Here is a 53,798-nt window from a genome sequence, read left to right on the forward strand (position 1 = left end):
CACCGCGATCGGCCACGAGAGCTGGTCCGGCAACGTCAAGGACGGCGAGCCCGAGATGGCGGTGAGCCAGACGCGTCTGCTGTATGCCGGTGCCAGCCGGATGACGGCGACGCGGCTTGCGGCGCTCGATCTGCCGGAGGGCAATGCGATGCGCGCGCCCGGAGAAGCCTCCGGCATGATGGCGCTCGAGATCGCGATCGACGAGCTCGCCGACAAGCTCGGCATCGACCCGGTCGTGTTGCGCATCAGCAACGACACCCAGGTCGACCCCGAGCATCCGGAGCGGCACTTTTCGCAGCGGCAATTGGTGCAGTGCCTGAGCGATGGCGCGGCGCGGTTCGGCTGGGACAAGCGCAACCCGAAACCCGGCGCGGTCCGCGACGGACGCTGGCTGGTCGGAATGGGCGTCGCCGCGGCCTTCCGCAACAATCTCGTGACCAAATCGGCGGCCCGCGTTCGTCTCGACCAGAAGGGCATCGTGACTGTCGAGACCGACATGACCGACATCGGCACCGGCTCCTACACCATCATCGCGCAGACCGCCGCCGAGATGATGGGCGTGCCGCTCGAGAAGGTCGCGGTGCGGCTCGGCGATTCCGACTTTCCGGTGTCTTGCGGCTCGGGCGGGCAGTGGGGCGGCAACAATTCCACCGCCGGTGTCTACGCCGCCTGCACCAAGCTGCGCGAGGCCATTGCGCAGAAGCTCGGCTTCAATTCCGAGGAAGCGGTGTTTGCCGACGGCGTGGTCCGCTCCGGCAATCGCAGCGTGCCGCTGGCGCAGGCCGCCGGCGGCGGCGACCTCGTGGCGGAAGATGCCATCGAGTATGGCGATCTCGCCAAAACCTACCAGCAGTCGACCTTCGGCGCGCATTTCGTCGAGGTCGGCGTCGATGTCGACACGGCGGAAATCCGGGTGCGGCGGATGCTTGCGGTTTGCGCGGCGGGCCGCATCCTCAATCCGAAGGCGGCGCGCAGCCAGGTGATCGGCGCGATGACCATGGGTGTCGGCGCGGCGCTGATGGAGGACCTCGTGGTCGACAAGCGTCACGGCCTGTTCATCAATCACGACCTCGCTGCCTATGAGGTGCCGGTGCATGCCGACATCCCGCATCAGGAGATGATCTTTCTCGACGAGACCGATCCGATCTCATCGCCGATGAAGGCCAAGGGCGTCGCCGAACTCGGCATCTGCGGCGTTGCCGCCGCGGTCGCCAACGCGGTCCACAACGCGACCGGCGTTCGCGTGCGCGACTATCCGATCACGCTCGACAAGCTGCTCGCAGGGATGCCGGAGCCGGTCTAGCGCGGCATGCTTCACCTCACCCCGTGTGCGGGGAGAGGCATAGGCCGCCGTTGGCGGCCGTTCTCAAGAACGCTGAAGCAGAGCTTCAGCTATGACGCATCGCTAGATGCGTTTCGGGTGAGGGGGAGTCTCCATAAAGACAACTATCACCGGATATGCGGAGACGGCCCCTCACCCCAACCCTCTCCCCGTGAAGAACGGGGAGAAGGAGCACAGCGGAGTCGGGGGCGCTGTTCGACCTAAACGCTCTAGCCGCGCCCGACGAACGAGCCGATGCCCCGGCCGATCGCGGCGCCGTGCTGAAACAGTGCGCCGAGGTGATCGCCGGGCACCGACATCGCATCGAGGCCGTTCTCAGCGGCGAAGCGCTGCATCGGCGCGTGCGGTCCGTCGTCCTGCCCGTTCCACAGCAGCACCGGCACGCGCGATGACAGCACGGCGTCCTTGGCGCCGTCGACCTGGCCGAGCGCATTGAAGCAGGCGCGCACGCCGCCTTCGAGATCCGGCGTCACCCATTCGGCGAGCTCCGGCACGGTGCGGCGGGCAAAGGTGATGAAGGCGCCATAGGTCAGCGGGCCGGCATTGCCGCGCGGCAGTCCGGTGAGAAAGTCCCAGCCGCCGATCGCCAGCGAGGCCAGCCGCGCCGGGAAAAACCGGGCGACACCGACCGCGACCCAGCCGCCCATCGAGTGTCCCACCACATGGGCGCGCTCGCCGCCGAGATCGTCGATCACGGCGACGATGTCGCCGGCGCGCTGCGCCTGATTATAGAGCGCCGGATCGGCGGGCTTGTCGCTCAGGCCATGTCCGAGCGAATCGACGCAAACGACACGAAAGCGATCGGCAAGCGCGTCGACCACGCCGCATTGCTTCCAGCTCGCGGCGTCGAGCAGGAGACCGTGCTGCAGCACGATCAGCGGCCCGGACCCCTCGACGGTGTAATGGATGCGCTGGCCCCGGTGATTGGCGAATGGCATTGATAGAGTTCCCCATGTTTCACCGACAGGTGAGCGTGGCGGCGCCCGGATTCAAGACCTCGTTCCGGACCGGGAACCGTTCCACAACCCCCGATCGCGGGCGGAACCTCGCCTTCAGCCGCCCCACACGGTGGCTTCGCTCCAGCCGAGATCCCTGAACTCGGCTGCCCGGAGCGGAGCTTCGCCGGCGGCGAAGAATTCGTCGAGCTGCGGCGGCTTGACTGTGGTCTCCGACAGCATCGCATGGGCCTGGCCGCGATGATGGATCTGGTGCTGAAACAGATGCATCAAGAGGCGGTCGCGTCGCTCGGTCTGCACCGAGGTGTCGCGATTGACCTTCACGATGTCCTCGAGCCGTTCAGGCGTCAGCACATCGCAGTGCACGATCAGCCGCTGATCGATCGCGCGCTGGGCGTCTTTCAGCTGCGCCACTGACGGGTAGGGCACCTCGTTCGCCCACGCCTTCGGGCCGAGCCAGCCACCTTCGAGCGCGTCGATATAAAACAGGTCGATGACATGAATGTGGTTCAGCGTCGCCTGCAGGCTCGGGAAGAACCCGGTCCGCGCCGCGGCGAACTCCGCCTGGCTGAGACCGGCGCAGGCCGTGAGCAGGCGATGATTGGCCCAGGCGTTATTGTACGCAAAAGCGCGAAAAGTCTGAACGAGGCCTGCTTGCATATCGGTCCTCACTGGATTGACTGTTTCAGGCGGTCGCGGCGGCTGGCCGATCCGCGACAGTGTTCGTGGTGCTTGCGTTGGTGACTTGATCCTCGCATAGCTAATCCATCGTGGTGCACTTCATCCGAGGGCGGCGGCAGATGCAACTGGCAAAGAACGTGATCGACGTCGGCCTGTCCTCCAACGATCTCGAGCCGATGCTGCGGTTCTGGCAACAGGATGCCGGACTTCGCTTCGATCACGTGCAGCCGATCCGCCGCGGGCAGAAGCAATACCGGCACGACGCGCACGGTTCGGTCATCAAGCTCAACCATCATGTCGAGCCGCTGCCGGATGCGGCGCCGAGCGGCTATCGCGAACTGATCATTGCGCGCGCGGGCGTCGAAGCGCCGCAACGCATGCGCGATCCCGACGGCAACCGGGTTTGCCTGGTTGCGCCCGGACACGACGGCATCACCCAGATCGCCGTCGCGATGGCGGTGCGCGACCTCGTCGCGCATCGCAGGTTCTACGGCGACATCCTCGGCTTCACCGAGCAATCATGGTCGGGCGGTCCGGCGTTCCGCCTCGGCGACAGCCTGATCCTGCTCAAGGAAGATGCTGCCGCAACGCTCGATCCGATCCGACAGGCGCGCGGCTGGCGCTACATCACGCTGCAGGTCGCCGACATCGACGCCGTGCATGACGAGCTGCGCGCCAAGGGCGTGCGGGAAGGCCTTGCGCCGGTGACGCTCGGCGAGGTCGCACGGATCTCCATGATCCTCGATCCCGATGGCAACTGGATCGAACTGTCTCGTCGCGCATCGATCGTTGGAAGCCTGTCCAACCGCTAGGCAGCAAATTTTCTGGCCGCCCGGTCGGCGCCGATGATATGATTCGGCGAATGCATCCAATTTGATGATCGCTTTATGCAGTCGATTTTCAGGCCGCGGCGGGTTCATCGATCGATTTTGCCAGCGGTTATCGGCTCGGCTTGCCTGCTGCTGCTTGTCCCCGTCGCAAGCGCCCAACCTCTCGGCGATCCAGCGGTGACGCCCGCCGCGCAGCGCGCAGAGCCGGCGCAGACAGAAACATCGCAAACCGAAACGTCTCGTCCGGTTACCGACGCCGGAGTGCGCAACGCTGAGGCCGATCCGTCGGCGTCCGATCAGCAATCGTCATCCGTTCCGTCGCCGGCGCCGACACCTTTGCGTCCAAAGCCCGATGGCCCGCAGCAATACTGCAAGGCGTTGGAGGAGGCTGCATTGGAGAACGGCTTGCCGCCGGATTTCTTCGTCCGGCTGATCTGGCAGGAAAGCAATTTCGATCCCAACTCGGTCAGTTCGGCCGGTGCCCAGGGGATCGCCCAGTTCATGCCCGGTACCGCGCGATGGCGCGGTCTGGCCGACCCGTTCGAGCCATTGCCTGCCTTGCAGGAATCCGCGCGCTGGCTCGGCGAGCTGCGCGCGCAGTTCGGCAGTCTCGGCCTTGCAGCGGCTGCCTACAATGGTGGTCCGCGGCGCGTTCAGGATTGGTTGGCGGGACGTGGAAACCTGCCCGGCGAAACACGCGCCTATGTCAGGATCATCACCGGCAAGTCCGCCGAGGAATGGGCGCAGGGTTCGCTCGAGGATCGAGTCCACACCGACGCGGCCATGGCCTGCGCTGACATCGTGCGCGGCATGCTCGTTCGGGCGCTTCCCGCGGGCCCAAGAGAGTCCGCGACAATCGCACAGCAAGCTGCGTGGGGACCATGGGGACTTCAATTGGCCGGCGGCCCGTCGCAATCCAGGGTCCTCGCCGACTACCAGCAACTTCAGAAACGATTTGCATCCGTGCTCGGCGATCGCGCACCGCTCGTTCTGAGATCGCGCATGGCCGGGCCAGGCTCGGCCACCTGGTATCTGCTCCGGGTCGCCGAGACGAGCCGTGAGCGGGCTAACCAGCTGTGCGCCCGATTAGAGGCAGTCGGCGGGCGCTGCCTGGTGTTTCGGAATTAGGTGGCACACGTTGAGGTCGCCGCGATCGACGGCGTGATGAGGGCTAATTGGCGACAGAGCCCTCGACCGCAAATGTGTGGTACGTGGCGTATTTCTCGCCGACGGCCCGAACCTGCACGTAGGCTGGATCGTATCGCCAGGCCCAAAGCGCCTCCATGCTCGGATACATATAGATGACGACGCGCTTGGGTGGATCTCCATCGACGGCAACGACCTGCGAACCGGTTGCCGCCGCGCCTGCAGCCGCGATCAGCTTGCCGCCATGTGCCTTGATGATCTCCTTCGCTTTCGCGAGATAGTCCCTGGCATAACCATCGGGATCGGTCACCTCGATTTGGCCGATCAAATAGGCGGGCGGCCTGGCTTCGCCATGCAGTGCTTCGCTGCCAAGAGCGCCGATCGCGGTACAACCCAACATGACCAGAGCCATCTTGCCTCCAGAATTCATGGGAGCTTCCTCCGCTGCCGTGCCGGTGCCGCAAGCCGCAGCCTGACAGGACTTTCCAGGAGGCTTCGAAATACGTCCAATACATATATTTTCTCAAGTCTTATGCTCGAATGGTATAAGCGGGCATGAACCTCCAACAGGCCCTCACGTTCCTGACGGTGGCCGAGCTCGGCACCGTTTCAAAGGCCGCATTGCGGTTGCGTGTCGCCCAACCGGCCTTGTCCAGGCAAATCATCGGTCTCGAACGGGAGCTCGGCTTGCAGCTCTTCGACCGCGTCGGACGCCGGCTTCTGTTGACTGGCGAAGGCGAGCAGTTGATTGCGGGCTGCCGTCTGCTGCTCAACAGCGTCAATTCGCTGAAGGAGCAGGCTCAGCTGCTCCGTCAAGGAGATACCGGGGTCCTGAGGATCGCCGGTTCGCCGCAACACATCGAGAGCGTGCTGTCAGAATTCCTCCACCGCTACGCGGAGCGATATCCCAGGGTCGAGATCAGGATCAGGGAGGGGACGGGCAGCGAAATATTGGCGATGCTCGAACGCGGGGAAGTTCATCTCGGCCAAAATTTGCTGCACGCCGTCAGACTGAACGAACAGCACTTCGGCAGTCTTCCGCTTGGATCGGTGCAGTTACTGGCTGCTTGCCATCCGTCGATGCCACTTGGTCCCCGTCGCACGATCGAGATCGCTGACCTCGCCGAACTTCCGTTGCTGCTGCTGGACAGCGGGTTCGGATTTCGGCGTGCTTTCGATGCAGCAAGTCGTATGGCGGGGCTGAAACCGAAGATCATGTTCGAGAGTCGCAGTCCGCACACCTTGCTGGCACTCGCCGAGGCGGGGCACGGCATCGCGATCGTTCCCTCCCAGCTTCAGTGCTGGCGCTACGAACTAAGAATTGTCGGTCTCACGCACAGGCGCCGTGTGTTGCAGGAGCCCTTGACCATCTCATGGGACAAGCGGCGTCCGTTGCCTCGTTTCGCGACCGACTACTGTGCAATGCTGGCAGCGCATATGCGGAAGACGTTTCCGATCACGCGCCCTACGGAGCCGGCTGTAGCAAAAGCAAGCGTTCGGTCCCGCGCCAAGCGAGTTCCACGCAAGGCGAAAAGTCCGGGTGGTTGAATGTTGCGATTTGCGCCCGCGTCATCAATCACTGAGTTCCCCGACGGCGCAAGCCCGGACGCGAAACATGGTTCGGTTTATCGGAACGACAGCTCGGTGCAACTCCGCTCACCAGATCGACGCGCTTCTGAGCTTGCCCTAGCGGATTAAGTGTGTATGCTTGCAGTGTTCGATTTGCCGTTGTGCCTTGTTGAATGGTCAAAGCGGCCCTTTTCCAAAGAACATCGTCGGTTGAAGGATGATGCGGAACCAGGCGCGAATTCACGTGCGTCCGCTTTGGAGAAGACAAATGCCTACAGGTACTGTGAAGTGGTTCAACGGCCAGAAGGGCTTCGGTTTCATTCAGCCCGATGACGGCAGCCAGGATGTATTCGTTCACATCAGCGCTGTCGAGCGGGCCGGACTTGGCGGTCTCGCCGAGGGCCAGAAGCTGTCGTTCGAACTCAAGAGCGACAAGATGCGTGGCAAGACCAGCGCCGAAGATCTTCGGCTGGCCTGAGCCAATCTGTCATTCCACGGATGTACTGGGATGACAGTTGCGGCCCGCTCGATTCCCTGACGGGTTGAGCGGGCTTCACTGCTTTTCAAAAGGCTCATTCGTTCATGGCCAAGAAGCCGGAAGAACTTTCCGCTGGGCGCCTGGCCAAGGCCCAGCGCCAGCGGCTTGCCGCCGAGGCCGGTGCGCAGGCAATCGCTGAGGTCGAGCGCGATGCGATCGCCGTGCGCAAGAACATGGAGCGTCTGCGGGCTCTCCGCGAAGCACGCGACGCCGAAGCGGCCGCTCAAGCCGGCCCGGCGCCATCAGCGCCGGCTGCCAAGAGGACCAAACGGATCAAGCGCATCGTGCGCTGAGCTGCGCACTCCCCACGTCCTCGATCACGTCGCTGAAGCTGCCCTGTTTTTCGACCGCCGCGCTGGGATCGCTATGGGAAGCGGCGTGGACTGGTCATGCCTCTCCAGGGCGACTCCCGCCGTCTGCATCGAACTTCGTCGCCACATTTCGCAGGGTCGGCAGGAACGATCGAGAGCCGGGCCATATTATCATGGCGATGAAGTACTATTTCGATCTCCGTGACGGTTGCGGCTTGGCCCTCGACGAGGAAGGTCTGGTGCTGTCCGATCTCGCGGCGGTTCAAGAAGAAGCCGCGCGTGCTTTGGCCGACATGGTTCGCGATTCCGTTCGCGGTCACAATTTCGATCAGATTGCGATCGAAGTCCGGGACGACGACGGGCCCGTGCTTGAAGTGCGGATTGCATGGCGCATTCGCCGCTCGAATTCCTGAGTTTGGTTGCGCGGCGACGCCCTAGCACCTCGTTATGCCCAGACTGAGACTGACCTGAAACAATGGCCCTTCGTCCGTGCGGACCTCGAACGCCAGCAGCCTTTGCTTATCCAAAGGCGGGTTGTCCTTGGCTATGCTGAGCAATGACTGCATCGCTTCGTGCGCGGCAGTTTCCTCGTCGCGTAGCTCGATGCCCTGTCTGTCGGCATAGAGTTCCTCGCCGTTGCGAATATCGAAATAAAAGCGGGTTGCCATTTGCGGCTCCCTTTTTGTGATGGGAGCTGCCCGGGCTCTCGAGTGCCGGCGCTCCAACATCCGGCAGCGCCGCACTCTGCGTCAGATGGTCAGAACTTGCTACTCAACAATGGATATTGATCGAGGGAACTGTTCGCGCGTTCGCGCGGGCCAGCCGTTGTCCCCTCCGGCTACGATCCCGAATGGAACCGTCAGAGACGAGTATCGGCATTGCAATTGCAGCTTGCATCGCTGAGATAAGTATATACTTGTATGGTATCGACTGGCCTTGAGCCTTGCAGATCGGTCCCAGCGGGACCCTTTTCCAAAGACATCGTCGGATGAAAGGGAGGGCGCGTGCTTGCAGCACTGCGGCTGAGCTTTTCGTCATGTTGTTGATCGGCTGCCGTTTCACGGATGTACTGGAATGGCAGTGCGGCCCGCTCTGTCATTGATGGAGCGGGCATTCGTATTCATTCAATGTGCGTTGTACCGCAAGAGAGGAGATCCGTTGCAAGTTCTTGTCAGGGACAACAACATCGACCAGGCGCTGCGAGTTCTGAAGAAGAGGTTGCAGCGCGAGGGCGTCTTCAGGGAGATGAAGCGCCGGCGATCGTTCGAAAAGCCGTCGGAAAAAAGGATTCGAGAGAAAGCCGAGGCCGTGCGGCGAGCACGTAAGCTTGCGCGCAAGCAGGCGATACGGGACGGATTGATTGCGGCTCCGCCGAGGAAACCCAAGGTATCGGCGCCAAAATTCTCGCCAGCAATGCAGTCGCCATCGCGAACAAGTGGCTCACCGGAGAGTTAATCCGTACCACATTCCTGTTGGACGGGAGCATGCAAAATGACGCGGCGACCTTTTCGAGGCAACGAATGCCTCCAGGAACGTATCTCCGATGAATTCTGTCGTCGGCGGGATGTTCGATCGAGGCACGACGACCGGCGGCGACGTGCGCAAAACCTGGCCGGCACGGCCATTAACGCAATGGCGGATCATGCCGCCAGCCAGTTCGATCAGGCCGCCCGCAAGCGTGACTTGCTCGACGGCCCCGAGGAGTTTCGCGCCTTTCGCGCGGACCGCTGACAAAACGTATGATTCGGCGGTAGACGCAAAACTCGATGTCGTCCCGGGCAAGCGAAGCGCGATCCGGGACCCATAACCACAAATGCCGATTGGTTTGCAAAGCTGGAGCCACAGTTCGTTTCACAACGGAAGGCTGTGGTTATGGGTTCCCTGCTTTCGCTGGGATGACAGTTGTGATGAGGCACGTCGTGTGCATCAAACGAGCGAGGAGGACCCTTGGCGAGCACAGCGCTTTGGGTCCTCTCACCTCGTAATGACGGTGGAAAGTATCTTACCCCGCCAGCACCGCATCCGCGCCGGTCACCGCCTCGGCGCTTTCGGTCACGGTCTTTTCCAGCGACGGCGCCTGCACGGCGATGTTCTCGGCGAAGAAGCGCGCCAGTGCGACGTAGCGCTGCGGCTCGGCTTCGCCGTTCGCCTTGGCGGCCAGCGCTTCGCCGGCAAGCATGCAGCCGCCGAGCGTTGCGGCGAACAGGCGCAGATAGGGCGTTGCGCCGGCGAGTGCCTCGTTCGGCGCCGAGGCGAGGCGCTCGAGCAGCCATTTGCTGGTGCGCTCCAGCGCGGCGTGCGCGTCGCGCAGCTTGGCGCCCGTGGTGCCGAACGCTGGATCGTTGGAGGTCTCGACCTGCTTGATGACGGCAGCGAGCTCGTCGAGCAGCGCCCACACCGAGGCGCCGCCATTGGCGCCGAGCTTGCGGGTGACGAGGTCGATCGACTGGATGCCGTTGGTCCCCTCGTAGATCGAGGTGATGCGGGCATCGCGATAATGCTGCGCGGCGCCGGTCTCCTCGATGAAGCCCATGCCGCCATGGACCTGCACGCCGAGATAGGCGACCTCGTTGCCGATGTCGGTGGAGAAGGCCTTGGCGATCGGGGTCAGCAGCGCGCCGCGCGCCGCGGCCTCGGCGCGCACCTTGGTGTCCTTGGCGCGCACCGAAACGTCGAGCGCGACCGCGGTGGCGTAGCAGATCGTGCGCGCCGCCGCCGTCATGCTGCGCATCTGCATCAGCATGCGCTTGACGTCGGGATGCACGATGATCGGATCCATCCCGTCGCTCTTGTGGCCGATAGCCTTGCCGATAGCTTTCCCTTGCCGACGCTCCTGCGCATAGGCCAGCGCCTGCTGATAGGCGCGGTCGGCAATGCCGACGCCTTCGAGGCCGACGCCGAGGCGAGCCTGGTTCATCATCGTGAACATGCAGCGCATGCCCTGGTTTTCCTCGCCGATCAGATAACCGATCGCGCCACCCTTATCGCCCATCGTCATGGTGCAGGTCGGCGAGGCGTGCATGCCGAGCTTGTGCTCGACGCCGCTGGCATGGATATCGTTGCGCTCGCCGAGCGAGCCGTCGGCATTGACCAGGAATTTCGGAACCAGGAACAGCGAGATTCCCTTGGTGCCCGAGGGCGCATCGGGCAATCGTGCGAGCACGAAATGCACGATGTTGTCGGTCATGTCGTGCTCGCCATAGGTGATGAAGATCTTGGTGCCCTTGATGCGATAGGTGCCGGCATCAGCGCGTTCGGCCCGGGTGCGCAGCGCGCCGACGTCGGAGCCGGCATTGGGCTCGGTGAGCTGCATCGTGCCGGTCCACTCGCCGGTGACCAGCTTCTCGAGATAGATCTTCTTCAGCTCGGCGCTGCCATGGGCATCGAGCGCCTCGATCGCCGATAGCGTCAGCAGCGGGCAGAGGCCGAAGGCGACGTTCGATGCGCTCCAGATCTCGGTGCAGGCGGCGTTGACCGCGAGCGGCAGACCCTGGCCGCCGAACGCTTCCGGCCCCGACACCGCGTTCCAGCCCGCGGCGATCCAGCGCTGATAGGCGTCGGGCCAGCCCGGCGCGGTCGTCACCTTGCCGTTGTCGAGCTTGATGCCGTGCTCGTCGCCGACACGATTCAGCGGCGCCAGCACATCGGAGGCGAACTTGCCGGCTTCTTCCAGCACCGCAGCGGTGATGTCGCCGTCGAAATCGCCGTAGTGGCCGGCCTCCACGGCGGCAGCGAGCCCCGCACCGTGATTGAGGGACAGCAGGATATCGTTGATCGGTGCACGGTAGGTCATGGCGTTACTCCCGACGAGGCGTTTGAAATTGTCATCCCATGAAACCGGCGGCCTCTCAACAGTCCGAACGGACATCGCACGGTCTGTTTCGGCCACCGCGGCGGCGTCTTATAAGAAGAGTACCGTCATCAACCTGCGGCTTTCGTGCCTTTTCGATCGCCGCCCTGTTGAAATGGCGGGACTCACCCTATAGACCGACGTGGCCTTCGATCGGCGCGTTGGGGCGTAGCCAAGCGGTAAGGCAGCGGATTTTGATTCCGCCATTCGGAGGTTCGATCCCTCCCGCCCCAGCCATCCTATCGCTTTGATTTATCAGGCGGTTTTCGATGGTTCTTGTTCTGTATTCTGAACGCCGTCCGCCGTCGCATTCTGAACATCTGTTGCCGTTTGGTTCGCCAGCATGTGCGCGTGGCGCTTCCGCGTCGCCGACAGCATGCGGGCCTCCGTCCGCTTGGCATACCCGGCATAGCTCTCCCGGGTGCGGTGGGCCGACAGTGCACGGCCCTGTCCCTCGGTCAGTTCCGCCTCCTCGAGCTCGGTCATACCGCCGTGCCGGCAGGCGTCCAGGGTGAACTCCTTTGGCAGGCCGATCTCCTTCCTCATGCGTTGGACGATCTTCTGCATGCCGGAGAACGAGTAGGGCTTTGAAGCGGTCTTGTCGTCCTCCTCCGGGCTGCGGCGCTTGGGGACGATCTCCCGCAAGATCATTGGCACGCCGCGCCGCGCCAGCTTGGCCAGCACGAGTTCGGCGTCCTCATAGAATTTGATGACCTCGCCGGACGGAAGACGCTCTTCTAGCGGGTGATCGATCACGGCACCGGTCTTGTGGTGCTCGATCCTGATCGTCGGTTTTGGTCCGGCTCGGTAGCCCGTCCATTTGATATGACCGGCGACCACGTTCTCCGGGCGCTGCAGCCACTCGAAGCAGATCACGGCGGCGGCGCCGCACTCCGGTTCTCCGCGCTCCACGCAGCCATGAGCGAACTTGTAGACCTGCTCTCGCGTGACGGCGTGCTTCACCAGCTTGACCCTGGTTGCCATCGTGACGCCCAGCCAAGGATTCGGGATGTCGGACGGAAACTCGGCGGGGTGGATGCGGTGGACGACGCGCCATGCCTTGCGGCACAGCACGACGAGCTTTTCAGCGGTACGCAGCCGGTTGCCTTTCCCGCCCTTCACGAATGCATCGTACAGCTTGTCCGCACCCAGCGGCGTTACCGACTTGATCGGCCGACCGCCGACGCGATCGGCGCGCTTGGTCAGGGTGTCGCAGATTTCGCGCATATTCCATTCGTAGTTCCGGCGCGACCGCGGCTTGACCTTTTCGAGGTAGGCGCGGCTCTGTCTGTATTCTCGGAAGAGCCAATCGATCGTGCCGATGCGCGGTGCGGCCTCGCTCGATACCGGGAGTCCCTTCCGGACATCCATCCATTCATCGAACAGGCCGTTCAGGGTTGCGGCTCGACCGCCTTCGCCGCACGCTTTCGCATAGTCGGTGCCCAGCGGTTCGTTCGGCACCGGGCAGCCTATCTTCCGATAGCGCGTCGGGACGTTGTAGTAGAAGGCCGTCTTTCCGGACGCCAATTTCTTCGGGATAACGTGGCGAGGGAGCTCCACGTTCACAAATCCGCGGCGATGTCGGTTACCGGGAGCACTTCCGACGGCAGAATTGCCGCGTCCAGATCGTCCCTCAGCCATAGCTGCCTGCGCCCATCCTTCACCCTGGGCAAAGGATACTCCTTGCCGACGCGCTTAAGGAAGGCCTCGGCCGTCGGTTCCCCGCAATACCCAGCCGCCAAGTCCACCGGCATGCGCCGGGGCCATGATCCGGCCGGTATCGCTGCGGGGCGCCGGCTCATTGCAACAACCCGACCAAAATCACTGGCACCACGATTGAGACGATCGTGGCGAACAAGATCAGCCGCCGGGTCGCTCGCCAATGCGCAAAGCTTTCCTCCCTCGCTTCCGTGAGCGAATGAACGAGCAGGTCCAGCTTCAGGTTCATGGGGTCCTGAGGCGCAGGGGACGGACGCGATGATCCTGGGGCAGGGACCATCGCGCCCGCCATCCCGATGTCAGTGGTGGGGTGTGCTGACATCGGAATTTACCGTGCGCTTCTGGATCGAGCAGCCTTGGCTCTATCGGCCAACTCGTCCGCATGCTTAGTGTCGATCTTCAAGCTGCCTAGAACGGCCTTGGCTCGGGCCGAAATCGTGCTCTCATCAAAGAAGGGAAACCGGCAGATACGGCGAGCCTTGGGATTGTACTTTCCGTTCTTGAACCCTGCGCGAACCCGGACGTTCACCGCATCGTCTAGCGGCTGCATCAACATCGCGTATTCCCGAGAGCCATAAAGGGCGAGGCTCAAGGTCTGTATCTCGCCGATCAGGAAGGCGTGGTAACGGTGCAGCAAGCCGGCGCGCGTGAGGTTGCGGCCGCGGTGCAGTGATCCAACTCGCTTCGTGACCGGCGGCATAGCGGTCGCGCTAACGAGCGCTTCAGCGAGGCACTTGAACTCCCGGATGTTCAGTTCTTCCTCTATGGAGTCGTCGTTGTCCATAAACTGGAATCGCTCGACGATGGCCAGCATCTGAGCCGCGACCATACCCGAGCTTGTTGTACGCGCCCGCTTGATGGCGTCGAAGATCTCGTTGGCGACCGCCATCGCGGCTGTCATTTCAGCTTCGCTGCAATTAGCAGGAAGGTCGTTGACAGCTCGCATTGCCTTCCGATGCCAGTGGACCAGTATGCTGATGTGCTGGTCTCTGAGCACAAACCCGGCCGGCAGCTTGCCGAAGATCGCTTCAGGATATCGTACCGTGATTGGCGCGGGGACAATGATTGGGGCGGGCGAAGTCGCTTTGGTGGGCGAACGCCGCGCTACACGCGTCGGTTCGCGCGCAATTGAGATAACAGCGGGTTGCATGTGATGTCCCTTATTTGTCGGTGCCGGAAAAGGGCAGGTGCGATGTCTTTTCGATCATCGCCGCGCGCTGAAAGCGGATGACGTCCTTCGCAAGTGAAAGGAGGAGCGTGGTCTGCAGCTCGTCGAGCTGGATACCACCGGGAAAGTCCGTCCAGTCGTCTATGACGGCTTCGACAAGTCCAGCCTTCGCGCGAAGTCCGTCTAACGTGGACGGGCTCATTTCAAGGACTGCGCGAAGTGCCCGATCGGCGCGCGATCGGCAGATGTCGTCGCAGAAGGCGGCAAACTCGGAATCGGTTGGATCAATCTTATATGGCGCCTTTCCGGCGGCCATCTGCATCGCGCATTCTATGCAGCTTTCGATGAGATCCGCATCGGGATGATCCGGCCGCTTCTTGACGCTGCGCCGCGGCGGCCGTGATTTGCCGATTTGGCCGAAGTCGATGATCGCGGCTTGGCTGGATTCTGCAGTGGTGGTAGCTCCGGTCATTGTCATAGCCCGTTCTGATGGTCTCGATGAGCGTCGGACATCCGCAGGCGGTCGAGAAATCCGCAGGCGGTTGAGAAATCTGCAGGTGGTCGAGCGAACTCACGGGAGCGCCCTCCGCACAAAGCGATAGGGACGCACCTTGCGGTACTGCAGCGGTATGGTCGGATCCGGGATGGCCGGGCGATCACCGGTCGCGATGAACGGATCGCCGTTGAACATCACGATTTCAGGGTAAGTGCCACCGACCTCGACCACGACATGGCCGGTCTCAGTGAAGCGGTCGTCGACACCGATCAGCTTGATGGCTTGGGAGCGAAGAATGCCGGGTTGGACAGCAGTCGAAGAGGAAATAGGCAACGCGAGCTCCCGTCGTGGTGACACGGAGCATTATGCATTATTGCATCAGGCGGTCAATGCATAAATGCACTATTTTCTCTTCATGTGTGCCTCAGCGGCCATCAGGTGAATTGACGGGCCTGGGTCGCGGACGATGTATTCGACAAGGCCAAGTATCTGGGCATCTTGGAGATCTGACAGGCGGTTAAAGTGGGTGATCGAGGCCATTCGCTTCCAGTCCGACTTGTCCAGGGTCACCAAATCGTATCCCTTGGATCGCCCTTGCAGCAATCGAGCGGTGAGCTCGATTCTGAACTTGTCCCGCGGTGATTTGGCTTGAACGATAAAAGCTCTGCCATTCAAATATGTTAGTTCCTTTTCGTCCAACAGCCGACGACAGAGTAAATACTCACCAGCGGCCGCAAATGGCATCGCTCCGCTGCCACGGGCGATGCAAGCAAATGTGTTTTTGGGTTGGGTGCCAACAAGCGCAACGGTCAGCGGCAGGTGCTCCGTGGCAGCTAAGGCGGGATCTTGCCAATAACCGGGGGCGACCTCGCCGATGACTACCGCCATTGCTGAAAACGGAGTCTGTCGGTTGAGTGGCAGTGTACGACCGCCGCGATCCAGGAACGCCTCTGGCGGGTGAACCGAAGCGGTCGTTAAGTTTACTTGATCTTCGGCTTCAAAGAATGGCGCAAAGCTGATTCCGGTGGCGTCGCGCACTTTCTCAAGAGTTGTCGTGGACAATGTAAACCTGTGCGACGGGTCGTTGAGGGCACGGGTTAGCGTCGTGGACGACAGCTTAGCTTTCTTCGCCAAGGCGGAGGGAGAGAGGTTCGATATGTTCAAGACATAGCGAACGTAAGCGATTGCGGCAGCTTCCATTTTCATGATGGCAACCTACCACCAAAAAAAGCAGGATGATGATGCATTGATGCCTTGAAATACGGCATTAATGCATATAGTTTCCCGATCATGGATATTCTGGTCGAGATTGATCGCTTGGAGCGTCGGCTTGCATTTGCCAAAATTCCCCTCGCACTCGCGTTGCGTGGTGCTGGCTTGAATCGCTCGACCTGGGACAGGTGGAAGGCCGCAAAAACAAGCCCTCGCCTGAGTAACTGGAACGCTCTTGCCAGCGAGATCGACCGGCTGCTGGCACTCAGTGCACCGAAAACCCCATTCTTCGATAGTACAGCGGACCATGCTTCTCAATCAGATCAGCATCCCACGCCCGGTACCGCGCGATCGCTAGAGCCAGGTGAAGCTGGCGCGCTTTCGGCGCCGGCTCCCGGCGATGTCTCTGAACCTTCATTGCAATATCCTTCTGAGGTGCGCGCATGATCGCTGCGCCTGCGTTCCGATTTCGACACGTCGTTGAGTTTTCCAGACAGCGACGACGGGTCGACGTTCTCCAGTATGCGTTGCGTGAAGTGTGCGAGGTGCTCCAACGCCATCCGTGACCTTCTCCTTTCGAGGAGAAGGAGAACCACGGATGGTTTTGGAGAAACCCAAAAAGGCTTTGAACCAAATGGTGGGGCGTTCAGCGACCTTGGAAGAGGCTGCCGGACTGCTTCGGCAGATTGCCGGGCATCGACGGCCTGATGAATCGGTCAAAGGGATACTGCGTCGACTGCAGCGCAGCCTATCTGGCTGGTCTCCCGGTCGCATTCACGGAATTTGGTACCGGGATCCACGGGTCCGGGTCCGTGCAGACGAAGTCGAACAACTCCGTGCGCTGGTTCAGCCGGCGCACGATGCCGGGACCGATAATGAACTCACCGAACTTCGAAACCGAATTGCAAGGCTCGAACGCCTCTTGGAAGCAGCGAGCGCGCCGATCCGCGGCTAAAGCTCTCCTGCGCTTCAGCGTGGCCGGGATGGAGTGGATTGCCAGCATCGCCCTTTGGATTGATCCGACCGTCGAGGCGGAGTTGGAGCGCAAGCGATGAGCGCTGAAATCACCAAGTTGGAGACGGTGCCAGAGCGACGCTGGCGTGAGTTTTGTGAAGCTCGCGAGCGAGCCCTGTCCTCGCTCGACATCAAGGATGCCGCTGCTGCTGGCCGAGCATGGGCTCGCTTTCTCTCTGTCTATGCAGAACGGAACGGCGCGACGCAATGACCGAACCGCTCACGCCGCGCTATCTTGATCTGCGCGACTTTCCTTATCTCCCAATCGACATCGCCCGTCTGCTTGGGTCCGAGTTTCACGCTATCGCCGACGCCGAGCAGTTCCGGGCTGGGCTCATTCTTTGGCTCAAAAGCTACCACCAGGTGCCGGCGGCGAGCCTGCCGAGCGACGACAATCAGCTCATCCGTCTGGCAGAATTTCGAAAAAGTTTGAGAAATTGGAGGCAAATTCGCGACGTGGTGCTCCGCGGATGGGTGCTCTGTAATGATGGTCGTTTGTACCATCCAGTGATCGCAGAAAAGGCGCTCGCTGCCGGTCTGATGAAGATGGGAAAGCGCAAGTCGAGCGAGGCTGGCAATGCAAAGCGGTGGGGCCTCGCTCACAACGAAACATCGTCAAATCAAGCAATTAGAGAGATGGCCGTCCTTCTGTCGGCGCTCAATCCGCATTCCCGGTCGCTCAAGAAGAAGTATGTGCTGTGTGCTCTTTCGGACTCCCAAAGCGATCCCACCGGGATTCCCAACAGCGATCCAGATGCGATCCCAACGGGATTCCCGAATGCATCCGAGCGCGATCCCAATATAGAAAGAGAAATAAGTAAGAAGAGAAAGATTATAGCTAGCGCTGCGCCAGAGGCGCCAAGCGAGCCAGCTTCGTCTCCTCAAGGGAGGCGACGAAAGCCGGCGACGTCTCCGATGCCGGACCCCACCAGTTTCGAGTTTGACGCGCTCCGTTCGGCGTTCTTCGAGTACGGGCGTGAAAAGAAGTTCGGCGAGCCTCAGCTGGCGGATGAGTTCGAGGGATTCATCGGCCACCACAGGGCGAAGGGGACCGTGTTCGCCGATTGGCGACAGGCCGGCCAAAACTGGCTTCGAAAATCCCGAGCGTTCAGGCCGAACGGCGGTGCTCCTCAGGGGAGGCCGCAGATTTGAGGACGTCCTCCGAAATCCTGGATGAATTCCGGATCGTGTTGCGTCGACCGCGGCACGGCAACCAGAAAGCGCTTTGCCCGAACTGCTCAGCGCAGCGGAAGCACAAGCGGGACCCGTGTTTGTCGGTGCTCATCGACAGCGAGGGTGTGTTTTTCAATTGCAAAAATTGCGGATGGAAAGGCGGAAGAAGCTATGACGCTCAGTCCAAGGGCGGCCGAATGGTTCGAGGCGCGGGCGATCGATCCGGAGATCGTCGCACGTATGGGGATCTTCAGCGGCAAGCGCGTCACCATTGGCGATGAAAACTCCGTTGTCCCAGACGTGGCTGGCGACATTCTGGTTTTCCCGTACTTCGAGAACGGCGTCGATGTCGCGGCCAAATATCGCGCGCGGCCGCGGCCCGACGGCTCGAAAGTCATGTGGCAGAGGCCGAATGGCCGGCGCACGTTTTACAACGCGGATGTCCTGGACGACCCGAAGCTTTCAGAAGGCTCAGCGGCCCTCGTAGTCGTCGAGGGCGAGCCGGACTGCCTCGCTGTTCAGAGCGCTGGCTATCCGTTCGTTGTCTCGGTGCCCGACGGAGCCCCTCCGGACAGAGATGCGCAGGGCAGGGAGCTGCCCACTGTACCGAGCGGCACCGATGACATTGATCCTGACAACGACGACAAGTTCAAGTTTCTGGCGAACAATTGGGATCGGCTGAAAAAGATCAAGCGCTTCGTACTCATGACCGACGACGATGGGCCGGGGCGCCGCCTCCGAGAGGAACTGGCCCGGCGCCTTGGGCACGTCCGGTGTTCTTTCGTACAGTATCCGAACTGCTTGGCGAAAAAGCCGGATGCGAACGAGGTGCTCTTGCAGCACGGGGCGTCTGCAATCGTTACGATGATCGCGAACGCGATGCCGTACCCTATCAAGGGCGTCTATCGCATGAGCGACTTTCCGGAGCCGCCTCCGATGAACCCCGTGAGTACGGGTTGGGGAAGGCTAGACCTCCCGGTGCAGGAAGGGATGGCCGGTCTGATGCTCGAGCGCGGATTGTTCATGACCGTGTTGGGCATTCCGGGATCGGGAAAATCTACATGGACGACGCAACTCGCAACCAACGTGGCGAGAAACCACGGCTGGCGGGTCGGAGTCGCGACCTTCGAAATGAAGGTCAAGCCGTACATGCAGAAGCTGATCCGAACCGCTTTCCTTGGGCGCGCCATCACTCACTTTCTGGATCCCGCGGTCCGTGAGGCTGATCGCTTCATCAACGAGCAATTCGTGTTCTTTCATTGCGAGCTCGATGATGACGAGGAAGATCCGACAGTCGACTGGCTCCTGGATCGGGCCGCCGATGCGGTCGTCCGCTATGGACTCGATATGCTGGTCGTCGATCCGTGGAACGAACTCGAACACCAGCGGCGTCGAGATGAGAGCCTGACGGAGTACGTCGGTCGCGCGGTCAAGAAGCTGAAGCGTTTTGCGCGAGTCTACAACGTTCTGGTGATCGTGGTCATCCACCCGACGAAAGAGGGCGGATTAAAGGGCATCGGATCGCTCTCGCTTTATGATGCCGCTGACAGTTCCCACTGGGTGAACAAGGCGGACTATGGCGTGAAGATCGAGGGCGATCACGTCAACGGCCAAACCATCGTCGATGTAGGGAAGATCAGGCATCGCGTGACCGGTCGACGCGGTCGAACGATTTTCAATTACATCCCCGAACTTGAACTGATCAGCCAGTGAGGAAACTATGAAAGATCACGCTCGGCAGCTCGCATCAGCTTTGGCTACCATTCTTGACGCAATCGAAGAACACGAACGGCACCGGATACCTGCGGCTCAGCTCAGGGCATTTTCGCTCAATGAACTGGACGCGATGGTCAAGCGCGGCGATCAGCTTATCGAGGATCCTGTAGGTCAATCGCTCCGGATGGGCGTGAAGCAAATCGGCCGGCTTCTTGCGGAGAACGATTTCAGCTTCGACGAGATGACCGATGTTCTTGAACTCGCAGCGGACGCAACTCAGACCGGAAACCCAGGTATGAGGTCGTACATCGTCGATAAATGGTGGGACGGTCTCTGCGACAAGTCGGGAGCGATCCTGTGGGTGGCCTGACAATTCCCCCTGCGATTGCCGGACTGCATCCGGTGATCGGCGCGTGGCGTCGGGAGGGACCGTGGATCAGGGGCAAGCGTCGTGGCACCTATGAGGCTTGCTATCGCGATTCCGAGGGCGAACCGCGATATGTTCGCTATCCGGTCGTCGATGCCGCTGTCATCCGTGACGAAGGCGCCGTTAGCTGGGTGCTTGAGCGCACGCGGCCGACATTTGCGCGCAGTACACGCGCGGCCGAGAGTTCGCGATCATTGGCAACAGGACCGGCGGAGCCCGTCGGCCCATGATCGATTGCCAGCGTATGACGTCACCAATCGAATCGCACCGAGTATCGCTGCTTCAGCCTCTTGGTGGTCGTGCCGACGGCATACTGGATGCGATCGAGATCGGCTCCATCGCGGACTATTGCCGTCATTGTCCATTCGATGCCGGCCGGTTCGATCTCGACGTGGCAGACGTACTCTCCGCCCGGGAAGCTGCGGATTTCACGCAGCGCGATCAGCTCAAGATCCTTGGCGGCTACCAGAGTTACGGGCACCGGAGCGTTCCTAACCTTTTCAGGAATAAACCGGGATCCGTCGATGCTGTTCCTAGCCTGACGGTCGAGCGAGAAAGAGGATTTGCCTGATGACTCCGAAACAGCAGCACTCAGCCCTGAAGGTCGCGATCAAGCGCGGGATCGTCGTGCTCGACGCGCTCGGCGACACCGAGCTCAAATTCCAGAACGTGTCGCAGGTCTGGAATCGGGCCACGGCCGATGCCGTGCTCGCCTACGGCTACAACGAGACCCGCGTCCGGATCGTGCCGACGGCTCGGGAGATCGCCCAGGCAGAGACCGTGGCCGACTGGCTGGCCTGGCTCGGGCATCACCATGGTGGCGTTCCGCGGCTTGTGGCGTGGGCGCATGATGATCCGATCTGGCGCATGGCTGAGCGCGAGCGATGCAGTGAGCGGACGATCCACAATCGGATCGACAAGTCGGTCGCGCTGATCCTGGAGCATTTCGGTGGGGTGGAGCTCAGCATCGAAGTGGTCGACGAGCCGGCCGGCCGCGCGCATCTGCCGAACTTCCTGACCGAACGAGCCATGGCCGGGGTTAACCCGGTAGTTAACCCGCACGGCAAAGTGTGGATCGGCGGCGTCGGCTGGATGAAGGACGGAAAGCGCTGGAACGATGGGCAGCATAAAGCAGCTCGGTTTGAGGGGCGACGATGAGCGAGATGCAGGAACGGGTCGCGGCGGCGATGGAGAAGCGGCGCGCGGAGCTGATCAATCAGCCTTTGGCTCGCATTTGGCCTGAACTTGCCGTTGCTGCGATCCAGGCGATGCGGGCGCCCACCAAAGAGATTGAGGCCGAAGCCTGGTGCGACGGACCAGCATCAGACCTTTGGATTCATTTACACGACGTGGCGTTGGGGCAGGCGCGGAAGGCTGGGTGACACGGAATGGCTATTGATCTGACCGACTACACCAAGATGATCCGCGACCAGCTGCGGAAGGGCGAATTCGCTGCGGTGTACGTGGTGACGTCCGCGGCCGGAATCCCGGCCACGGAAATGAGCCGGGTTGGCTATGCGCTTGACCTGGTCGCCACGATCGGCCGACTGCAGGCGTCATCCCCGGCACAGTTGGCCGTTCATGCCGCCTTATGGGTGCCGAACCGAGCCATCGCGACCAACATCGCCCGGGCCGTGCAGTGCGATATGATGCCGATCAAGCGGGCAGGAGGGTGGTACGAAGCACCCGGCGCGACGATGGAGCGGGCGGTCGAGCTTGCCGCGTTCAGGATACATCCGGGCGCGACCATGCTGTGGCACGATGACCTGCTGAGACGGTGGCGAGCGATGGCCGCGTGACCAATTCCGAGCGCAACTGTCATCAGGCTGGGAATTAGTGTTCTGAGCTGTTTGAGTATTTCTCAAGCAAAAATAATTACTTACGAATAACGCAGGATATAGAAACCCGTCGCAGGTTGTCGTACTTGTCCCTCATCACCGCGCGGCCCTCGGTATCTATCGGTGATGAGATCGCCATCATCGCGCTCCCGCCTTCCTCTAACGGAATGGAACGCGCTGTGGTCATCAAGCGTCGCAATCGAACGAAACATACTAAGACATTCGAAGAGAGATTGGCCGAGGAGGCTGCTCGCTTCAGGGTCGCTGCTGCGCAGCTCCCGCCGGGCGCTCAGCGCGAGCTATATCTCCGCCGAGCACGTCAGGCCGAAACGGCAGCCCATATCAACGAGTGGCTAACGTCGCCAGGGCTACAGCCGCCAAAGGCTCGAGGAAGTACGCATGAGGAGGTAACATGACCCCCAGAGAACGCCGTGACATGCCGTGGATTATTGGAGCTGCCGCTTTGGTTTTTGTCCTGTCGATCGTCGTTGGCGGCATGACGTACTTCCGGTAGACAGCCGGCCTTGTGGAGCGAGATCCCCAGTGGATTGACTTTTGCAGTCGCATAGCCAATATTCGCGTGCAAATCAGCTTGAGTGAATAGATGCGCCCGCCCGGCACCGCCGCGGCGGGTTTTGCATTTTGGAGCCAGGGAACGGCGATCAGAAGCCGAACCGAGATGCCGAAGCAGAAGGCGAAGACCGGGCGACCGACCGCCTACACGCCGGAGATTGCGACAGTCATTCTCCAGCGGTTGACCGAGGGGCAAACATTGCGCGCGGTCTGTCGGGACGAAAGCTTGCCGTCGGAATCGACGGTGCGCACCTGGGCGATGGATAACCGTGAAGGCTTCGGGGATCGGTATAAGACCGCTCGCGAGATCGGTTATCACGCGATGGCCGATGAAGTGCTCGAACTCGCGGACGATGGTCGGAACGACTGGATTGAGCAGCAAGGCGAGGGAGACCAGAAGATCTATAAGCTGAACGGCGAGCACGTTCAGCGATCGAGGCTTCGGTTTGATGCGCGCCGGTGGCTGCTGTCCAAGGCGCTGCCCAAGATTTACGGCGACAAAGTCGCGCTGTCGGGAGATGGCGAAACGCCGTTGGTCGTGGAGATCGTAAAGCGAACCTATGAAGATCCAGCTGCCGGCTAACGGCTGGATCGAGCGGCCCCATCAACGCCGGCTTTGGAGTTATCTGCAGTCAGGCGGCCTTCGTGCCATCGAGATCGCCCACAGGCGATGGGGCAAAGACGATGTGGTGTTGCACCACACGGCTATTGCAGTTCACGAGCGTGTCGCGTCCTACTGGCATTGCTTGCCGGAATATGCGCAGGCGCGCAAAGCGATCTGGACGGCGGTAAACCCGCACACTGGCATACGCCGTATTGACGAGGCTTTCCCGCACGAGCTGCGGGCCGCGACGAATGAGCAAGAAATGTTCATTCGGTTCAAGAACAATTCGACATGGCAGGTCATCGGCTCTGATCGATACAACGGCTTGGTCGGCGCCGGCATCGCCGGAGTGGCGTTTTCTGAGTGGGCGTTGGCTAACCCCTCGGCATGGGCCTACATCCGCCCGATGCTCGAGGAGAACGGCGGATGGGCCGCGTTCATCACGACGCCCCGCGGTCGCAACCACGCCAAGGCCATGTACGACATGGCGAAGGGTAACCCGCGCTGGTTTGCCGAGATATCGACGGTTCTTGATACCAAGGCGCTGACTGACGAGCAGCTGGCGGAAAGCCGGGCTGAATATCAGGCGCTATATGGCGAAGACCTCGGCAACGCTCAGTTTGAGCAGGAATATCTCTGTTCGTTCAATGCGGCCATCTTCGGCGCATTCTATGCGCGGGAGACACTGGCGGTTCGAACGTCAGGACGCATTCGCGAGTTTGAAGCTGATCCCGATCTGCCGGTTCACACGGCGTGGGACTTGGGGGTTCGGGATTCGACCGCGATCTGGTTCTTCCAGGTCACGGCCGGTGGTAAGTTGCTGATCCTGGACTTCTATGTGGCGCATGGCGTTGGCGTCGATCATTACGCCGACATTGTGCACAAGCGCCGCGAGGATAACGGCTGGAAGGCTGGCACCGACTATGTGCCGCACGACGCGAAGGTCAAGGAGTGGGGGACCGGGCGCACTCGCGTTGAGCAAATGATCTCGCATCGTCTGAAACCCTGCGTGGTGGGTCGCTCTACCGATGCTGACGGCCATCAGGCCATTCGCGTGACGCTTCCTCAGTGCGTGTTTCACACTCGTACCGAGGAAGAGGGATTTGCGGCGCTTGAGAGCTATCGGCGTGAATGGGACGACGACAACAAGACGTTCAAGGCATCGCCGTTGCATGACTGGTCGTCGCATGGCGCCAAGGCGTTTCAATACCTTTCGCAGGGATACCGCGAACTAAAGCCCGAGCCGGCAGAAGAGGCCGCGCCTTCCGTCAAGGCCATCACAGATTACAGGGTTGAAGAAATGTGGAACTTCTCCAAGCGGCCCAGGGATCGCGTCTAAGTGACCGACGACGATAGCGACAAGACCAAGGAGCAGCAGGACGCCGAGGACAAGGCGCGGCGCTGGCTGAAGGTCATTGATACCTATGATCGCGAGTTCAAGCGCTGGTCGGATCGCTGCGAGAAGATCATCAAGATTTACACTGAGCGGCGCCGCACGGAGGGGACGGAAGTCCGGCGCATGTCGCTGCTGTGGTCCAACATCTCGGTGCTGCAGCCGGCGATCTACGCCAAGATGCCGCAGCCGAACGTGACGCGGAGGTTCAAGGATGACGATCCGGTCGCCCGCGTCGCCTCCGAGATGGTTGAGCGCGCTATTCACTATACCTTTGATGACGCTGACTTTGACGGCGTTATGCGCAGTGTACGTGATGACTATCTTCTGGTCGGTCGCGGCACTGCTTGGGTGCGTTACGACGCTGAGTTTTCGCCGCTTATGGGGAAAGACGGCAACCCGCTGAACAAGCAGGGTGCGCCGCTCAACGACGGCGAGGAAGCCGGCGAACAGCTCGAGGGCGAGCACGTCTGCTGGGATTACGTGAACTGGCGCGACTTCGGCCACAACGTCGCCCGGACTTGGCAGGAAGTGACGACGGTCTGGCGCAAGGTCTACATGGACCGCCAGCAGGGCAACAAGCGGTTCGGGGAAGAGAAGTTCAGCAAGGTCGAGCTCGATCACAAGGTCGGCGACGACACGGAAACCCGCAACACCGAGAGCCAGCAGCCGGCCAAGGCGACGGTTTACGAAATCTGGGACAAGACATCCAACAAGGTGATCTTCCTCGCCAAGGGTGCAAAGGAGCTTTTGGAAGAGACCGACCCATATCTGGACTTCAAGGACTTCTTCCCGTGTCCCAAGCCGGTCTATGCCACGCTTGAGACGGCATCGCTGATCCCGATTCCGGATTACGTGTACTACCAGGACCAGGCCGAAGAGGTTGACGACCTGACGGCGCGCATCGGTGCGCTGATCGACCAATTGAAGGTTGCTGGATTCTACCCCGCGAGTGCTTCGGACAGCTCCGAGGCCATCCAGCAGATCGCCATGAAGGGCGTTGAGAACGTCCTGATCCCGATCCCGAACTGGAACCAGTTCAAGGAGGGCGGGGGCGCCGCCGGCATGATCGAGTGGTGGCCCGTCGATCAGGTCATCAAGGTGCTGGAGGGCTCGTTTACGGCCCGCAAGCAGCTGATCGACGATATCTACCAGATCACGGGGATCTCGGACATCGTGCGCGGTGAGACCGATCCGCGGGAGACCAAGGGCGCGCAGCAGATCAAGGGGCAGTGGGCTTCGGTTCGCATCCGGGACCGGCTGGCGGCCATGGGCGCGTTTGCGGGGCAGGCGTCCAAACTGACGGGCGAAATCATCGCCGAGCAGTTCCAGCCGCAGACCTTGATGGATATGACCAACGTGAAGCTGCCGACGCAGGCGCAGTTGGATGCGCAGGCGCTGCAGCAGCAGATCGCGGCCTTGAAGCAGCAAGCCTTGCAGCAGCAGGCAGCGCAGCAGGCGCCTCAACCCCAACCGATGGGTGCAATGTGAAGACGTGTGGCGAGTGCAAATTCTACGGGACTGAACTCGAGCATGAGGGCCAGAAGTACGGCTTCTGCTATCGCTATCCGCCGACCCCGCTTGCCGAGAACAAGAGCACCGCGGCGATCGTGAAGCCTGAGTTGCGCGAGTGCGGTGAGTTCAAGCCCGCGCCCAAGCGGCCGGCAAAGGCGAAGACCCGGAAATGATCCCGGTTTCCCCGCAACAGCCCGCGGCTCAGCCGTTGCCGGCCAGCCCACCGCAGGGCAATGGACCGCCGCCGGTGACGATCGATGCGGTTGTCCAGTTGCTGCGCAACGAGCGCATGCGGGGCTTCCGAATCGATATCGAGACGGATTCGCTGGTGGAGGCCGACCAGGCTCAGGAGAAGCAGGACGCGACCGAGTTCGTTACGGCCATGGCTTCCTTCTTCAAGGAGTTCGGCCCGATCGTGCAACAGATGCCGCCCTTGGCCCCGCTGGCGTCGGGCATGCTTCAGTTCGCGGTGCGCCGGCACAAGGTCGGACAGGAGCTGGAAGATCTGATCGAGAAGACGATGGGTAATGTGGCCCAGCACCTCGCCAATCCGCCGCCGCCTCAGCCGTCGCCGGACGAGCAGATCAAGATGCAGACCGCCCAGATCAAAGGGCAGGCGGAAGCGCAGAAGGCTCAGGCCGCCATCCAGCAGACGCAGATCGACGGTCAAGCCAAGCAGGCTGCGGCGAGAGTCGATCTCATCGGGAAGGTCGTGGATCATCAGCACGCCGTCGCTGAGCACCAGTTGAATGCCGAGGCAATGGCGCGTCAGGCTGCCGCAGACCAGCATGCTCATGACCTGAAGATGGAGCAGATGGAGAACCAAGCCAAGCTCGCCAAGCAGAAGCCGAAGGCTGACAAATGAGCAACGACGGCGACCGCCAGCAGGTTCTTCGGACATCGACCGGCAAAGCGCTGGACTACAACGGGGATTGGCTGGCGAAATTCGACGCCAATTCCATCGCGGCCGGCGATTATAACGGGCGCTTGCTTGCGTTCATCAATGCCCAGCTCGGCACGTCCTACACCGAGATCAATGGCGCGATGCATGCGTACGCATTGTCGCAGACCACCACGGGCGCCAAGAGCTTCAAAGAACTTGGCCCGTTCACCATCGTGGGCGGATAGTGCGCCGGCTTCTGTACGACGTCCTGCAGGCGCTGCTTCGAATTATCAACCAACAGGAGGCCATCTTGGCTGATTATTCCAGACTTCAGGCTGCGATTTCCGATTTGTCCGCGAAAGTGGATGCGCTCAACAACAAGCCTGCTCCGGCTCCCGTCCCGGATGAGCAGCCCGCCGTCGATGCGCTGGCGGCACAGGTGGAAGCCATCGCGGCGAAGATCCCCGCCTGATGGCAATCCGTCTCTGCCGGGTCTGCGAGGACTGGCACGATTTGGGCCAGTCATGGCCGCGGGCGTGTCTCGGACACTTCGCGGTCAGGACGGCGCGGTCAGATTTGCCGCGTCCCATGGTCATCTCTGACTCGCTGGACAGCGTTCAGAGTATGGTGAGCGGCGAGCGGTTCGACAGCAAGGCCGATCTCAGGCGGCACTACAAGGAAAACGGCGTGGTCGAGATCGGCAACGAGACGATCAAGCCGCGTGACAATGACGAAGCAGATATTGCGATCGCGCCGATCGAGCGCGACGTGGCGCAGGCGTTCAATTCCGTAAGCTAGTCGTCCCGGACTTCAACCGGACGGCGCAACCCCATAGACATCGATGGCTGATCTCGACGTTGCCGCCCCCGCGGCGGACGATGACTTTGACGTGACTGCCGACCTGGCTGCGGCATTTGACGCAGCGGAGAACGAATGGCAGGCAGCACCCGAGCCGGCCGCGGAAACTGCCGAACAGGCAGCCGAGCGTGTTCGTGATGAAAAGGGTCGCTTCGCCAAGGTTGAGGAGCCCAGCGAGCAGCCGGCGGCAAAGGCCGACATCGCGGCGACCAAGGTGCCAGAACCCGGCGCCAAGACCGTCCCAGCGCAGCCAGCCGCCGTCGATCCGCTCGCTCAGCCGGTCGAGGCCACAAAGCCGCCTCCGGGCTTCTCGCCCACGGCGAAGGTGGTCTGGAACAAGGAGACGCTGGACAAGGCGGAATGGGACGCCGTCAAGCGTGACATCGCCAAGCGCAACGAGGAGGTGGACAAGGGCTTTGCCAAGTTCGCCGAATACAAGCCCGTCGAACGCTTCATGGAGATGGCGAAGCAGTCGGGTACGACGCTTGACCGTGCTCTGGAGAATTACGTCGGTATCGAGCAGGAACTCAGCCGTGACATGGTGTCCGGCGTTTCCCGCATCTGCCAAAACAAGGGCATCCATCCGGTTGCCCTCGCACAGCAAATTCTGGCCCGTCACGGCGCATCCTCTCAACAGGATGGCACGGGCGAGATTCAGGCCCGTCAACCGGCCGTCGATCTCACGCCGATCACCCAGGAACTGAACGCGCTCAAGTCATTCGTTCAGCAGCAGCAGGAAGCCGGCGTTCAAAGCGAAATTCAGCGCTTCGCATCAGACCCGAAGCATACGTTTTTCGAGAACGTCAAGGCCGACATGGGACGCCTCATCAACTCGGGTTACGCCGATACGCTTGAGGACGCCTATGAGAAAGCCTGCTGGGCGAATCCGGAAATCCGCGATCTGCTCATCAAACAGCAGACGACGCAGGTTCCCGACACGGGAGCAAAGGTAGCGGCGGCAACTCAGGCCCGCGCGGCTGCCAAGTCGATCACTGGCTCCCCAATCCCGAATGCTTCGGCGAAGGGGCCAAACCTCTCACTGGAAGACGAAATCCGTCAGTTGATGGATGCTTCCGTTTAAATCCAAAGGAGCCTTAAATGGCATCGCCCAATCTTGGTGAAATCATCACCACGACGCTGCGAAACCGTACCGGCAAGGCCGCCGACTCGGTTTCGAAGAACAACGCCCTGCTCAACCGTCTCCTGGAAAAGGGCCGGGTGGACACCGCTGACGGTGGCCGCACCATCGTCCAGGAGATCGAGTATCAGGAGAACGGCACCTTCAAGCGGTACGCCGGCTACGACCTCCTGAACATCGCTCCCTCCGACGTTCTGACCGCTGCCGAGTACGACTGGAAACAGGCCGTTGCCGCGATTTCCATCTCGGGCCTCGAGCAGATGCAGAACTCCGGCAAGGAGGTGATGATCAAGCTTCTCGCTGCCCGTATCAAAAACGCGCAGAAAACGCTTCGCAACAACATCGCCTTGGACTGCTACTCGGACGGCACCGCGGACGGCGGAAAGCAGATCGGCGGCCTGCAGGCTGCTGTGACCACCACCCCGACCTCCGGTACCTACGGCGGCATCCCCCGCGCCGCTTGGACCTTCTGGCAGAACCAGAAGTTCAACGGTACCACAGACGGCGGCGTTGCGACCTCTGCGACCAACGTCCAGAGCTACATGAACCAGCTCTGGTATCGCACCACGCGCGGCGCCGATCATCCCGACCTGATCGTGGCCGACAACACCATGTACGGCTTCTACCACTCGTCGCTGCAGTCGATCCAGCGCATCACCTCGGACAAGATGGCTCAGGCGGGCTTCACCTCGCTCAAGTACATGAACGCCGACGTGGTGCTGGACGGTGGTTTCGGCGGCGGCGCGCCGTCTTCCACGATGTACTTCCTCAACACGGATTACATCTACCTGCGCCCGCACTCTCAGCGCAATTTCGTCGAGATCGGCGGCGAGCGCGTCAACCCGAACCAGGATGCACTGGTGAAACTGATCGGCTGGATGGGCAATCTCACCACGTCGAACATGTTCCTCCAGGGCGTGCTCACCTAAGGAGATCGAGCAATGACTGTCGCAACTTTCCAGACGGCAATCGACGGCGTCAATCCGTTCGTTGTCGAAGGTCCGGCCGTTGCCGGCTCCGGCGTTATCGTCCCGCAGTATCGCCTCGGCCACGTTGCCTATGGCGATGCGGAATCCGAGTGGGTCTATTGCAAATACACTTCGGTCTCCAACCAGGTGTTGCAGCCGGGCCTGCTCTTCACGGTGGACGACGACTACAATGCCACGCTGCTCACCACCTCCAACAGCCCGCGCGGCTCGAAGGTCATGGTGTGCGGCGTCGGCATGGGGTACGGCGGCCAGTCTGTCACCACCGTGACCGGCTCGGTCTACTACCTGTGGCTCGCGCGCGCCGGCCAGATGCCGATCGCCTACACCACCGTTGCCACCCTCGGCAATCTGGCGGAGACCACGGCGACCGGCGGCGCGGCGAACTTCCCGAACTCGGCTACCGTTGGCTCCAAGCTCATCGTGGGCTTGTACGTCACCAAGGCCGTGGGCGGTACATTCACCGGCACGACTGTCAACGGTTCGACCCAGGTTACGGTCGCGCCCGGTCAGTTGACGGTCGACAGCGGCCCGTCGTGGATCGGATCGACCCTTTCCGCAACCGGTATCGCGGCATCCCAGACGATCACCGCGATCCAGTTCAAGGGCACGACGATCACGGGCTTTACCCTGTCGGCCGTGGCGACCGCGTCGGGCACCGTCACCATCACCAACTCGCTGGTGGCCCAAGCTCGTATCCTCTGGCCGTACATCGACAAGACCAACTGATCCATCATCCAGAGCGGGGCCTTCGGGCCCCGTTTTCCTTTTCCCCTCCATCAACCGAGGACAACATGGCCGAAGGTCACGGATTGCACGTCGAGTTCTACATCGAAGCCGTCAAGCAGGAGTTCAAATCGCAGGAGGCCGGAAGGCCGATCTTTGCGGACACCGAGTTCGTCCGGATCCACATTCCTGGCGACAAGAATTATTCCGTCGAGCGCGAAGCGTCGGCGGCCGACAAGGAGCGCTTTGCGCTGGAATACGCCCGTTTCAAGAACGGCATGAAGGAAGAAGAGCAGGCCGTTGGCACGCCGCTGAAGCACTGGCCGGCGATGACGCGCTCGATGGCGAAGGAATTCGCCTCCTTCAACGTTCACACCGTCGAACAGCTTGCTGTCATGTCAGATACCGCCAAGCAGGCGTTCGGCATGGGCGCGCTGGAATGGTCGCGCAAGGCGCAGGCTTTCCTGGACGTGGCCGGCAATTCGGCTGCGGCCGAAAAGTACGCCGCGGAGAACGAGGCGCTGAAGCAGCGAATTGCGGATATGGAAAAGCAGTTCGCCGAGCTCTCAGCGCGCGTCGATACCGAAAAGCGCGGTCCTGGTCGGCCGCGCAAGCCTGAGAACGCCGTTCACGAGATGACTGAGGCGCTTTGATGTCCATCCTCACGGCCGTATCGGACGCGATGGTCCTCTGCGGGCAACCGCAGCCGAACGCCGTTGTGTCCAATACTGATCCGACCGTGGCGAAGTTCCTGGCATTTGCTCAGACCGAGGCGGAAGAGACCGGCTCGGACTTTAACTGGCGCAACCTCAACATTCAGATGATCCTGACGGGGGACGGTACAACCACGCTGTTTGCGCTGCCCTCCGATTTCGAACGTGTCCTGCAGGGGCAGGCGCTCTGGTCGAACAAGTATCCGTCCATTCCGCTGCAAGGCCCGATCTCCAGTCAGGATCTTCTGGCATTGAAAGCGCTTCCCGTCACGCCGGTGAGGCCGGTGTGGCGATTGATCGGCGGGACGCTGGAAATCTGGCCGGCGCTCTCGAACCTGGAAGTGGTCAACGGGGAGTATCGGTCGACCAACCCGATCGTGTCGAGCGATGGTCTGACGCGAAAGCCCCGCTGGACCGCTGATTCCGATTACACGTTATTCCCCGAGATCATCCTGCGCCTTGGCCTCATCTGGCGCTGGAAGCAATCGAAGGGGCTGGATTACGCCGAGGACTTCCGTAGCTATACGCTCGAGCGGGAGAAGAAGGCGGCCCACGAGGCCGGCGCCAAGATCGTTCGCATGAGCAATCAGCTCAGCTGGAACGAAAATCAGTGGCCCGGCGTGATTACCGTGACGCCCCCATGAGACAGGCACTCCGACAAAAGAGCAGCAACGGCAATGCGAGCCGGCTGCCCACGTCGAAAACGAATTTCATCCCAAGTCCCACCAAAGGCTGGTATGTCGGCGCCAATCTGTCCTCGGCCCCGAAGGGCACGGCGTACATTTTGGATAATGCCTTCCCGCAGCTCGATTATGTCAGGATGCGCGGCGGCTCGACAGCCTACGCAACCGGCATGCCGAACGCGGCTGTTTCAACGCTGATCCCTTACATTAGCGGAGCTGCATCGAAGTTCTTTGCGGTGTGCAATGGCTCGATCTATGACGTGTCCGGCGCGGGCGCTGTGGGTGCTGCTGCCGTCACGGGCCTGAACAGTTCCGCCTTCGTGGAATACTGCCAGTTCACCAACACCGCAGCGACATGGCTCATCGCGGTCAACGGCGTAGACGCTGCGCAGCTTTATAACGGATCGGCATGGGTGACCACGCCCGCGATCACGGGACTGACCGGCGGCAATCTCGCCCAGGTCTGGCCGTTTAAGAACCGGCTCTACGGCATCCAAGCGGCCTCCCTGAGCGCGTGGTATCTCGGGGTCAATTCGATCGGCGGCGCAGCTACGCAGTTCGATCTTTCCGGCATCTTCAAGTCTGGCGGCTACCTACTTTGCGGGACATCCTGGTCGATTTCCTCCAACTCAGGCCTTTATGAGGTCAATGCATTCGTCACTTCTGAGGGTGAAGTCGCGATCTATGACGGCTTGAACCCTGCGGATCCGAATTGGACGCTCAAGGGGCTTTACAAGATTTCGAAGCCGCTGGGCCGGCGCTGCATCATGAAGGCCGGCGGTGATCTCGCCATTATGACCGAGGACGGAATTGTCCCGATGTCTCAGGCCATGACGCTGGACCAGATCGCGCTCCAGAATGTCGCTGTAACGAAGCCGATCGCTCCGGCCTGGCGGGACGCGGTCATTGCCCGGCAGGGATTGTCGGGCTGGCAGATTGCGACATGGCCTCTGCAAAGCATGGGCATCATCAACCTGCCGAAGTCGAACGCGGGCGACGCTACGCAGTTCGTGGCGAATGTTCGAACCGGTGCCTGGTCGCGGTACATCGGTTGGGACGCCAACTGCTTCGCCGTCTATAACAACAACCTGTATTACGGCTCATCCGACGGTCGCGTGATGCAGGCCGAGACCGGCGGACAGGACGACGGCAAGAACTACACCTGGACCGTCTTCCCATCCTACAATGATCTTGGGTCGCCTGCCATCACTAAGCACGTCAAGATGGTTCGGCCGCGGCTGCAGTCGGCCTATCCGGTGACGCCGCAGATCACGGTAAAGGTGGATTTCGACACCTCGAAGCCACCTCAGCCCACGGCGAGCTCAACGGTGCCGACCGGCGCTCTCTGGGACAGCGCGTTGTGGGATATAGCGACCTGGCCGCCCGCATTGAATGACGTTTCGAACTGGACTGATGCCGAGGGGTTTGGTGCGACGGTCTCACCGGTCATTCAGTTGACGCTTTCAACGAGCGTCACTCCCGATGTTCGTTTGACGGCGATTGAGTTGCTGTTCGAGCCGGGTAACCCGCTTGGTTAGGCAGGATAGCGAAGGCGCGCGGCGATATGTCGAGCGCGAACTTGGCCTGCATATCTCCGATCCTTTCATCGGGCTGGTCATCGAGAAAGACGGCAAGGCGGTGGGTGCTGTCATTCTCAACGATTACACGCCGGGGCAGAACATCGAATTGACCGCGCATACCTGCGGAAACTGGAGCATCGCAGATGTCCGCGAGATCGCCCGCTATTGCTTCGCGCGGGTGCGACGCATCACAGCCAGGACTTCGGTGAACAACACCCGGGCGGCCTACATGCTTCGCGCGCTGGGGTTCAAGCGTGAAGGCGTATTGCGGCACTGGTTCGATGACGCTGATGCAATCGTGTTTGGCCTTCTGAGGTCAGAGCAGAGGATATTCCGTTGAAAAGCTCGCCAACTCCTCCGGATCCCTATCAGACCGCGAATGCGCAGACCGCGTCGAACCTTGCGACGGCGGCGCAGCAGAACCAGTACAACATTCAGAATGCTGCGACCCAAAACCAGTACAACCGGACCAACGCGCTCGACGCTCAGCGCGCCTCGATGGTCGATCAGACCAATCCCTACGGCACGACGCGATACAGCCAGACCGGAACCAGTGCAGATGGGACGCCGACTTACGGCGTGACGACGACGCTCAACCCGGACAGTCAGCGGCTGTTTGATCAAAGCAACGCGCTTCGAAGCGGTCAGCTTGGTATCGCGAGCCAATTGTTGAACAGCGGTCAGGGCGCGTTCTCGGGACGTGGACCCGATCTATCCTACAACGGAACGACTGCGGCGCTCGACGCCCTCAACCACGCGCGGCTCGATCCCTACTGGCAGCAGCAGAGCGACCTGAACGAGTCCAGGCTTGCGGCTCAGGGGCTCACGCCGGGCATGGCCGGTTACGACAACGTCATGCGGAATTTCAATATCGGCCGAAATGACGCCTATAACTCGGCGAACCTTGCTGACTATGCTCTGTCCTCCCAGAACGCGCTCGCCGCGTATAATTCACCGCTGAATAGCTATCTGAGCCTGACTCAAGGCACCACTCCGCAGATGCCGGGAGCGGCAAATGTTTCGACGCCGGGCGTGAATATTGCAAACCCGAATGTCGCAAACCCGAATGTCGCGGGAACGAATGTATCGGGCTTGATCGAGCAGAATTATCAGCAGGAGAGCCAGAACGCGAACGCCTACAACGGGCAGTTGGCCGGCCTGATTGGGACTGGGGTTGGACTTGCCGCGGCACCATTCACGGGCGGCGCAAGCTTGGGGTTGACGAAGATGGGAGGCCTTTTCGGTGGTGGCTCTCCCAGCGGCTACGGCACGGGCAGATAGCATGGCACTCCTTGATTTCAGCATCGATACGAACGGCACGCCGCAGGATGTCCAACGTCGTCAGGCCTATGCTGACGCGCTTCTCAGGCAGGCGGGGGACAGTTCGCCAGCAGCGGGGGGGAGCGGGGGTGGTTGGATCACTGCGCTCAATCGCGGGCTCGCTGGAGCGCTTGGCGGCTATCAGCGTGCTTCGGCTGCCCACGAGGAGCAGCAGGGGCGCTCGGCGTGGCAGCAGCGGATGGCCGCTGCACTGCAAGGAGGCAAGATCGACCCGACTGCAATGGTGGGACTGGCGGCCGACCCATGGGCCAATGCAACCGCGCTTTCCGCAGCAAACAATGCTTACACTGCCCAGCATCAGGCCGAGCGCGACAAGATCGCGGATCAGCATTGGGGCGCGTCTTACGCGCTTCAGAAGCGATCTGCAGAGCGGGCAGACCAGGCGGCGGCGCGCGCCAACATGACACCGCTCGAGCAGGCCCAGGAACGCGCTCCGGTGCTTCAGCAGTATGGCATTGATCCGAATTCTGCCGAGGGGCGAATCTACCTCATCACAGGCAAGCTTCCGGACGCGACCAAGAACATTCCGAACAGCGTCTCGGAGTACAATTATTACACGAGCACGTTCAAGCCGACGCCCGAAAATCCGCAGCCGATGGACTACGCGACCTTCTCGACCGCCAAGGCGCGCGCCGCGGCGACAAACGTCACAACCAATGTGGATACAAAGGGTCCTGACAAATACGATACGGTCATGGGTGAGGGGCTGGCGAAGTCTCACTCGGCTCTCTCGAATGGTGTTGAGGACGCGCAGGCGCGCGCTCGCGACCTCGCCGCAATGCAGGGTGCTATTGACGCAATCCAGAAGAACGGTGGCACTACAGGCGGCATGGGACAGGCTCAGGCGCTCGAACTGTCTAAAACGATCAATGCCGGCGCCTCAGCGCTCGGTCTTGAGCCACCGATCAGCGAAAAGGGCATTTCCGACAAGGAGTTTCTGACCAAGTTCAATCGTCAGATTGCGGGGGCCCAGGCCAAGGGAGCGATGGGCGCGCGCGTAACCAACTTCGAGATGTCGAATTACCTGAAGGCCAATCCTGGCCTTGAGATGTCGGTCACAGGCAACCAGCGCTTGATCGGCATCCAGTCGCAGATCGAGCAGCGCAACGTCGCGGTGGGCAACGCAATTCGGGCTGCGGCTGCTGAAGCGGTCGGCGCAGGCCAGCGCGTCAATCCGGCCAAGATCGAGAAGATCATCCGAGATTACGACGAGACGCACCACATCAAAGACCCGGTGACGGGTCAGGATTTAACGCAGAGCTATACTCTACCGGAATTCCAGGGAGGAGGCACGAACCCCGCGTTGGCGGCTGGCCACGAAACCAACATGAAGAAAATCCGCCGATACAATCCAGAAACGGGCACGCTTGAATGAGCGTTCAAATCCAGGCACCTGACGGTTCGATCATCGAGTTTCCGGCCGGCACGTCTGATGCCACGATCACGTCGGTGATGGCGCGCGAGTTCGGCGGACCGAAAGCACCAAAGGTCGCAGCTGCGGAGCCCTCAAATCTGAGTGGTCCTCAGATGACCGTCGACGGCCTCGGAAATCCGATCGCGCTTGACCTCAATAAGCCCGATGCCGCGCCGAACCTCTCGGCTGGCGACAAGACCATGCGCGCGATCGGCGCTGTCGATAGCGGCGTCCGGGCAGTTGCCAATGGTATCCCATTCATGGACCGGTTCGCGGCCGGCATGGGGGCCCTGACCGGCATCGGCGGCGAGCGCGGCGACTATTCCGGGAACCTCCAGAAGCAGCGCGCAGAGGATCGGCGGCTGGCGGAAGCCGCGCCGATCGCGAATACGGCCGCCCACCTGGTTGGCGGCGCAATGCTGCCGCTGGGCGCTATCGGGGCCGCGGCAAAGGGAACGAGCTTACTTGCGAAGACCCTTCTTGGTGGTGGCACCGGAGCCATATTCGGCGGAGTGCAAGGTGTCTCGGACGCACCGGATCTGACCGACGTCGGAGACGTGGCGAAGCACGCCGGAAAGGGTGCGCTTGTCGGAACTTTGGTGGGGGGCGCAATCCCGGCGACGGGTGCCGTGGTCGGCAAAGGCTACAACGCTCTCGCGGACGCGCTGATCGGCGCCGAAGGCATGTCGCGTCCGGCAGCTCGGCATCTGACCAACGCACTCGCCGCCGATACACCGGCCGCGGTGCGTGGGCGTCTCGACGAGCTCGGTCCCGATGCCATGCTGGCCGACGCTGGCCCAGCGTTCTTGGGCAAGACGCAAGGCGCGGTGCTCAACAGTGATGAGGCGCGCTCGATAGGAGTCGGCGCGCTCAACGCCCGCAATGATGCGACGAACCAACGGATCATGGGCGACGTCAACCGGGCGCTGGGCCCCGCTGAAGATCCGCAGACGGTCACAAATACGATCCGCGCGCACCGGTCCGTCGTCGACAATGCGAACTATCCGGCCGCGCTGAACGCTGCGCCCGATGTTCAGACGGCGCCGATCCTGGCGCAGCTCGATTACATGATTCCGCGCGCTGTCGGTATGGAGCGCCGGGCGCTGACCAATCTACGCGGCATGATGATGACGACCGAGCGCCGTCCGTTGGTCGATACTGCCGGCCATCCGCAATACGACAATCTGGGGCGCCCACGGTTCGAGGAAATCCCGGTCAACCAGCAGGACGCCGAAGTCCTGCACAAGGTGAAGCAGGAGCTCGACAACGTCATCCAGTACGACGCGCCGGGCCTTGGCATTCCGGCCGGCGCCGTCTCGCGCCAGCAAGGCGCACTCCGAATGATGCGCGGCCAGCTAAATGAAGCGCTCGAGCAGCAGGTACCCGGCTATGCGAACGCCAACCGGCAATCCGCTGCGCTCGCTCGACGTGGCGATGCTGTTGAAGCAGGGACGCAATACCTTGGCTCCGGCAAGACGACGCCGTCACCTGGACGGTTTGCCGACGAGTTCGGCCAGCTTGAGCCCGGAGAGCAGATTGCTTTTGCGAAGGGCTCACGCGGTAACATCGATCGCGTGCTCGGCACGAAGGCAAACGACCTGCAGGCCTTGAAGGGCGAGCTGCAAGGCGAGGGCGGCTGGAACACCGCGAAGATTGCGACCGTGCACGGGCAAGATGCTGCCGACGATCTGATGGCATCGGTCGAGCGGAACGCGAAATTCCGGGACACCCATAACAAGGTGGTTGAAAACTCGCAGACAGCTCAGCGGCGTGCAGCGGCTGAGAACATGAAACCGGAGCCGCCCGGCGAGGTACCGCTGATCAATCCCAACATGACGATCCCTGGCTTGATTGGCGCGGGCGGCAAGAAGGCACTGAACTGGGCGATCAACGGGATGCGGGCTGATCCGACTGCCCAATATGGCGAGATGGCACGCATTCTGACGGCGCAGGGTGCGGCGCGCGACCGCCACCTGGACGCGCTGGCGACGTCGCTTCTTAGCCGCGATGCAAACCGCGCCGCAGCGCCAGCTATCGGGAATCGCGCTGCCCTGGCGGCAGCACTTCTTGAGAACGAGTATTTGCGCGATCGAGCCGCCACGCGATGAGGCAGAAAATGGCGAAGCCGATCAAACAGAATGCTGCGCCCCAGCCGAAACCAAGATCGAAACTGAAATTGGCCCCCCACTTCAGGGCGGCGACGACCGCAAGCAGAACGGCTGAACAGACGATGATGCGAAGCATTTCGAGAAAATAGCTCAGTCCGGCCCAAAGTCAAAATCCGTACCAATCCGGCCCCGTTTTCGGGGCCTTTTTCGTGGGAAATCGATGCCCAGACAAGCGAATGGCACCTATCAGCAGCCGGCGAACACGGCCGCCGTATCCGGTCAACCGATCAGTTCGACTGCTTACAACACGCTGATCCCTGATCTCGGCAACGAGATCACGAACAGCCTGGATCGTGGCGGCCGCTCGGCAATGACGGCGCCGTTGCCGATGGGCAACCAAAAGATCATCGGCATGGCCGATCCTACGATCCCGACGGATGGCGCTACCAAGAACTATGTCGATAACGCGACCGCAGCATTCTTCGGCACTGGCGATGCCAAGCTGACCCTCAAAACGGTAGCGGATGCTGGCTGGGTCTTCTGCGACGATGGCACCATCGGGAGCGCTACGTCAGGTTCATCGAACCGAGCCAACAATGACACCCAAGCCCTCTTCACGCTGATCTTCAATGTCATCGTGGACGCCTACGCGCCTATCCTGACTTCAGGCGGAGGCGCAACGACGCGCTCAGCGCAGGTGAACGCCGCAACGGCATGGGCTGCGAATTGCAGGATAATGCTGCCGCGGACGCTCGGACGTGTTCTAGGCGTCGCCGGCAACGGCACCGGGTCAGGCCTATCCGCAAGAGGCCTTGGGCAGTTCACCGGCGTCGAGACGCAAACGCTGGCTATCTCTGATCTGCCGGTTGTGACGGTTCTCGCGACTTTTAACGGGACCGGGATCACTGGCGGCACTGTTGCAGGCTCGGTGACCATCAGCGGCGGCACGGTAACGTATCCGGTTCGTAACTATGCGACGTCCGGCAGTAGCGTCATCACTGATCTTTCGCTTGGCTCGAACATCGGATCGTCGGCTGGCACACTCGCTTCTTCGACCCTTTCCGGTGCCACAGCAACATTTTCGGGCGGCACGATCCAATCCGGTATTCCCACGGGCACCGTCACTTGCGGTGCATTCGGCGCAGGCGCCGCGCATAACAACATGCAGCCGACCACGTTCCTCAATTTGATGATCAAGCTATGACAACGGGTAGCATCATATCAGTCCCCCCGCTGGTCGAGCAGCCTCCGGGGCAGAGCGCAAGCAATCCAGCTGGTCTCCCTGGTGTTACCTATGCCGCGGCCGTGCCGATACTTCCACAGACGTGGAGCGGAATTCAGACGTTCCTTCCTGGCACGATCGTTCTCAGCGGGACGGGTGCAGCGTCGAACGTCCTTTTGCAGGAAACAGTTAACGGGCCCGTAACCGTTCGGCAGCTCGCGTTTACCGATATCTCCGGGCAGATCGCGACCGCGCAGGTGCCATCTGCTGCGCTTACGGCCGTCAATGACAGCAATGTCACGCTGACCCTCGGCGGCTCGCCGAGCAGCGCGCTTTTAGCGGCCACTTCGATTACACTGGGGTGGACCGGAGCACTTGCGCTTAGCCGTGGTGGGACGGGGACCAATCTTAGCGCGACGGGCGGAGCGGGCCAGTACCTAAAGCAGTCGAGCGCAGGCGCGGCTATCACGGTCGGAACGATTCCGGCATCTGACATTGCGAGCGTGGGAGCACTCACGCGGACCAACGACACGAACGTTACTCTGACGTTGGGTGGATCGCCGACCACGGCTCTGCTTGCGCCAACGTCGATTACAGTTGGCTGGGCCGGAACGCTCGCGGCGACTCGCGGCGGCTTCGGTGCCGATGTTAGTGCGCAGTCGGGGGTTCCGCTGTTCGCAACTGGCGTTGCGACCTTCACAGGGACAACCGGCAGCGGCAACTTTGCGCGAGCCACATCGCCGACATTCGTAACTCCGACGATCGGAGCGGCGACCGCAACGTCGATCAACGGCAACGCGATCACCACAGGGACGGGCACATTAACCCTCGCCAGTGGCTCTACGCTTACGGTCAATTCCAGCACCGCGATTACGCCCGCAGCCTCTGGCATCGGCGTGTGGGCTGGCGGCACGCTCAGCGGTTCGACTACGCCGGCCCTTGGGACGCCGTCGTCTGGAACGTTGACCAATTGCACGGGCTACCCGGCAGCTAATATTTCCGGGAATATGCTGGTCAACAACTTCAATGGCGGAACCGGCGCCAGCACTTCCACATTCCTTCGCGGGGACATGACATGGGGGACGCCGGCTGGTGGTGGCACCGTCACCACAACGGGCTCGCCGGCCTCCGGCCAGTTGGCGTTCTTCTCTGGGGCTTCTTCGATTACTGGCGTTTCTGTGGGCGCTGTCACGAATGCACTCGCCGCGAACGTCAGTATTACGAATACGACCTCGTTTTTCGATGGTCCGACCTCATCGCAAGGTGCTGCGACCGGAATCTTTTTTGTCTCAGGTTGTGTCTCGCTGTTCAACTCTACCGCGACAAATGGGTATCTAGTCCGGCTATGGGATGGAACGACTATAGTTGCATCTACCGTCGTGAGTTCAACCGCGACAAACCAGAGCATCGCTGTCCAGATCAGCGGCCTCATCGCTAATCCGGCCGGGGCAATTCGTATTTCAGTGAGGAATACGGCCAGCTCAAGCTCGATTATGCAGTTCAACGGATCAGGCGACAGCAAGGACTGCAACATCACTGTCTACCGGATCTCTTAGCCGCCTTCGGGCGGTTTTTCTTTGGATAAACCATGACCGACCTGAACGCTCTAAAAGCAGCGAATGCGGCCCGCTGGGCGAAAGCCAAGCTGACCCGGAACTTTACCGGCGTTGCGAAGCGCCTGGTCGCGCCGGAAGCTAAGGCCCGCTACCAGATCGTCTCGGTTAAAACCGGCGTTCCGTGGCCCTTCATCGCCGTCGCACACGAGCGGGAGAGCTCGCAGGACTGGGCTGGCTCTTTGGCTCAGGGCGATCCGTGGAACAAGATCTCAACCCATGTGCCGGCGGGCAGGGGACCGTTCAAGTCGTGGGAGGACGCCGCCGTTGATGCGCTGGTGAACTGCGCGCCGCGGGCGGCCCTCAACAAGGACTGGTCGACCGGCGGCACGCTGACCATGCTCGAGCAGTACAACGGGCTCGGATACGCCAACAAGGGCCGGCCATCGCCCTACATCTGGTCCGGCACAAATCAATACGTCTCGGGCAAGTACGTTCGGGATGGTGTCTATGATCCCAACGTCGTGGATCAGCAGCTCGGCTGCGCGGGCCTGTTGCTCGCAATGATGTCGCTCGACCCGTCGATCTCATTCGACGGGGACCACGCGCCAGCACCACCAGCCCCGGCGCCTACCGTTCCGCCTGCAAAGCCCTCCGCTCCGTCCGTCACCAACCCGGCGCCCGGTTCGCTTGGCGCATTCATCGCTTCCATTCTCTCAGCCATCTTTGGAAAGAAGAAATGACCATCGCTCTTTTAATTCTCGCTCTGATCATTGCAATCGGATTCCTGTATGCGCTTGTGCTGCGCCCCTGGTTGAAGAAGCAGGCATGGGCTCAAACCTTTTTCGCGTGGATCGATCCTATCGAATTGGCCCTGTACAAAAAGAGCGAGACGATTCTCTTCGGGCGTCTTGTTTGGGTGGGAAGCGGAATCGTGTGGGGTTACGACTCGCTGGCCCAATTCGTGCCAAGTTTGGATCTGACGCCAATTACGACACGGCTCTTCGACTGGCTTGCTGTCCCCCCGGATATGCGCAGCCTCTCGGTAACAGCCTTCATTGGAATCCTTGGTCTGCTCATCAACAAACTTCGCAAGACGGTGACGAAGCCGCTTGAACTTGTTGCGGTACCGGACGCGAAACTTCCGCCGGCTGTGGCACAGGCTGTTGCCCAAGCCGAGGTTGCCAAAGAGGCCGCGGTGCAGGCCGTTGCAGAGGCGAAAAGCTGATGTGGCAGGCCATCATCGGTTTCTTCGGTGGCCCGGTCATTAAGGGGCTTCTCGACGCCTACAACGCGCATCTACAGGCCACGACCAGTGACAAACAGATCGCGGCTGATCTGGCCGGCAAGGAGATTGCCGCGCAAACCGTCGAGATGCAGGCGCAGGCACAGTTACGGACGGCCGAGATCGGGCACCCATGGGAGCCTGAAAAATTGGCCTTCTATGTCTGCCTGATCTTTTTCGCCAAGTGCGTGATCTGGGACAAGGTTCTCGGCCTTGGGACGACAGACCCACTAGCTGGCGACGTCTCGACCTGGGCCGGCATGATCATGGGGTTCTACTTCGGTAAGCGTACTTTTGAGAACGTGGCGCGGATCATCAAACGCTAGCGGACTGGAATGCCTGGAATGACAATCGACTACACGATCACGGTCGGTAACCTGATCGAAATTGCATCCATCGTTGGCGGCGGGATACTTGTTCTCATGACCCTCAAGAGCGATGTCAGCGCCCTGAAATCGGGGGCAAAAGACGTTCGGCTCGATCTCGGCGAAATGCAATCCGAGATCAAGAAGATTGGCGAAGTGCTGATCACGCAGGCCGATCAGAACCGGCGCATCATGCATCTTGAAGAGGATGTTCGCGAGCTACGCCATGGGCGGGGCTTCGTTCGGGAAGCGATCGAGCGCGAATATCCTTGATGGAGTTCTGGATCAAGTGGCTCGCGGCCTTCATGATCGTTCTCTCCATCCTCACCATTTGCATCGCGCTGCAAGAGTGGCGCGAGTGGCGAAAGAATCCGCCGGATCGTCTGGACCGGCGGTAGCTCGGCCTGTCTTCAGGCCTGTTTCCCTCCCTAGACTTGCCCGGCACCCCAACCGGCGTCGGGCTCTTTTTATTCGAGCCGGTACTTCCTGCCGTTGGTGTTCGGATCTGTGTTGTCGCTCGATGAGAACATCAGGATGGGTGCGGTTTCATCTTCTTCCTTGTAAAGGCGATACATGCCGCGGCCTTTCATCCAAATCTCCTGCGGATCGCTGTTCGCCGGCCCAAGCAAAACATCATCCTCGTAAAGTTTGGCCTCTCGCAGCTGCCGGAGCGGGTACTTGACGACCATAACCCAAGCATGGCCCTGCCAGCGGCGGAATACGCCGCGCAGGCTGTAATCGACCGGCTTTGGCGGTATCATGAAAAGTAGCGCGCACGACGCCATGGCGAACAGCATAGAGCCGATCGCGATCTGCGTGCTAGAAGCTCCAGACGTGCGCTTTGGTTGCTCGCCATCTTTCACTGTGCCCGCTGACACGTAGAAGCCATAAGCCTCCGACATGCCGCGCTGCCGCCCTTCACTAAGACCGAGTCGATAGGCGAGGTACGAGCAAGCGCAAAGCAGCGCTGCGCAGGAAAGCGGAATAAGAAGGGAAATCAGTAGCTGCACTACTACTATACTCTAGATTGTTGCTCAATGTGTGGGCAACCGTATAGGGCTCACGAACAGAAATAAATCGCTCGCGGAATCATTTCCGACGAATTTCTTTCATCCTTTCGGATGACGAGCTACGCAAGCGCGACTCCCGAACTTCTACGGGATTATTGCTCTGGGCGCTGATTGGACAGCAGCCGCGGTAGCGGCGCCATCCGCGGGCGGGATGGCTTCGGCTCCTCTTGCTCCTCCACCTCGAATCGTTTTCGCCGCGCTTTGACAATGAGACCGACCAGCACCAGCACGAAACCGACAGCAATCAATATAAAAGGGACTAAGCCATTCACCCAGTCTGAGAACAATTCGTTCACTCAAAACTCCCGTGACATCGCCGGATGCGTCCGGTTCTTGACCTTGATCCAGTGCGGGCACCGGCCGCCGCGGTAGGGGCGATCGGAACGCTTCGATACTAACCCCTCAAAGCCGAACTCGCAGGCTTTCCGGAACAGGTCGGGCCCGATCTCGCCTTGCTCGAAATCCGAAACGAAGATGCCTTCAGGCCGACGTGCTAGCAACCGCTGCAGGTTCGTTTTGCGCATCGACAGCGGCAGATCCCGCAGGTCGTTGCCATCCAGCGCCAGGATATCGAACGCCAGCATTTCGACCTCGGCATTGTGCTTGCCTGAGTGCAGCGCGTTGAAGTCTGAGTAGCCATCTACGCCGCGGACGATGGCCTCGCCGTCGATCACGAACTGCTTCTGGCGGTTCTTCATGGCCGCCTCCACGACCCAAGGGAAGCGCTTCGTCCAGTCATGGCCGCCCTTGGTGATCAGCCGGACGCGACCTCCGTCGCGCTCGAGGCGCAGGCGGTAGCCATCGTACTTGATCTCGTGGAACCACTCCGGGCCGGCCGGGACCGCCTTTCCAATGGTCGGCAGGCAGAACTCAAACTTGGGCATGCCCGGAAGATAGGTATCTGGTGCCGATTTTACGAATCCGCAGTGGAGGCCCCGATGTGGGGTTCTACGGGGCCTCGCCTTGCACGGTAGGGGTTCTCGGCCTGGAGAGAGCCGAGATCTAAAGTCAAACTCTCTTTAGCAATATCGTCAAGAGGAGGGAAAAAGCGGCAATTTGTCTCTCCGGGATTCACTCGGGTTATTTCCGGATCCAGCCTCGGTTTGGATAATCTGAATATCAGGGCAGGTAATTTTCATTTCGTATTTTTTCAGCCCTAGAACGACGACCGCTGCTTCCTGGCGGACAGCGGCTCGGCGATCAAGCTTTGGCCCCAGCATGATCCGGATGCTGGGGTCTCTTTTATGAGTAGGAACGAAGCGCAAGCATTGGCATTGGTCGCCCTGTTCGGTGCCGCACCGCTACAGGCACCGAGACGCCCAGCTACACACTGGCCCCAGCTTCACCGCTGGGGCCCTTATTACGCCGTCCAGACAGGGCACTGCCGCGACAAACGACAAGACATCCGACCGCATCGGGAAGGAGTAGCAATTTCTGACACCGGTGTTAGTTTTAAAGCCTCGGGGCACGTCCCGATTCACCTTTAGGACGACTGGCCCCGGCAACGGGCTCTGGCCCCAAGAGGTGCTGGGGCCGATTTCTGGTATGAGGCCGCCACGGCATCTAGAGACCGCGCGATCGCCTCTGCATCATAAGATGCCAACACGGCCTTAGGCGCAATGCACGCTGGCCCAGTACTCGGTCGGCCGGCGAGATTCCCCCCTCGCGGGGGCCATTTCTTTGAGATCGTGTGCTAGGTAGGAAGAGCCAGACCCAAGCGGCTTCAAACTATCTCGACGGCCGCCTCAATTCCGGGCTCAGCATGGTCGCGGCTGACACGGGAGATTTGGCGAGGCACCACACCCGACACAATGAGCCAAGTATCCGGCTTGGTGCCTTCGCCGATAACCACAGTCGCGTTCTGATCGGGGAGAGCGTGGAGCCTGCGCACCAGATCGCTGACTTTCATTTCGTCGCTCCTAGAGCCGAGCTCAATTGCCGGCCTTAATCTTTGTTGTCTCGATGAGCCTTGATCTCCATGCGCACACTGGCACTATCACGGATGGATTGCCGTAGCTCAGCAAGCTGATCGGCGCGCTGGTCAGTAAGGGCTTTCCGTTGTATGCGTAAGGTCTGACCATCTTCGATAGCACGCTGAGAACGCGCGAACAGTGGATCAATCATCGCTACCGCTTACACCGGCGCCCGTGTTCCCGCCCTGTCTCAGGATAAGAGGTTTTCCATCGTTGATCCCGTATTTGCTTTTCTCTTGAGGGAAGGGCTCGTGCGTTTTGCGGCCAGCGAACGTGTCCGGCACCGGGTTATCGTTTAGAATTTTGAGCGAGCGTTGAATCAAATCGCGGGCCTGCGCGGCGAGTTTTTCGGACCACGTAGAATAACCGTTGTGCTGTTCGGACATGGCCGCACTCCCTCGCTAATGCAGGCGGGAGCGCTCTCGGTCTCTCAGCCACCGACGCCTACGGGCAGAGCCTCGGCCGGTGATGCCGGCAGGATAACACGGAACGCGCTCGTCAGCTGCGACAAATTAGGACAGGCCGGAATACACCGGACAGACGCGGCAGCCAAAATCTGCAATCCAGTCGCTGGGGCCGTTTCTTTGGGATAGCGAGGCCCGCATGGAACTGGTGGAAGGGGTCGTCGCAATCGTGGGGGTGCTCAGCGCGGCGGCCGCGGTTGGGACCGCATATTGGTATGTCATGTCAGAACGGCAGAGGCGATAGGCCCAGTGGCTCTTGGTCAGGCGAACAGGTCTTTGCCCGACTGCAGCATCCTCACGAATGTTCCGCTCTCGTGGTATTCGAGCCACCCCTGATCCTTGGCGTACTGCAAGCCGGCCCAGTATTCGGCCGGCGTCGCCTTGTCCTGGTAGAGCATCGGATAGTTGATCTTCTCGATGTAGATCCGGCCATCCTGGATCGGCTCGAACGCCCGGGCGTGCTCCATGATCCTGCGGGCAGCTTTCTCGGGGTCGGAGTAGGGGCGGTCGCCAATGTATTTCATCGCTCAATCTACGGAATTGGCGAGAGCCCCGGCAACTTTTGGGGGCCAGGAGGCAGTCGCCGGGGCCCTCTATGCGGCTAGTCCAACGCCAGCCGACTCGCGAACGAAACCGTGTCAGTTTTGCACGAGCAGAGCAATTGCGACGATTGCGAAAGGGCACAGCCCCAAGAGGACGATGCCTACGCGGACGAATGTTTCGGCCATGGCACACCCCGACAGTGCAGCATTTGTCTTAGCTTAATCCCGGACGCCTCTCGCTGAAAGTGCAATTTGTGCCGGATGCACGTAGCGCAAATGGGCTATAAAACCGGGCGTCTTGGCATCTTTAGCGCGTTCCCATCCTCGCCTGCGGGAAGTGTGGCCGTACATCGGCGCCGCGCCTGCCGCAAGCCATGCAGGTGAAGTGGGGTTCTAGATCGGAGAGGCGGACGCGATCCGGCCACTGATCGACCTTTCCCGGCGGCAGCTCGACGGAGTGGCTGCAGCGATGGTCCGAGCAGAAGACGAGGAGACCGCGGGCGCCGGACTCGCGCATCTCGCCGAGGGTGATCTTGGGCTCAGCCATGGTGGGCACTGGCCATGACGATGGGGCGGAGAAGGGCGCGCCGGCTCACTCATCTTGTAGGTTGAGTACTGTCTCCGCGGATGAATTCGCGAAGTTTTTGCACCATCTCATTGGCAATTTTTTGATTGATCAGGAAGTCGTAGTGCCCCACCCGCGTCACCACCGTGAATATGCCAGTCTCTGAATCATCGTCGATTGCCAGCACTCCGGAAGCATGAACTTGGATATCCTCCAAATCTTTAGTGAAGTTGAGCGCAGGATCGTCATTTTCGTTGCTTGCCATATGCGCAGACTAGCAGAGCACAGCGCGCGAGTCTCAGGTCACGGTCTCCGAAATGGCACCACGATCCCATCTGCTGCACGGATCGCTACCCCCGCTATCTCAAGCGCATCGAACCTGAGTTTAACACAAGCATATCAGCGACACCCTGACGGTCTAACTCGCGGACGATCGCCTCGGTCACCTTCATCAGTCGGGCGGTCTCAGCTTCGGTCATGTGCATGGGCGTTGGCTATGACGGTTGGGCAAGTCCATCCAGGCCGCTCAGAAGCGATGGAAGAAATAGTGACCTATTGATTTTGCGCTGCGCGAGCTACACTGAGGGGAAGAAACATCTGCAATTTTCCGGCAGTAAAAAACTCGAAGCCGAGGTCGGCGTATAGTGCCGCGACCTCGTCGTCTAAGGCGTCTAACGCCAGCGCAAACGCGCCTGCCAGTTCAGAAATCTCCAAGGCTTTTTGAATGGCGTGACCGATCAACCTTTTGCCAATTTTGCCGCCTGCGCACTCGTCCGATACGCCAATCATGGCCAGGTAGATCGCCGGCACAGCATTGACTCGTTCAAACTTATCTTTCGCAGCCTCGGAAACTTCTTCCGGAATAAGCGACTTTAGCACCAAACTATAGAAGCCGAGTACCTTCTTAGTGCCTGGTGCCACTGCCACATAGACGCGCACCTTATAAAGATCATGGTCCCTGCGAGCATTATTCCGGCAGTAGTTTTGTATTCTAGCGGTTGAAGCGCAGCAAAAAGCCCCTCGATCATGTTGTGAATCGAGGGGCTCGATTTCTATAGCGACGGGCACCGGCCGCTGACCTTGAGGAATAGGCATTAAATCTTACTTGGATTCCTTGACCTGCGACATCAGCCTTTTCAAGGACTCTGTTGGCGCCTTCGGCTGCTCAATGGCCCGCGCGAGTTTGGCTAGCCCCTCCTTGGAGACGGGCTGAGACCACAAATCGTCCTGTGGATCTTTTAAAAGTGCGGCCATGGCGGGGCCTCCTGTCCAACTCGAAAATCTATAAGCCGCCTGAAGCTATATCGTTCCTAAGAAATGTCAACATTTACAATCGGTTAGGCCGGAGGTGGTGCAAATATAAGTTGACAAAACTGAGCGATTTGAAGCGGTTATCCCCGTGTGCATAATTTTTAAAATTTTTTGAGGGCGCGCCAGTGCTATTGCAATGTTGATTTTTTCGACCTACCTGTAGGTGAGGAAAATCAACATTGGTGATTCCATGGATGCCGTGCAGACCACTGTATTGCGTGAGCCTTGGGAAGTGCAGCCAAGACTTCAGGAATTAGCGCTGTCCAAAAACAAACTCCTCGAAGTGCGCGATATCGCGGTGCACGAAAGGGCAAACGCGACGGCTTTCCATGCCGCCAACGCTCCCGGCACCTTCTCATACCATCATGGAATTTGGGCGCTCCGACATCGTTTTGTTGGAGCAGACTGGCGATTAGATCGAACCAACGGCGTTGAGACCATCAGGAATGATCGCCTCAAACTGGTCGTTAGCTTCTGCAATGTCGATCTAGCATGTGTGGACACGCACAGACCTCAGCCCCGAACAAAAAAAGGGAACGGGGTTGAGCGTGCCTCTGGACCCGGATTGTTCGAGCACCTTCCGCAGTATGCGCCGCGCCCTAAGGGAGAATGGCAGTTCTTTTATCTTATGGTCGATGAAAGTGGAGCTGTTGAACTATCTCGGCCTGTCGTGAAGGGGGGTGGTTTCATGGCCATGATCGAACGCATCTATTTGTCTAACGGAAGCGATGATGATGGTGCTGGGCTCACGAACGATATGCCCAACACGCCGATCGAATTCGATCCCCAGATTGCGCGGAAAGTCTGAGCAAGTAGATGTTTAATCCTAAGAGGCTCAGCCTTGCGCGAATGCGCAGAAGGCTGACAGCGCGGGCGCTTGCGGAAAAGACTGGGCTGGCTGAGCTAACAATATCTCGGCTGGAGAAGGGCGCCAACGCGCCTGATGACGCCACATTCGACAAATTAGTGCAGGCATTGGCGTTCCCGCGTGAGTTTTTCCTCGAGCGCGATCCAGAGGAGATTGACACCGGTGCGGTTAGCTTTCGCAGCTTCACCAAAATGAGTGCGAAAGAACGCGACGCTGCTATCGCGGCTGGCGCAATGGGCTTGCAATTGAGCGCTTGGGTCGAAGAACGCTTCCAGCTTCCTCAGCCCAGCTTAATTGATATGAGCTACGAAACTGAACCAGAGACCGCCGCCGCCGCTCTCAGGCAGTATTGGGGACTGGGAGAGCGTCCGATAACCAACATGCTGGCGTTGTTGGAGACAAAGGGCGTGCGGATTTTCTCACTTGCAGAGAATACCGCGTCTGTAAACGCATTCTCGTTTTGGCGGGATAACAAGCCTTACATCTTCCTCAACAATTTCAAGACGGCAGAAAGCAGTATTTTCGACTCCGCCCATGAGCTTGGTCATCTCGTAATGCACAAACACGGTGACCCTAAAGAAACGAGGGCGGCCGAACGAGAAGCCAATGGTTTTGCGTCTGCATTTTTGATGCCTTCAAGGGATGTGCGAGCTCAAATTCAACGGCCAATTTCCACACAGACGATCTTGGTAGCGAAATCTAGGTGGCGCGTCTCTGCGATGGCTCTCTCGTACCGCTTACACGCCTTAGGAATGCTGTCTGACTGGCGTTACAAGTCGATAATCATGGATTTGGGTAAGTGGGGCTATCGCGACGGAGAGCCAAACGGTGTTCAACGGGAAACGTCGATTATTTGGCGAAAGCTTCTTGCGCAGCTTTGGTCGGAGCGGACCACAAAGAACGACATCGCGAAAAGTCTTCATATGCCGCTAGATGAGTTAGAAGGCCTCATCTGGAACTTGGCCGGTCCTGACCCGCGGCCGCCAGGCGCAATTCGAAGAGAGCTGCGGGAAGTGAAATAGATGGGCCCAACCCGCCAACGAGATCGCATCAGGCGGCACCGACGCCGCCCGATGCAACTGCTTTAACGATTATAGCGATCCCAAAGACTTTCCGACACAGTCTCGCCGCGGAGCATTGTGCCATCCAGGTAGGCCGGCGCGTCGAGGGACAATGCTGCATCGATCCGACTACCGGTGAATTACGGGCATTCAGGGGAAAGGCCAATCAACACTCTGGCGCTTTGGAGGCCCAGCGCGCAGCTTCCGCGCACTCCCGTCGCTCCAGATCAAAGTGTTCGTCATGCCTGTTTGTCGAAGGTGCGAACTCACTCTGCAGGTAAGCGACTTTCACCCCAGCTCACGCGGCCGACTGTCCGCAATTTGCAAGAGTTGCTTCAGGGACATCGTGGGTGGGCAGGTGTTCACCATGAATCCGGCAGAAGCAGCCACGTTCATGGCCCGGCTCGAAGCTGGAGAATCGCTCCGCAGCATAACCGGCGGGACTGGCCAAACACCGATATGCTCCTCCAGGGCTTTCAAGGTGCATTGTCAGCTTCACCCGGAATGGGGAAGCAAGGCGCAGGCTTTGGCTAAGGCCAATAGCAAATCGCGGATCTTAGCCGGGGTGAAGAAACAGGTCGATCGACGTACCCACTGCAAAAGCGGTCATGAGCTCACACCCGAAAACACCAAGCTCAGGATCACTAATCGCGGCTGGCGGCACCTCGAATGTCAACTCTGCCGTAGAGGATGGAATACGCGGGCACATCCTACCGCCGCACAGGTAACGGCCGCGATCGCCGTCGTAGAAGAGGGGGGCACACTCGCTGATGCGACCGCGAGAAAAAGTGACGGCGGCGTAATCAGATTTAACGGTCTTGTCGCGGCGTTTCGTCTGCAGCCCAAACTAGAAGGGCGCCTCAGGCGACTTTCTACGCGGAATGCCGCAAGAAAGCGAAAGAAGCTCTGGAGCAAAAGAAAGCGCGCGGCAAAAGAGTCCGCGCGAGACGCTGCGCGGCTGCGGATGACCGAGCGCATTCAATATCCGGAGTTTCCGCCGGATGTAGTCCTGCGCTTGCTCGAAGAGGGTTGCACGCTCCGCATGATCTTTTACGGAGCACGCCCCGGTCAAGGAAACAAAAAGGTCTGCGCTGGCATCAGTTCAAGGAAGGCCTTCAATAAATACTGCGCCGCTCATCCAGAATGGGCTGAACGCGCAACGGCTCTCGCCGAGCAAAATGCGCAAGCAGCTAACAAACGGAAAGGAGCCTCCCAACGAGAAAGAACATATTGCATATATGGTCACTCGCTTCACGACGCCCGAGTTCACACACGCTGGAGCACGGGCTACACGACGCGCCAGTGTCGAACTTGCGAAAGGATCAGGGTCAAGGGGGCGAGGCCGATGGAGCCTGACAAGCTCCTCTTGGTCTGCCAGGCTCTTCAACAAAAGAAGTCGCTCGCCGAGATTACCGGCCGGCCGCTGCGCGGAAAGAAGCGCCCCATGATCAGCAACACGGAGCGCTTGTATTGTCACCGCCGATTTGATCCCGAATTCGATCGGTTCGTTCGCGAGATGATCGCAGGTTCTCTTTCGCGATCGCAAATCCTGCGCTGGTCGATGGAGAGAGCGCGAAAGCTGACAGACCAGAGGCGTGAGGAAGCAAACGATTTTGAAACTATCCGAGCGATGCTTCCGACTTACTTGCCAGGACGGGATGACATCGCTCAGAACATCTTCGTGGCTCTGCTTGAGGGGTCTTTGCGCCAAGATCAGATCAAGGAGCGCGTCAGAGAGTTTGTTGCTGCTTACGACCGCGACGCTAGGAAAAACGGAACTGTGAAGTTTGGGCTCAGATCACTTGATGCGCCGCTTTTTAGCGACGGTAGCGCCACCTTGCTCGATGGTCTCTCCAGCGAGAATTATGCCGGGTGGGATCTAAGTATGCTGGCGTCCACAGGGCGCCGGATCGGGCCACGACGGCAGCGGAGTTGAAGCGCTATCGAAGCAGGACGATCGCCAGCGCCGCCATCAGGCACACGCCCATGCATATGGCTGTGAAGCGGCCGCGGCGATGAAGCCGGCCGGTCATTGTTCTACAGTCTGGCCCAATGTTGCCTCGAGCACGGAACGAAGTCGCTCCTCTGCCTTAGGATCGTACTTCGGCCGCGGCAGTGGAGTGTGAAGTGTGGGGTTTGAAACCCAATTGCAGAGATCGACGCCGGAAGCGATGATGGCTTTTGCGAATGCGGGGACCTGGGCGAGCTCGGTCACGACCTTGTTGAAATTGGCCCCGTACATCTCCCGGCCCTCGACCATCACGAAGAGACAGTCGGCCAAGGTCGCTCTTCCATCTGCGGGGCCGAAGCTGTTCCAAGCGCATTGCTCGGTGCTGGAAACTTCTGCTCGGACCCGTTCCCATAACTCGCGCTGCCCAAAAGCGACAACGAACCGATCGCCGGCATCGGTGGTTTCGGTTTCACCGTTTGAGCGCGGCTTGGTGCCCCCAGCCGCCCAGTACCATTTGGGCCGATCATCAAATCTCGTCATCATCCCTCCCGCCATTCTGAATTGACTTGTAACCTATTGATCTGATTGAAAGCGAAGACTGCGCGAAATTCAGAATTGTCGTTGATATCTCTAGGTATCCCGCCTGATTTTGATTCCGCCATTCGGAGGTTCGATCCCTCCCGCCCCAGCCAGCAAATAAGCCATTGATTTTAATGTAGGAAATCGTTCTCCCCGGTCGAGCCCCTGCCGCCATTTCGGGCGGATTGATCCGGCCAGCTGGAAAATTGTGCCGCTTTCGTTTCCATGGCGGCGGGCGACAAGCCCCCGAGTCGCCCGGAGACGCAGGTCAATGGGCGATTGTACTCACGACATAACGACGGATCTGACGTGGCGAATACCAAGAAGGCCCGCGCTGCTGCTGGCGCGAAGAAGAAAAGCAAGGGATCGGCGCGTTCCGGGATCTCGTCTTCCTCACCGCTTGGCATGCTGGCGCTCCATCTTCTCGAGCAATGGAAGAAGTCCGGGCGGGACGGCATCGTTTTCCTTGCGGAAAGCGAGAACAGGGC

At 60.4% G+C, this 53,798-nt stretch carries 70 protein-coding genes and 1 tRNA gene (2 of these 71 cut by a window edge); 49 read left to right on the forward strand and 22 right to left on the reverse strand.

Annotated features, from left to right (window positions below; all coding sequences use genetic code 11):
* A protein-coding gene (gene paoC, locus ACE10X_RS12990; protein ID WP_038386478.1) for an aldehyde oxidoreductase molybdenum-binding subunit PaoC crosses the window boundary here: on the forward strand, window positions 1-1,303 show its 3' portion. The gene continues 905 nt to the left of window position 1, outside the view; 1,303 of the gene's 2,208 nt are visible here — the last part of the coding sequence; its start codon lies beyond the left edge, outside the window; its stop codon occupies window positions 1,301-1,303.
* 248 nt (window positions 1,304-1,551) lie between these two features.
* Here the strand turns inward: paoC and ACE10X_RS12995 are convergent, their stop codons facing one another.
* Both ACE10X_RS12995 and ACE10X_RS13000 read right to left on the reverse strand, forming a co-directional pair.
* Window positions 1,552-2,280, reverse strand: a complete 729-nt coding sequence (locus ACE10X_RS12995; RefSeq protein WP_038386477.1) for an alpha/beta fold hydrolase — start codon at window positions 2,278-2,280, stop codon at window positions 1,552-1,554.
* Between the two features lie 114 nt (window positions 2,281-2,394).
* Window positions 2,395-2,958 (reverse strand): DinB family protein, encoded by a 564-nt coding sequence (locus tag ACE10X_RS13000; RefSeq protein ID WP_038386476.1) that lies wholly within the window; start codon window positions 2,956-2,958, stop codon window positions 2,395-2,397.
* Window positions 2,959-3,098: 140 nt separating this feature from the next.
* Here ACE10X_RS13000 and ACE10X_RS13005 point away from each other — a divergent pair, with 140 nt between their 5' ends.
* Together ACE10X_RS13005 and ACE10X_RS13010 are read left to right on the forward strand one after the other, a co-directional pair.
* Entirely contained in the window at window positions 3,099-3,791 is a 693-nt protein-coding gene (locus tag ACE10X_RS13005) for a VOC family protein (protein WP_038386475.1), read from the forward strand.
* Window positions 3,792-3,866: 75 nt separating this feature from the next.
* Window positions 3,867-4,937: a lytic transglycosylase domain-containing protein gene (locus tag ACE10X_RS13010; RefSeq protein ID WP_051003120.1), complete on the forward strand. Its 1,071-nt coding sequence runs from the start codon at window positions 3,867-3,869 to the stop codon at window positions 4,935-4,937.
* A 43-nt stretch (window positions 4,938-4,980) separates the two neighbouring features.
* Here the strand turns inward: ACE10X_RS13010 and ACE10X_RS13015 are convergent, their stop codons facing one another.
* Window positions 4,981-5,367, reverse strand: coding sequence for a DUF1330 domain-containing protein (locus ACE10X_RS13015; protein ID WP_038386474.1), 387 nt, complete (start codon window positions 5,365-5,367; stop codon window positions 4,981-4,983).
* 143 nt (window positions 5,368-5,510) lie between these two features.
* Between ACE10X_RS13015 and ACE10X_RS13020 the strand changes: the two genes are divergently transcribed.
* The 4 genes from ACE10X_RS13020 to ACE10X_RS13035 all read left to right on the forward strand — a co-directional run bounded on the left by ACE10X_RS13020 (window position 5,511) and on the right by ACE10X_RS13035 (window position 7,786).
* On the forward strand, window positions 5,511-6,503 hold the full coding sequence (locus tag ACE10X_RS13020) for a LysR family transcriptional regulator (RefSeq protein ID WP_038386473.1): 993 nt from the start codon (window positions 5,511-5,513) through the stop codon (window positions 6,501-6,503).
* Window positions 6,504-6,792: 289 nt separating this feature from the next.
* Window positions 6,793-7,002, forward strand: coding sequence for a cold-shock protein (locus ACE10X_RS13025; RefSeq protein ID WP_038386472.1), 210 nt, complete (start codon window positions 6,793-6,795; stop codon window positions 7,000-7,002).
* Between the two features lie 104 nt (window positions 7,003-7,106).
* Window positions 7,107-7,355, forward strand: a complete 249-nt coding sequence (locus tag ACE10X_RS13030) for a hypothetical protein (RefSeq protein WP_304556558.1) — start codon at window positions 7,107-7,109, stop codon at window positions 7,353-7,355.
* Window positions 7,356-7,546: 191 nt separating this feature from the next.
* Window positions 7,547-7,786, forward strand: coding sequence for a DUF6894 family protein (locus tag ACE10X_RS13035; RefSeq protein ID WP_016844536.1), 240 nt, complete (start codon window positions 7,547-7,549; stop codon window positions 7,784-7,786).
* 21 nt (window positions 7,787-7,807) lie between these two features.
* Here the strand turns inward: ACE10X_RS13035 and ACE10X_RS13040 are convergent, their stop codons facing one another.
* Window positions 7,808-8,041: a DUF6894 family protein gene (locus tag ACE10X_RS13040; RefSeq protein WP_038386471.1), complete on the reverse strand. Its 234-nt coding sequence runs from the start codon at window positions 8,039-8,041 to the stop codon at window positions 7,808-7,810.
* Window positions 8,042-8,531: 490 nt separating this feature from the next.
* Here ACE10X_RS13040 and rpsU point away from each other — a divergent pair, with 490 nt between their 5' ends.
* Window positions 8,532-8,828, forward strand: a complete 297-nt coding sequence (gene rpsU, locus ACE10X_RS13045) for a 30S ribosomal protein S21 (protein ID WP_038386470.1) — start codon at window positions 8,532-8,534, stop codon at window positions 8,826-8,828.
* A 36-nt stretch (window positions 8,829-8,864) separates the two neighbouring features.
* A complete protein-coding gene (locus ACE10X_RS13050) occupies window positions 8,865-9,104 on the forward strand; it encodes a hypothetical protein (RefSeq protein WP_157788048.1) in 240 nt (79 codons plus the stop codon).
* A gap of 271 nt (window positions 9,105-9,375) precedes the next feature.
* Here ACE10X_RS13050 and ACE10X_RS13055 read toward each other — a convergent pair whose 3' ends face one another.
* Complete coding sequence (locus tag ACE10X_RS13055) at window positions 9,376-11,166, reverse strand: acyl-CoA dehydrogenase (RefSeq protein ID WP_038386467.1); 1,791 nt, start codon at window positions 11,164-11,166, stop codon at window positions 9,376-9,378.
* Between the two features lie 219 nt (window positions 11,167-11,385).
* On the opposite strand from ACE10X_RS13055, the gene ACE10X_RS13060 reads away from it, so the two are divergent.
* Window positions 11,386-11,460 (forward strand) — tRNA-Gln (locus ACE10X_RS13060).
* 18 nt (window positions 11,461-11,478) lie between these two features.
* Here ACE10X_RS13060 and ACE10X_RS13065 read toward each other — a convergent pair.
* From ACE10X_RS13065 to ACE10X_RS13090, 6 genes are all read right to left on the reverse strand, one after another.
* Window positions 11,479-12,783 carry a hypothetical protein gene (locus ACE10X_RS13065; RefSeq protein ID WP_375764206.1) on the reverse strand — a complete coding sequence of 435 codons (1,305 nt, stop codon included), beginning with the start codon at window positions 12,781-12,783 and terminating at the stop codon, window positions 11,479-11,481.
* A 238-nt stretch (window positions 12,784-13,021) separates the two neighbouring features.
* Window positions 13,022-13,171: a hypothetical protein gene (locus tag ACE10X_RS13070; RefSeq protein ID WP_375764207.1), complete on the reverse strand. Its 150-nt coding sequence runs from the start codon at window positions 13,169-13,171 to the stop codon at window positions 13,022-13,024.
* A gap of 99 nt (window positions 13,172-13,270) precedes the next feature.
* Window positions 13,271-14,092, reverse strand: coding sequence for a hypothetical protein (locus ACE10X_RS13075; RefSeq protein ID WP_375764208.1), 822 nt, complete (start codon window positions 14,090-14,092; stop codon window positions 13,271-13,273).
* A gap of 10 nt (window positions 14,093-14,102) precedes the next feature.
* A complete protein-coding gene (locus tag ACE10X_RS13080) occupies window positions 14,103-14,582 on the reverse strand; it encodes a hypothetical protein (protein WP_375764209.1) in 480 nt (159 codons plus the stop codon).
* A gap of 99 nt (window positions 14,583-14,681) precedes the next feature.
* Window positions 14,682-14,939, reverse strand: a complete 258-nt coding sequence (locus ACE10X_RS13085) for a hypothetical protein (RefSeq protein ID WP_375764210.1) — start codon at window positions 14,937-14,939, stop codon at window positions 14,682-14,684.
* A 69-nt stretch (window positions 14,940-15,008) separates the two neighbouring features.
* Window positions 15,009-15,812 (reverse strand): helix-turn-helix domain-containing protein, encoded by an 804-nt coding sequence (locus tag ACE10X_RS13090; RefSeq protein WP_375764211.1) that lies wholly within the window; start codon window positions 15,810-15,812, stop codon window positions 15,009-15,011.
* Window positions 15,813-15,860: 48 nt separating this feature from the next.
* Here ACE10X_RS13090 and ACE10X_RS13095 point away from each other — a divergent pair, with 48 nt between their 5' ends.
* The 35 genes from ACE10X_RS13095 to ACE10X_RS13265 all read left to right on the forward strand — a co-directional run bounded on the left by ACE10X_RS13095 (window position 15,861) and on the right by ACE10X_RS13265 (window position 43,324).
* The gene (locus ACE10X_RS13095; RefSeq protein WP_375764212.1) at window positions 15,861-16,265 is read left to right on the forward strand and encodes a hypothetical protein; all 405 of its coding nucleotides are present in this window, start codon (window positions 15,861-15,863) and stop codon (window positions 16,263-16,265) included.
* A gap of 428 nt (window positions 16,266-16,693) precedes the next feature.
* Window positions 16,694-16,873: a hypothetical protein gene (locus tag ACE10X_RS13100; RefSeq protein WP_375764213.1), complete on the forward strand. Its 180-nt coding sequence runs from the start codon at window positions 16,694-16,696 to the stop codon at window positions 16,871-16,873.
* Window positions 16,870-17,043, forward strand: coding sequence for a hypothetical protein (locus ACE10X_RS13105; protein ID WP_375764214.1), 174 nt, complete (start codon window positions 16,870-16,872; stop codon window positions 17,041-17,043). Before ACE10X_RS13100 ends, ACE10X_RS13105 begins: the two co-directional genes overlap by 4 nt.
* A complete protein-coding gene (locus ACE10X_RS13110) occupies window positions 17,040-17,984 on the forward strand; it encodes a DUF1376 domain-containing protein (RefSeq protein ID WP_375764215.1) in 945 nt (314 codons plus the stop codon). Before ACE10X_RS13105 ends, ACE10X_RS13110 begins: the two co-directional genes overlap by 4 nt.
* Before the next feature lie 192 nt (window positions 17,985-18,176).
* Window positions 18,177-19,718, forward strand: coding sequence for an AAA family ATPase (locus ACE10X_RS13115; protein WP_375764216.1), 1,542 nt, complete (start codon window positions 18,177-18,179; stop codon window positions 19,716-19,718).
* Window positions 19,719-19,725: 7 nt separating this feature from the next.
* Window positions 19,726-20,091: a hypothetical protein gene (locus ACE10X_RS13120; protein WP_375764217.1), complete on the forward strand. Its 366-nt coding sequence runs from the start codon at window positions 19,726-19,728 to the stop codon at window positions 20,089-20,091.
* 283 nt (window positions 20,092-20,374) lie between these two features.
* On the forward strand, window positions 20,375-20,719 hold the full coding sequence (locus ACE10X_RS13125; RefSeq protein ID WP_375764218.1) for a hypothetical protein: 345 nt from the start codon (window positions 20,375-20,377) through the stop codon (window positions 20,717-20,719).
* Window positions 20,719-21,306, forward strand: a complete 588-nt coding sequence (locus ACE10X_RS13130; protein WP_375764219.1) for a DUF6362 family protein — start codon at window positions 20,719-20,721, stop codon at window positions 21,304-21,306. Before ACE10X_RS13125 ends, ACE10X_RS13130 begins: the two co-directional genes overlap by 1 nt.
* The gene (locus ACE10X_RS13135; protein ID WP_375764220.1) at window positions 21,303-21,530 is read left to right on the forward strand and encodes a hypothetical protein; all 228 of its coding nucleotides are present in this window, start codon (window positions 21,303-21,305) and stop codon (window positions 21,528-21,530) included. The genes ACE10X_RS13130 and ACE10X_RS13135 overlap by 4 nt, the downstream gene beginning before the upstream one ends.
* A 6-nt stretch (window positions 21,531-21,536) precedes the next feature.
* Window positions 21,537-21,947, forward strand: coding sequence for a hypothetical protein (locus ACE10X_RS13140; protein ID WP_375764221.1), 411 nt, complete (start codon window positions 21,537-21,539; stop codon window positions 21,945-21,947).
* A 643-nt stretch (window positions 21,948-22,590) separates the two neighbouring features.
* On the forward strand, window positions 22,591-23,142 hold the full coding sequence (locus ACE10X_RS13145; RefSeq protein WP_375764222.1) for a terminase small subunit protein: 552 nt from the start codon (window positions 22,591-22,593) through the stop codon (window positions 23,140-23,142).
* On the forward strand, window positions 23,120-24,502 hold the full coding sequence (locus ACE10X_RS13150) for a hypothetical protein (protein ID WP_375764223.1): 1,383 nt from the start codon (window positions 23,120-23,122) through the stop codon (window positions 24,500-24,502). The genes ACE10X_RS13145 and ACE10X_RS13150 overlap by 23 nt, the downstream gene beginning before the upstream one ends.
* Window positions 24,503-26,047 (forward strand): hypothetical protein, encoded by a 1,545-nt coding sequence (locus ACE10X_RS13155; RefSeq protein ID WP_375764224.1) that lies wholly within the window; start codon window positions 24,503-24,505, stop codon window positions 26,045-26,047.
* A complete protein-coding gene (locus ACE10X_RS13160) occupies window positions 26,044-26,244 on the forward strand; it encodes a hypothetical protein (RefSeq protein ID WP_375764225.1) in 201 nt (66 codons plus the stop codon). The genes ACE10X_RS13155 and ACE10X_RS13160 overlap by 4 nt, the downstream gene beginning before the upstream one ends.
* Window positions 26,241-26,936: a hypothetical protein gene (locus tag ACE10X_RS13165; RefSeq protein WP_375764226.1), complete on the forward strand. Its 696-nt coding sequence runs from the start codon at window positions 26,241-26,243 to the stop codon at window positions 26,934-26,936. Before ACE10X_RS13160 ends, ACE10X_RS13165 begins: the two co-directional genes overlap by 4 nt.
* Window positions 26,933-27,199 carry a hypothetical protein gene (locus ACE10X_RS13170; RefSeq protein ID WP_375764227.1) on the forward strand — a complete coding sequence of 89 codons (267 nt, stop codon included), beginning with the start codon at window positions 26,933-26,935 and terminating at the stop codon, window positions 27,197-27,199. The genes ACE10X_RS13165 and ACE10X_RS13170 overlap by 4 nt, the downstream gene beginning before the upstream one ends.
* A 65-nt stretch (window positions 27,200-27,264) precedes the next feature.
* Window positions 27,265-27,426 (forward strand): hypothetical protein, encoded by a 162-nt coding sequence (locus ACE10X_RS13175; protein ID WP_375764228.1) that lies wholly within the window; start codon window positions 27,265-27,267, stop codon window positions 27,424-27,426.
* Between the two features lie 116 nt (window positions 27,427-27,542).
* The gene (locus ACE10X_RS13180; RefSeq protein WP_375764229.1) at window positions 27,543-27,752 is read left to right on the forward strand and encodes a hypothetical protein; all 210 of its coding nucleotides are present in this window, start codon (window positions 27,543-27,545) and stop codon (window positions 27,750-27,752) included.
* A 43-nt stretch (window positions 27,753-27,795) separates the two neighbouring features.
* The gene (locus ACE10X_RS13185) at window positions 27,796-28,893 is read left to right on the forward strand and encodes a hypothetical protein (protein ID WP_375764230.1); all 1,098 of its coding nucleotides are present in this window, start codon (window positions 27,796-27,798) and stop codon (window positions 28,891-28,893) included.
* Between the two features lie 17 nt (window positions 28,894-28,910).
* Window positions 28,911-29,879 (forward strand): phage major capsid protein, encoded by a 969-nt coding sequence (locus ACE10X_RS13190; RefSeq protein WP_375764231.1) that lies wholly within the window; start codon window positions 28,911-28,913, stop codon window positions 29,877-29,879.
* Window positions 29,880-29,891: 12 nt separating this feature from the next.
* Entirely contained in the window at window positions 29,892-30,665 is a 774-nt protein-coding gene (locus ACE10X_RS13195; protein WP_375764232.1) for a hypothetical protein, read from the forward strand.
* A 65-nt stretch (window positions 30,666-30,730) separates the two neighbouring features.
* A complete protein-coding gene (locus ACE10X_RS13200) occupies window positions 30,731-31,315 on the forward strand; it encodes a hypothetical protein (RefSeq protein WP_375764233.1) in 585 nt (194 codons plus the stop codon).
* Window positions 31,315-32,019, forward strand: coding sequence for a hypothetical protein (locus ACE10X_RS13205; protein ID WP_375764234.1), 705 nt, complete (start codon window positions 31,315-31,317; stop codon window positions 32,017-32,019). Before ACE10X_RS13200 ends, ACE10X_RS13205 begins: the two co-directional genes overlap by 1 nt.
* The gene (locus ACE10X_RS13210) at window positions 32,016-33,596 is read left to right on the forward strand and encodes a hypothetical protein (RefSeq protein WP_375764235.1); all 1,581 of its coding nucleotides are present in this window, start codon (window positions 32,016-32,018) and stop codon (window positions 33,594-33,596) included. The genes ACE10X_RS13205 and ACE10X_RS13210 overlap by 4 nt, the downstream gene beginning before the upstream one ends.
* On the forward strand, window positions 33,589-33,978 hold the full coding sequence (locus tag ACE10X_RS13215) for a GNAT family N-acetyltransferase (RefSeq protein WP_375764236.1): 390 nt from the start codon (window positions 33,589-33,591) through the stop codon (window positions 33,976-33,978). Before ACE10X_RS13210 ends, ACE10X_RS13215 begins: the two co-directional genes overlap by 8 nt.
* Window positions 33,975-34,919, forward strand: a complete 945-nt coding sequence (locus ACE10X_RS13220) for a hypothetical protein (RefSeq protein WP_375764237.1) — start codon at window positions 33,975-33,977, stop codon at window positions 34,917-34,919. The genes ACE10X_RS13215 and ACE10X_RS13220 overlap by 4 nt, the downstream gene beginning before the upstream one ends.
* Window position 34,920: 1 nt before the next feature.
* Window positions 34,921-36,354, forward strand: a complete 1,434-nt coding sequence (locus tag ACE10X_RS13225) for a hypothetical protein (RefSeq protein ID WP_375764238.1) — start codon at window positions 34,921-34,923, stop codon at window positions 36,352-36,354.
* Window positions 36,351-38,501 (forward strand): hypothetical protein, encoded by a 2,151-nt coding sequence (locus tag ACE10X_RS13230; RefSeq protein ID WP_375764239.1) that lies wholly within the window; start codon window positions 36,351-36,353, stop codon window positions 38,499-38,501. The genes ACE10X_RS13225 and ACE10X_RS13230 overlap by 4 nt, the downstream gene beginning before the upstream one ends.
* Before the next feature lie 220 nt (window positions 38,502-38,721).
* On the forward strand, window positions 38,722-39,705 hold the full coding sequence (locus tag ACE10X_RS13235) for a hypothetical protein (protein ID WP_375764240.1): 984 nt from the start codon (window positions 38,722-38,724) through the stop codon (window positions 39,703-39,705).
* Window positions 39,702-41,279: a hypothetical protein gene (locus ACE10X_RS13240; protein WP_375764241.1), complete on the forward strand. Its 1,578-nt coding sequence runs from the start codon at window positions 39,702-39,704 to the stop codon at window positions 41,277-41,279. Before ACE10X_RS13235 ends, ACE10X_RS13240 begins: the two co-directional genes overlap by 4 nt.
* A 32-nt stretch (window positions 41,280-41,311) precedes the next feature.
* Window positions 41,312-42,019: a hypothetical protein gene (locus ACE10X_RS13245; RefSeq protein ID WP_375764242.1), complete on the forward strand. Its 708-nt coding sequence runs from the start codon at window positions 41,312-41,314 to the stop codon at window positions 42,017-42,019.
* Window positions 42,016-42,504 (forward strand): hypothetical protein, encoded by a 489-nt coding sequence (locus ACE10X_RS13250; RefSeq protein ID WP_375764243.1) that lies wholly within the window; start codon window positions 42,016-42,018, stop codon window positions 42,502-42,504. The genes ACE10X_RS13245 and ACE10X_RS13250 overlap by 4 nt, the downstream gene beginning before the upstream one ends.
* Window positions 42,504-42,887 carry a hypothetical protein gene (locus ACE10X_RS13255; protein ID WP_375764244.1) on the forward strand — a complete coding sequence of 128 codons (384 nt, stop codon included), beginning with the start codon at window positions 42,504-42,506 and terminating at the stop codon, window positions 42,885-42,887. The genes ACE10X_RS13250 and ACE10X_RS13255 overlap by 1 nt, the downstream gene beginning before the upstream one ends.
* An 18-nt stretch (window positions 42,888-42,905) precedes the next feature.
* On the forward strand, window positions 42,906-43,199 hold the full coding sequence (locus ACE10X_RS13260; RefSeq protein ID WP_375764245.1) for a hypothetical protein: 294 nt from the start codon (window positions 42,906-42,908) through the stop codon (window positions 43,197-43,199).
* Window positions 43,199-43,324, forward strand: coding sequence for a hypothetical protein (locus tag ACE10X_RS13265; RefSeq protein WP_375764246.1), 126 nt, complete (start codon window positions 43,199-43,201; stop codon window positions 43,322-43,324). The genes ACE10X_RS13260 and ACE10X_RS13265 overlap by 1 nt, the downstream gene beginning before the upstream one ends.
* A gap of 69 nt (window positions 43,325-43,393) precedes the next feature.
* On the opposite strand, the gene ACE10X_RS13270 is transcribed toward ACE10X_RS13265, so the two are convergent.
* From ACE10X_RS13270 to ACE10X_RS13315, 10 genes are all read right to left on the reverse strand, one after another.
* A complete protein-coding gene (locus ACE10X_RS13270; RefSeq protein ID WP_375764247.1) occupies window positions 43,394-43,828 on the reverse strand; it encodes a hypothetical protein in 435 nt (144 codons plus the stop codon).
* A gap of 260 nt (window positions 43,829-44,088) precedes the next feature.
* The gene (locus ACE10X_RS13275) at window positions 44,089-44,292 is read right to left on the reverse strand and encodes a hypothetical protein (RefSeq protein WP_375764248.1); all 204 of its coding nucleotides are present in this window, start codon (window positions 44,290-44,292) and stop codon (window positions 44,089-44,091) included.
* Window positions 44,293-44,880, reverse strand: coding sequence for a DNA ligase (locus ACE10X_RS13280; protein ID WP_375764249.1), 588 nt, complete (start codon window positions 44,878-44,880; stop codon window positions 44,293-44,295).
* 839 nt (window positions 44,881-45,719) lie between these two features.
* Window positions 45,720-45,905, reverse strand: coding sequence for a hypothetical protein (locus ACE10X_RS13285; RefSeq protein WP_375764250.1), 186 nt, complete (start codon window positions 45,903-45,905; stop codon window positions 45,720-45,722).
* A 207-nt stretch (window positions 45,906-46,112) separates the two neighbouring features.
* Complete coding sequence (locus ACE10X_RS13290; protein WP_375764251.1) at window positions 46,113-46,355, reverse strand: hypothetical protein; 243 nt, start codon at window positions 46,353-46,355, stop codon at window positions 46,113-46,115.
* A 338-nt stretch (window positions 46,356-46,693) separates the two neighbouring features.
* The gene (locus ACE10X_RS13295) at window positions 46,694-46,957 is read right to left on the reverse strand and encodes a hypothetical protein (protein WP_375764252.1); all 264 of its coding nucleotides are present in this window, start codon (window positions 46,955-46,957) and stop codon (window positions 46,694-46,696) included.
* 325 nt (window positions 46,958-47,282) lie between these two features.
* Window positions 47,283-47,522 carry a hypothetical protein gene (locus tag ACE10X_RS13300; RefSeq protein ID WP_375764253.1) on the reverse strand — a complete coding sequence of 80 codons (240 nt, stop codon included), beginning with the start codon at window positions 47,520-47,522 and terminating at the stop codon, window positions 47,283-47,285.
* Between the two features lie 49 nt (window positions 47,523-47,571).
* Window positions 47,572-47,805: a hypothetical protein gene (locus ACE10X_RS13305; protein WP_375764254.1), complete on the reverse strand. Its 234-nt coding sequence runs from the start codon at window positions 47,803-47,805 to the stop codon at window positions 47,572-47,574.
* A 287-nt stretch (window positions 47,806-48,092) separates the two neighbouring features.
* Complete coding sequence (locus ACE10X_RS13310) at window positions 48,093-48,479, reverse strand: GNAT family N-acetyltransferase (protein WP_375764255.1); 387 nt, start codon at window positions 48,477-48,479, stop codon at window positions 48,093-48,095.
* 162 nt (window positions 48,480-48,641) lie between these two features.
* Window positions 48,642-48,794, reverse strand: coding sequence for a hypothetical protein (locus ACE10X_RS13315; protein ID WP_375764256.1), 153 nt, complete (start codon window positions 48,792-48,794; stop codon window positions 48,642-48,644).
* A 247-nt stretch (window positions 48,795-49,041) separates the two neighbouring features.
* On the opposite strand from ACE10X_RS13315, the gene ACE10X_RS13320 reads away from it, so the two are divergent.
* From ACE10X_RS13320 to ACE10X_RS13330, 3 genes are all read left to right on the forward strand, one after another.
* Entirely contained in the window at window positions 49,042-49,659 is a 618-nt protein-coding gene (locus ACE10X_RS13320; RefSeq protein WP_375764257.1) for a hypothetical protein, read from the forward strand.
* Between the two features lie 8 nt (window positions 49,660-49,667).
* Complete coding sequence (locus tag ACE10X_RS13325; RefSeq protein WP_375764258.1) at window positions 49,668-50,741, forward strand: helix-turn-helix domain-containing protein; 1,074 nt, start codon at window positions 49,668-49,670, stop codon at window positions 50,739-50,741.
* 406 nt (window positions 50,742-51,147) lie between these two features.
* On the forward strand, window positions 51,148-52,716 hold the full coding sequence (locus tag ACE10X_RS13330; protein ID WP_375764259.1) for a hypothetical protein: 1,569 nt from the start codon (window positions 51,148-51,150) through the stop codon (window positions 52,714-52,716).
* Window positions 52,717-52,809: 93 nt separating this feature from the next.
* Here ACE10X_RS13330 and ACE10X_RS13335 read toward each other — a convergent pair whose 3' ends face one another.
* Window positions 52,810-53,274: a hypothetical protein gene (locus ACE10X_RS13335; protein ID WP_375764260.1), complete on the reverse strand. Its 465-nt coding sequence runs from the start codon at window positions 53,272-53,274 to the stop codon at window positions 52,810-52,812.
* 441 nt (window positions 53,275-53,715) lie between these two features.
* Between ACE10X_RS13335 and ACE10X_RS13340 the strand changes: the two genes are divergently transcribed.
* Window positions 53,716-53,798, forward strand: the 5' portion of a protein-coding gene (locus tag ACE10X_RS13340; protein WP_038386469.1) for a helicase-related protein. It continues 3,022 nt past the right edge of the window; the window shows 83 of its 3,105 coding nt (coding positions 1-83); it begins with the start codon at window positions 53,716-53,718; its stop codon lies off the right edge, out of view.

This window comes from Bradyrhizobium sp. Pha-3 (genome assembly GCF_042258325.1).
Classification (GTDB): Bacteria; Pseudomonadota; Alphaproteobacteria; order Rhizobiales; family Xanthobacteraceae; genus Bradyrhizobium; species Bradyrhizobium elkanii.

Coding starts and splice junctions, on each gene's coding strand:
- ACE10X_RS13165 (WP_375764226.1), top strand. CDS start 26,241: ATGATCCCGGTTTCCCCGCAACAGCCCGCGGCTCAGCCGTTGCCGGCC.
- ACE10X_RS13125 (WP_375764218.1), top strand. CDS start 20,375: ATGATCGATTGCCAGCGTATGACGTCACCAATCGAATCGCACCGAGTA.
- ACE10X_RS13050 (WP_157788048.1), top strand. CDS start 8,865: ATGACGCGGCGACCTTTTCGAGGCAACGAATGCCTCCAGGAACGTATC.
- ACE10X_RS13190 (WP_375764231.1), top strand. CDS start 28,911: ATGGCATCGCCCAATCTTGGTGAAATCATCACCACGACGCTGCGAAAC.
- ACE10X_RS13100 (WP_375764213.1), top strand. CDS start 16,694: ATGAACTCACCGAACTTCGAAACCGAATTGCAAGGCTCGAACGCCTCT.
- ACE10X_RS13145 (WP_375764222.1), top strand. CDS start 22,591: ATGCGCCCGCCCGGCACCGCCGCGGCGGGTTTTGCATTTTGGAGCCAG.
- ACE10X_RS13080 (WP_375764209.1), bottom strand. CDS start 14,582: ATGACCGGAGCTACCACCACTGCAGAATCCAGCCAAGCCGCGATCATC.
- ACE10X_RS13305 (WP_375764254.1), bottom strand. CDS start 47,805: ATGGCAAGCAACGAAAATGACGATCCTGCGCTCAACTTCACTAAAGAT.
- ACE10X_RS13280 (WP_375764249.1), bottom strand. CDS start 44,880: ATGCCCAAGTTTGAGTTCTGCCTGCCGACCATTGGAAAGGCGGTCCCG.
- ACE10X_RS13105 (WP_375764214.1), top strand. CDS start 16,870: ATGAGCGCTGAAATCACCAAGTTGGAGACGGTGCCAGAGCGACGCTGG.
- ACE10X_RS13335 (WP_375764260.1), bottom strand. CDS start 53,274: ATGATGACGAGATTTGATGATCGGCCCAAATGGTACTGGGCGGCTGGG.
- ACE10X_RS13020 (WP_038386473.1), top strand. CDS start 5,511: ATGAACCTCCAACAGGCCCTCACGTTCCTGACGGTGGCCGAGCTCGGC.
- ACE10X_RS13330 (WP_375764259.1), top strand. CDS start 51,148: ATGAATCCGGCAGAAGCAGCCACGTTCATGGCCCGGCTCGAAGCTGGA.
- ACE10X_RS13240 (WP_375764241.1), top strand. CDS start 39,702: ATGACAACGGGTAGCATCATATCAGTCCCCCCGCTGGTCGAGCAGCCT.
- ACE10X_RS13115 (WP_375764216.1), top strand. CDS start 18,177: ATGACGCTCAGTCCAAGGGCGGCCGAATGGTTCGAGGCGCGGGCGATC.
- ACE10X_RS13130 (WP_375764219.1), top strand. CDS start 20,719: ATGACTCCGAAACAGCAGCACTCAGCCCTGAAGGTCGCGATCAAGCGC.
- ACE10X_RS13250 (WP_375764243.1), top strand. CDS start 42,016: ATGACCATCGCTCTTTTAATTCTCGCTCTGATCATTGCAATCGGATTC.
- ACE10X_RS13170 (WP_375764227.1), top strand. CDS start 26,933: ATGAGCAACGACGGCGACCGCCAGCAGGTTCTTCGGACATCGACCGGC.
- ACE10X_RS13140 (WP_375764221.1), top strand. CDS start 21,537: ATGGCTATTGATCTGACCGACTACACCAAGATGATCCGCGACCAGCTG.
- ACE10X_RS13120 (WP_375764217.1), top strand. CDS start 19,726: ATGAAAGATCACGCTCGGCAGCTCGCATCAGCTTTGGCTACCATTCTT.
- ACE10X_RS13110 (WP_375764215.1), top strand. CDS start 17,040: ATGACCGAACCGCTCACGCCGCGCTATCTTGATCTGCGCGACTTTCCT.
- ACE10X_RS13035 (WP_016844536.1), top strand. CDS start 7,547: ATGGCGATGAAGTACTATTTCGATCTCCGTGACGGTTGCGGCTTGGCC.
- ACE10X_RS13015 (WP_038386474.1), bottom strand. CDS start 5,367: ATGGCTCTGGTCATGTTGGGTTGTACCGCGATCGGCGCTCTTGGCAGC.
- ACE10X_RS13325 (WP_375764258.1), top strand. CDS start 49,668: ATGTTTAATCCTAAGAGGCTCAGCCTTGCGCGAATGCGCAGAAGGCTG.
- ACE10X_RS13025 (WP_038386472.1), top strand. CDS start 6,793: ATGCCTACAGGTACTGTGAAGTGGTTCAACGGCCAGAAGGGCTTCGGT.
- ACE10X_RS13135 (WP_375764220.1), top strand. CDS start 21,303: ATGAGCGAGATGCAGGAACGGGTCGCGGCGGCGATGGAGAAGCGGCGC.
- ACE10X_RS13205 (WP_375764234.1), top strand. CDS start 31,315: ATGTCCATCCTCACGGCCGTATCGGACGCGATGGTCCTCTGCGGGCAA.
- ACE10X_RS13010 (WP_051003120.1), top strand. CDS start 3,867: ATGCAGTCGATTTTCAGGCCGCGGCGGGTTCATCGATCGATTTTGCCA.
- ACE10X_RS13005 (WP_038386475.1), top strand. CDS start 3,099: ATGCAACTGGCAAAGAACGTGATCGACGTCGGCCTGTCCTCCAACGAT.
- ACE10X_RS13185 (WP_375764230.1), top strand. CDS start 27,796: ATGGCTGATCTCGACGTTGCCGCCCCCGCGGCGGACGATGACTTTGAC.
- ACE10X_RS13090 (WP_375764211.1), bottom strand. CDS start 15,812: ATGAAAATGGAAGCTGCCGCAATCGCTTACGTTCGCTATGTCTTGAAC.
- ACE10X_RS13070 (WP_375764207.1), bottom strand. CDS start 13,171: ATGAACCTGAAGCTGGACCTGCTCGTTCATTCGCTCACGGAAGCGAGG.
- ACE10X_RS13320 (WP_375764257.1), top strand. CDS start 49,042: ATGGATGCCGTGCAGACCACTGTATTGCGTGAGCCTTGGGAAGTGCAG.
- ACE10X_RS13000 (WP_038386476.1), bottom strand. CDS start 2,958: ATGCAAGCAGGCCTCGTTCAGACTTTTCGCGCTTTTGCGTACAATAAC.
- ACE10X_RS13210 (WP_375764235.1), top strand. CDS start 32,016: ATGAGACAGGCACTCCGACAAAAGAGCAGCAACGGCAATGCGAGCCGG.
- ACE10X_RS13285 (WP_375764250.1), bottom strand. CDS start 45,905: ATGAAAGTCAGCGATCTGGTGCGCAGGCTCCACGCTCTCCCCGATCAG.
- ACE10X_RS13315 (WP_375764256.1), bottom strand. CDS start 48,794: ATGGCCGCACTTTTAAAAGATCCACAGGACGATTTGTGGTCTCAGCCC.
- ACE10X_RS12995 (WP_038386477.1), bottom strand. CDS start 2,280: ATGCCATTCGCCAATCACCGGGGCCAGCGCATCCATTACACCGTCGAG.
- ACE10X_RS13235 (WP_375764240.1), top strand. CDS start 38,722: ATGCCCAGACAAGCGAATGGCACCTATCAGCAGCCGGCGAACACGGCC.
- ACE10X_RS13290 (WP_375764251.1), bottom strand. CDS start 46,355: ATGTCCGAACAGCACAACGGTTATTCTACGTGGTCCGAAAAACTCGCC.
- ACE10X_RS13245 (WP_375764242.1), top strand. CDS start 41,312: ATGACCGACCTGAACGCTCTAAAAGCAGCGAATGCGGCCCGCTGGGCG.
- ACE10X_RS13030 (WP_304556558.1), top strand. CDS start 7,107: ATGGCCAAGAAGCCGGAAGAACTTTCCGCTGGGCGCCTGGCCAAGGCC.
- ACE10X_RS13195 (WP_375764232.1), top strand. CDS start 29,892: ATGACTGTCGCAACTTTCCAGACGGCAATCGACGGCGTCAATCCGTTC.
- ACE10X_RS13295 (WP_375764252.1), bottom strand. CDS start 46,957: ATGAAATACATTGGCGACCGCCCCTACTCCGACCCCGAGAAAGCTGCC.
- ACE10X_RS13300 (WP_375764253.1), bottom strand. CDS start 47,522: ATGGCTGAGCCCAAGATCACCCTCGGCGAGATGCGCGAGTCCGGCGCC.
- ACE10X_RS13255 (WP_375764244.1), top strand. CDS start 42,504: ATGTGGCAGGCCATCATCGGTTTCTTCGGTGGCCCGGTCATTAAGGGG.
- ACE10X_RS13075 (WP_375764208.1), bottom strand. CDS start 14,092: ATGCAACCCGCTGTTATCTCAATTGCGCGCGAACCGACGCGTGTAGCG.
- ACE10X_RS13200 (WP_375764233.1), top strand. CDS start 30,731: ATGGCCGAAGGTCACGGATTGCACGTCGAGTTCTACATCGAAGCCGTC.
- ACE10X_RS13270 (WP_375764247.1), bottom strand. CDS start 43,828: ATGTCGGAGGCTTATGGCTTCTACGTGTCAGCGGGCACAGTGAAAGAT.
- ACE10X_RS13260 (WP_375764245.1), top strand. CDS start 42,906: ATGACAATCGACTACACGATCACGGTCGGTAACCTGATCGAAATTGCA.
- ACE10X_RS13230 (WP_375764239.1), top strand. CDS start 36,351: ATGAGCGTTCAAATCCAGGCACCTGACGGTTCGATCATCGAGTTTCCG.
- ACE10X_RS13055 (WP_038386467.1), bottom strand. CDS start 11,166: ATGACCTACCGTGCACCGATCAACGATATCCTGCTGTCCCTCAATCAC.
- ACE10X_RS13040 (WP_038386471.1), bottom strand. CDS start 8,041: ATGGCAACCCGCTTTTATTTCGATATTCGCAACGGCGAGGAACTCTAT.
- ACE10X_RS13150 (WP_375764223.1), top strand. CDS start 23,120: ATGAAGATCCAGCTGCCGGCTAACGGCTGGATCGAGCGGCCCCATCAA.
- ACE10X_RS13225 (WP_375764238.1), top strand. CDS start 34,921: ATGGCACTCCTTGATTTCAGCATCGATACGAACGGCACGCCGCAGGAT.
- ACE10X_RS13265 (WP_375764246.1), top strand. CDS start 43,199: ATGGAGTTCTGGATCAAGTGGCTCGCGGCCTTCATGATCGTTCTCTCC.
- ACE10X_RS13180 (WP_375764229.1), top strand. CDS start 27,543: ATGGTCATCTCTGACTCGCTGGACAGCGTTCAGAGTATGGTGAGCGGC.